This is a genomic window from Geodermatophilus sp. SYSU D00079 (genome assembly GCF_054050635.1).
Genome location: NZ_JBJGZS010000026.1, coordinates 1 through 55764 on the forward strand (window position 1 = coordinate 1; position 55764 = coordinate 55764).

A 55764-nucleotide genomic window follows, 5' to 3' on the forward strand; every position below is an offset into this window, starting at 1 on the left:
CCCCCCCCCCCCCCCCCCCCCCCCCCCCCCCCCCCCCCCCCCCCCCCCCCCCCCCCCCCCCCCCCCCCCCCCCCCCCCCCCCCCCCCCCCCCCCCCCCCCCCCCCCCCCCCCCCGCCCGCCCGCCCCCCCCCCCCCCCCCCCCCCCCCCCCCCCCCCCCCCCCCCCCGGCCGGTGGCCGACGGGGCGTCGCGGGCGCTCCCTGCGGGAGCCTGGTTCAGCTGGGGTCGGGGTCGTTCGGCCCCTGCCGCCGGCCCTCGGTGAGGCCGATGTTGCTGACCCCTCCGTAGGGCTCGTGCCGCTTGCCGGCGTGCGCCTCGCGCTGCAGGCGGTCGAGCAGGTGCGGGTAGTGCGCCTCGAACGCCGGCCGCTCGGAGCGGATCTTCGGGATCTCGACGAAGTTGTGCCGAGGCGGCGGGGACGACGTCGCCCACTCCAGCGAGTTGCCGTGGCCCCAGGGGTCGTCGCGGACGGCGAGCCGCCCGTACTTCCAGGACTTGTAGACGTTGAACAGGAACGGGATCGTCGAGGCGCCGAGCACGAACGAGAAGATCGTCGAGATCGTGTTCAGCGTGGTGAACCCGTCGGTGGGCAGGTAGTTGACGTACCGGCGCGGCATGCCCTCGTTGCCCAGCCAGTGCTGGACGAGGAAGGTGCCGTGGAAGCCGATGAAGGTCAGCCAGAAGTGCAGCTTCCCGAGGCGCTCGTCCATCATCCGGCCGCACATCTTCGGGAACCAGAAGTAGATGCCGGCGTAGGCGGCGAACACGACGGTCCCGAAGACCACGTAGTGGAAGTGGGCGACGACGAAGTACGAGTCGGAGACGTGCCAGTCCAGGGGCGGGCTGGCCAGCAGCACGCCGGTGAGACCGCCGAGGAGGAAGGTCACCATGAAGCCGACGGAGAACAGCATCGGCGTCTCGAAGGTCAGCTGACCCCGCCACATGGTGCCGATCCAGTTGAAGAACTTGATGCCGGTCGGCACGGCGATCAGGTAGGTCAGGAAGGCGAAGAAGGGCAGCAGCACCGCGCCGGTGGCGTACATGTGGTGCGCCCACACCGTCAGCGACAGACCACCGATGGCCAGGGTGGCGAAGACCATGCCCTTGTAGCCGAACAGCGGCTTGCGGCTGAACACCGGGATGATCTCGGTGATGATGCCGAAGAACGGCAGCGCGATGATGTAGACCTCGGGGTGCCCGAAGAACCAGAACAGGTGCTGCCACAGCAGCGCCCCGCCGTTCTCCTCCGAGTAGACCAGCGCACCGAGGTTCCGGTCGGCCAGCAGGGCCAGCAGCGCGGCGGTGAGGATCGGGAAGGCCAGCAGGATCAGCACGCTGGTGACGAGCGCGTTCCAGGTGAAGATCGGCATCCGGAACAGCGTCATGCCCGGCGCGCGCAGGCAGACGATCGTGGCGATGAAGTTGACGCCACCGAGGATGGTGCCCAGACCGCTGACCGCGAGGCCGGTGATCCAGAGGTTGCCGCCGGCGCCGGGGCTGTTCGTGACGTCGGACAGCGGGGTGTAGGCGGTCCAGCCGAAGTCGGCCGCACCACCCGGGGTCAGGAAGCCCGACAGCGCGACCAGCGACCCGAGCAGGAACAGCCAGTACGAGAAGGCGTTCAGCCGCGGGAAGGCGACGTCGGGAGCACCGATCTGCAGCGGCATGATCAGGTTGCCGAACGCGAAGAACAGCGGCGTCGCGAACATCAGCAGCATCACCGTGCCGTGCATGGTGAACAGCTGGTTGTACTGCTCCGGGGAGAGGAACTGCAGGCCCGGCTGGGCCAGCTCCCCACGGATGAGCATGGCCATCAGCCCGCCCAGCAGGAACCATGCGAACGAGGTGGCCAGGTACATGAGGCCGATGGTCTTGTGGTCGGTGGTCCGCAGCAGATTCGAGAGCCGCGAACCCTTCTCGACCTCGTGAGCCGGGCTCGGCCGGCTCACGATCGGCGCCGGTGCGATCGTCACGGCCGCGAGCTTAGACGGTGACTCCGTGGCGTCTCCTCCCGACGGTGGAGGCGCGCCGCACACCGCCGGTGGGTCCGCTGTGGCGCAGCGCACAGCCGTCGTCGGGCAGGGCCCCGGCGGGGCCGTCAGCCGGCCGGCACCCAGCTGGTCACGTCGACCGACACCGTCACCGACGACCGTTCCGGGAGCCCGGCGACCGCGGCGGCCAGCGCGTCCGGCGGGAGGTGGCGGGCGTGCGGGCCCATGCCGACGAGCGTGGTGACCGCGGCCCGGTCCAGCTCGAGCCGCTCCCGGTGACCGGCGTCGGCGACCGGCCGCAGGTGCGGCTCCAGGGTGGCGGCCAGCCGGCGCGCCTTCTCCGGGTCGACCCGCAGCAGCCCCAGCGGCTCCACCAGCTCGGTCAGGTGGTCGGCGGCGGGGGTGACGACCACCAGCCGGCCCGCGGGCCGCAGCACCCGCGCGATCTCGGGCCCGTTGCGGGGGGCGAAGACGACGAGCACGCGGTCGACGGCGGCGTCCCGGACCGGGAGCCGCGCCCAGGCGTCGGCGACGACGGCCACCGCCCGCGGGGAGACGGCGGCCGCCCGCCGCGCCGCGTACCGGGAGGAGTCGAGGACGACGCCGACCGCGTCGGGCAGGCGGTCGAGGACCCCGGCCAGGTGCTGCCCCGTCCCGCCGCCGAGGTCCAGCAGGGTCGCGGGCGGGCCGTCGTCCCCGGCCGCGACGGCGTCGGCCAGGGCGCCGGTGATGCCGGCGTAGTGCCCGGCGGCGAGGAACGCGACCCGGTCGGCGACCATCGCCGCGGAGTCCCCGGACGGCGGCACGTGCCCCGGGGGCAGCAGCGTGACGTGGCCCTGCCGGGCGCGGTCGAAGGCGTGCCCCGCGGGGCAGCGCAGCCCGGCGTCGTCGGGCAGGGCCGCCAGGGGTCCGCCGCAGACCGGGCAGGCCAGCAGGTCCACCGCGCGCGACGGCCAGGGGCGGCGGGGGCTCACCGGGCCCGCACCGCCGCACCGGGTCGCGCCGCCGCCGGCGGCTCCTCGGCCGTCCGGCCCGGCACGACGCCGACCGCCAGGGCGGCGGCGACGGCGCCGGCGGCGAACGCCGCCGGGTACCCCGCGCCGCTCTCGACGAGCAGGGCGGCCAGCGGCACGGTCGCCGCCGCGGACAGGTTCTGGGCGGTGTTGTGCGCCCCCAGCGCGCGACCGGCCCAGGCCGCCCCGGCGTGCTCGGCCACCGAGGTGAAGGCCACCCCGTTGGGGCTCACGGTGACCACCGCGGCGAGGACGACGGCACCCGCCGCCGCGACCGGGCCCACCGACGAGGGGGTCAGCGTCGCGACGACGGCCACCCCGGCGACGACGACGGCGACCGCCGCCGCGATCAGCCGCAGGGGCGCCAGCCGGCTGCCCGCCCGGTCCGACCAGACGCCGGCACCCAGCCGGGCGGCCGCACCGCCGGCCTGGGTGACCGCGAGCAGCGTGCCGGCGGCGGCCGCGGTCCACCCGGCGTCGCGGACCAGGAAGTCGAAGGCGAACGCGCCCACCACGAACTGCGGGACCACCAGCAGCGTGCTGGCCGCGTGCACCCGCCACAGCACCGGGGACCGGTAGGGCGAGGCCGCCCGCGGCGTCCCGGCGGGGGGCGCCGGCCGCGCCGGGTCCCGCACGAGGACCCCGATGAGGACGGCGGTGACCGCGCACCCGGCGGCGAGGGCGGCGAACGCCCGGCCGGTGCCGTCCTCGGCCAGGCGCGGCAGGACCAGCGCCGCCAGGCCCACCCCGATCGGCTGCCCCGCCTGCCGGATGCCCATGGCCAGCCCCCGCTGCCGCGCGGGGAACCACCCGAGCACCAGCCGCCCGCTGGCCGCGTGCACCGAGGCGCTGCCGGCGCCGGCGAGCAGCAGCCACAGGCCCACCGCGACCGGCGTCGCGGCCAGCGCCGCCCCGGTGAGGGCGATCGCGGCGACCGCCAGGCCCGCGGTCAGCACCACCCGCTCGCCGTACCGGTCGGCCGCCGCACCCCAGGCGAGGAGGCTGAGGACCAGGCCCGCCGCGGGCGCGCTCACCAGCAGTCCGATCGCGGCCAGGCCCAGGCCCTCGGCCCGCAGGGCGACGGTGAGGAACGGCAGCCCGTTCTGGGCGGCGCAGGCGGCGACCAGTCCGGCGAGGCCGACCCCGAGGTGGCGCCAGCGGGCTCTGGGGGCGTCGTCCTCCGTCACCTCGGGACCGGGTGGAACGTCACGTCGTGCAGCGCGCCGTCGGCGGCCACCGCGGTGACGAAGGTGCCGTGCGGCTGCCGGCGGCGGTCGGTCGGCGAGCCGGGGTTGAGCAGCCGCAGGCCGGTGTCGGCCGTGGTGTCCCAGGGGATGTGGCTGTGCCCGAAGACGAGCAGGTCGGTGTCGGGGAAGCGGGCGGCGCACCGGGCCTCGCGGCCCTTCCGGTCGCCGGTCTCGTGGACGACGGCCAGCCGGATCCCCTCGATCTCGGCGCGGGCCACCTCCGGCAGCCGCTCGCGCAGGGCGCCGTGGTCGTTGTTGCCGTACACCGCGACGAGCCGCCGCGACCGCTCCTCCAGCCGGTCGAGCAGCGCGACGTCCACCCAGTCCCCCGCGTGGACGACGACGTCGGCGTCGTCGATCGCGGCCCACAGGGGATGAGGTAGGTCACGCGCACGCTTGGGGACGTGCGTGTCCGAGGTGAACACCAGGGAAAACGGCACGTGGACATGGTCGCAGGCGGCTACCTTGCGGAGCGCCCGATGACCGGGTTCTCCCGCACGACCTCCTGAGGACCATCCATGACTGACCCCACGTCCACCCGCGCCCCCGGCGCCGGCCACACCGGCGAGGAGCCGTACCCGAGGCGGTGGCTGGCCCTGGGCGTCATCGCGCTGACCGTCCTGCTGGTCATCCTCGACGCCACCATCGTCAACATCGCCCTGCCGGCCGTCTCGGCCGACCTGCAGATCAGCGCGGCCAGCCAGCAGTGGATCGTCACCGCGTACACGCTGACCTTCGGTGGCTTCCTGCTGCTCGGCGGCCGGATCGCCGACTTCTGGGGCCGCAAGCGCACCTACCTCGTCGGCGCGGCCGGCTTCGCCGTCGCCTCCGCGCTCGGCGGGATCGCGCAGGACGAGACGATGCTCTTCGCCGCCCGGGCGCTGCAGGGCGCCTTCGGTGCGCTGCTCGCCCCCGCGTCGCTGGCCCTGCTCACCGTGCTGTTCACCGACGCCAGGGAGCGGGCGAAGGCCTTCGCCGTCTACGGCGCGATCGCCGGCGGCGGCTCGGCCGTGGGCCTGCTGCTCGGCGGCGTGCTCACCGAGTACGCCGACTGGCGGTGGTGCTTCTGGGTGAACCTGCCCGTCGCCGTCATCGCGATCCTCGCCGCCATCCCGATCGTGCCGGAGAGCCGGGCGCCGGGTGACACCAGCTACGACATCCCCGGCGCCGTCCTGGTCACCGCCGGCATCGCGTCGTTCGTCTACGGCTTCACCCAGGTCGCCGAGAAGTCGCAGGAGAACGCGGCTGCCGGCAGAACCGACAGCGGCTGGACCGACCCGGCGGCGCTGACGTTCATCGTCGTCGGCGTGGTGCTGGTCGCGGCGTTCGTCGTCCTGGAGCTGCGGATCCGCAACCCGCTGCTGCCGATGCGGATCGTCCTCGACCGCAACCGGGGCGGGGCCTACCTGACCTCGACGCTGGTCGGCGCCGGGCTGATCGGCGCCTTCTTCTTCCTGAGCCTGTACTTCCAGCAGGTGCTGCAGTACAAGCCGGTGCACGCGGGCATCGCCTCGCTGCCGGTGACCCTGGGCGTGCTGCTCTCCGCCGGCGCGGCCAGCGCGCTGGTGGTCAAGGTCGGCCCGAAGCCGCTGATGGTGCTCGGCGGGCTGCTGGCGGCCTCCGGCCTGTTCGTCCTGTCGTTCCTGGACGTCGACAGCGGCTTCTGGTCGCTGGCCTTCCCCGGGCAGCTGCTGCTCGGCCTGGGTCTCGGGTTCACCTTCGTGCCGCTGTCCAACCTGGCCCTGGTCGGGGCCGGCGCGCACGACGCCGGCGCGGCCAGCGCGGTGCTGAACGCCACCCAGCAGGTAGGCGCCTCGATCGGCACCGCGCTGCTCGCGACGCTGTCGGTCGGCGCGATCACCGACCACGTGACCGGCGTCGCGGCCTCCGGCGGCGACCCGCAGGACCCGGCCGTGGCGCTGCAGGCGCAGGTGGAGGGCTACACGACCGCCTTCACCTGGGCGGCGGCGCTGCTCGTCCTCGGCGCGCTGGTCTCCGCGGTGCTCATCAAGGCCACCAAGGAGGACCTGCCCACCGACAGCGACGCCGTCGTCCACGTCGGCTGACGCGCACCGCTCCTGCGGCCCCTCCCCGGATCCGTCCCGGGAGGGGCCGCAGTGCCGTCCGGCGCGACCCCGGGGCAGGTGTGCCGGTCGGGCGGCCCCGGGCGGCACCTCCCCGGGAGTTGCGTCAGGGAGTCACCGCGTCGTCCGGGAGGACGACGGTGTGGCCGCCGCCATCGCACGGAGGCGGGCGTTGTACGCCTCCAGCTCGGCGTCCTCGGTGCGGACGGCGGCCCGGTCGAGGCGCTTGGCGCGGCGTTCCTCCGAGCCCATCCACGAGAACAGCACGATCGCCATGACGAAGACGGTGGGGAGCTCGCCGAAGGACCACGCGATGCTGCCGGCGGCCTTCTGGTCGGCCAGCGTGTCGACGCCCCAGCCCGCCGGCGGGTCCGCGAAGGTGGTGACGACCAGCGCGCTGGACATCATCACCGCGACGCCGAAGAAGGCGTGCAGCGGCATGGGGATGAGCAGCTCGAGCATGCGCCCACCGTGCCCGGCGGTCCGTGGCCACGGGTCCTGGGCGAGGATCGGACCGAAGAACAGCAGCCCGGTCACGGTGAAGTGGGCGAGCATGAACTGGTGGCCGAACGGGTCGGCCATCAGCGCGTCGAAGACGGGCGTGAAGTAGACGCCGTAGAGGCTGGCCAGGAACAGCGGCAGCGTGAACGCCGGGTGCGACAGGAAGCGGGCCACGCGGCTGTGCAGGGCGTCGAGCAGCAGCGCCCTCGGGACGCCGGCCACCCCCTTGCCGCGGGGCAGGGTGCGCAGCGCGAGGGTGACCGGGGCGCCGAGCAGCAGAAGCAGCGGCGCCACCATCGACAGCACCATGTGCTGGGCCATGTGGATGCTGAACAGCACCATGCTGTAGCCGTTGAGCCAGGTGCCGGTCACCGCGAACAGCGACAGGCAGCCGGCGAGCCAGGCCGCCGTCCGCCACCACGGCCAGGCCACCCCGGAGCGCCGCAGGACGACCAGGGCGCCCAGGTAGCCGACGATCCCGAGCAGGCTGAGCACCGCCAGCACCGACCAGCCGTCCAGGTGCGGCAGGAACATCCGCCCCCAGGTGGGTGGCTCGCTGGGCACCCACATGCCCGAGTGCTGACCGTGCTCCACCGCTGCGCCTCCCGTGTCCCGACTGCTCCCCCACTGTCCCACTGCGGCACCCGACCAGGTGGCCCCCTGCAGGGGCCCGCCGCGAGCTCGCGAGTGGCGGGGGGCAGGGGTCCCACCTCGGCTCCTGGCCCCCTGCAGGGGCCCGCCGCGAGCTCGCGAGCGGCGGGGGCAGGGGGTCACACCTCGGCTCCTGGCCCCCTGCAGGGGCCCGCCGCGAGCTCGCGAGTGGCGGGGGGCAGGGGGTCCTTCCTCAGTCGTGGACGGGCGCCTCGTGGCCGGCGTGGGCGGCGGCCTCCAGCTGGAAGGTGCAGTGCTCGACGTCGAAGTGGTCGCCCAGGCAGACGCAGAGGGCGTCGAGCACCCGTCCCCCGTGCCCGGCCTCGAGGGCCTCGTCGGTGACCACGACGTGGGCGGAGAGCACCGGCAGGCCGGAGGTGATCGTCCAGGCGTGCAGGTCGTGGACGCCGAGCACGCCGTCCACCGCGAGGATGTGCGCCCGCACCGCCGCCATGTCGACCCCCCGGGGAGCGGCCTCCAGCAGGACGTCGCCGGCCTCGCGCAGCAGGGACCAGGCCCGGGGCAGGACGAGGAGGCCGATCGCGATCGAGGCGACGGTGTCGGCCGGCGTCCAGCCGGTGGTGGCGACGAGGACGGCGGCGACGATGACCGCCACCGAGCCCAGCGCGTCGGCGAGGACCTCGAGGTGGGCACCCCGGACGTTCAGCGAGTCGCCGCGCCCGCGGTGCAGCAGCGCCAGCCCGCCCAGGTTGACCGCCAGGCCCACGGCGGCGACGGCGAGCATCACGCCGGAGCCGATGTCCGGTGGGTCCCCGATCCGGCGGACCGCCTCGACGAGGACGTAGACGGCGACGCCGGCCAGCAGCAGCCCGTTGGCGACCGCGGCGAGGATCTCCACGCGCTGCCAGCCGAAGGTCCGGCGTCCGCGCGGTGGGCGCTGGGCCAGGGTGACCGCGCCCAGCGCGAGGCCGATGCCGAGGGCGTCGGTGGCCATGTGCCCGGCGTCGGCCAGCAGGGCCAGCGACCCCGAGACCACCGCGCCGACGACCTCGGCGGCCATGACGGCGACGGTGAGGACGAGGACGACGGCCAGCCGGCGCCGGTGCGCCGCCGAGGCGGTGGCCGGGCCGTGCGCGTGGCCGTGGTCGTGCCCCATCAGCTGCCCACCTCCGCCCCGCGCCGCACACCGCGAGTGTGCCGCAACGCACGACGTCCTCCGCCCGGACCGGCCGGGGGAGGACGTCGGACGGCGGGGTCCTCGCCTAGATCTGGACGCCGCGCTCGCGCAGCCACGGGAGCGGGTCGGTCTTCGGGCCGTCGGGGCCGCCGAGGCGGACCTCGAAGTGCAGGTGCGGACCGGTGGACTGGCCGCGGTTGCCGAGCAGCGCGATCGTGTCGCCGGCGCGGACCAGCTGGCCGGGCGACACGAGGATCTCCTCCATGTGCCCGTAGACGGTGACGTCGCCGTTGTCGTGCTGGATGTAGACGGCGTTGCCGTAGCCGCTGGCGGGGCCGGCCTCCAGGACGATCCCGTCCATGGCCGCGTACTCGGGGGTGCGCATGGGGGCGGCGAGGTCGATGCCGGCGTGCAGGGTGCCCCAGCGGGCGCCGAAGGTGCTGCTCAGCCGGGCGCCGGTCACGGGCAGCACGGCCTTGGGGCGGGCGGCCTCCGCCGCGGCCTCGGCGGCCAGGCGGTCGGCCTCGGCCTGCACCTGCGCCGCGGCGGCCTGCTCCGCCTCCCGGGCGGTGCGGCTGGCGGCCATCTCCTCCAGCCGCGCGGCGGCGTCCTCGGGCATGACGGCGGTGTCGGACTGCCCGGTCAGCCCGAGCTCCTCGGCGACGCTGACCGAGGCGCTCACCGGCTCGGCCTGCGCCACCGGGTCACCGGCGGAGAACAGGCCCAGGCCCGCGGCGCCGACGAGCGCGGCGGCCAGGTACAGCGCCGGCCGGCGGGGCGGCGTCGGGAGGCCCGACCGGCGGGGCCTGCTGCCGGCCGGCGGGACGGCGGGGGCGTGCGCCGGGGCGGGGTCCCGCGTCTCCCGGAGTGCGTCGATCCCGGCGCGGGCCGTGGCCTCGGCCAGCCCGCTGAGGCCGGCGAGGTCGGTGACCTCGGCGAGCCCGGGCCGGGTCGCGTGACCGGTCCCCGACTGCGGCGCGTCCCCCACGCGCGGCGTCGGGATGGTCGTCGCCTCCGGCTCCCCCGGCGTTCCCTGCAGCCGTCGCGAGGACGGGACCGCGGCCGGGTCGAGGGGGATCCGCTCACCCGGGACGGGTGTCGGGCCCTCGGCGAGGAGGCGGTCGTCGTGGAGCTGAGTCATGCACCTGGCTTCCGTGGGGGACAGGACGTCGTGCGGTGGTCCGGGGGAGCGGACGTGGTCCATGTAAACATGCCGTTATCAGTTCGTGATCGGAGAACACCCTCTCTGACCTGGGCGTTTGTGATCCGGAACACAGAAGTGCACCAGTGCCATTCAGCTGCGCGTACTACACCCACTCCGCACGGTGAGCGGCGCGCCGACGGCGCGGCCGAGGACGAGCGATCCAGCTCACGGGAGGGCAGGAGGGCTCCGTCGGAGCCCTCCGACGCGGATCCCGAGGAGCACAACGACATGCGCGCAGTGACCTGGCACGGCCGGGCGGACGTCCGGGTGGACACCGTCCCCGACCCCACGATCCAGGAGCCGACCGACGTCGTCATCGAGGTGACCTCGAGCGGCATCTGCGGCTCCGACCTGCACCTCATCGAGGTGATGGCGCCCTTCATGTCGGTGGGCGACGTGATGGGCCACGAGCCGATGGGCATCGTCCGCGAGGTCGGCTCGGAGGTGACCGCCGTCAAGCCCGGTGACCGGGTCGTCGTCCCCTTCAACATCTCCTGCGGCACCTGCTGGATGTGCTCGCAGGGCCTGCAGTCCCAGTGCGAGACGACGCAGAACCGCGACCAGGGCTTCGGCGCCTCGCTGTTCGGCTACACGAAGCTCTACGGGCAGGTCCCTGGCGGCCAGGCGGAGTACCTGCGGGTGCCCTTCGGCAACACGCTGCCGATCAAGGTGCCGACGGGGCTCCCCGACGACCGGTTCGTCTACCTCTCCGACGTGCTGCCCACCGCCTGGCAGGCGGTCCAGTACGCCGCGGTCCCGCCGGGCGGCACCCTCCTGGTCCTGGGGCTGGGCCCGATCGGTGACATGTGCACCCGCATCGCCCACCACCTGGGCATCGAGAAGGTGTACGCCTCCGACGTCGTCCCCGAGCGGATCCAGCGCGCCAGCGCCCGCGGCACGAACGTCATCCGGTCGACGCGAAAGGACGACGTCGTCCAGGCCATCCAGGACGCGACCGACGGCCGCGGCGCCGACGCGGTCATCGACGCCGTCGGCATGGAGGCGCACGGCTCGCCGCTGGCCTCGTTCGCCCAGAAGGCGACCGCGGTCGTCCCCGACGCGATCATGGAGCGGGTCATGCAGGTGGCCGGCGTCGACCGGCTCGCCGCCCTCAACACCGCCATCGACGCCGTCCGGCGGGGCGGCACGATCTCGCTGTCCGGCGTGTACGGCGGCGCGACCGACCCGCTGCCCCTGATGCGGATGTTCGACAAGCAGATCCAGCTGCGCATGGGCCAGGCCAACGTGTGGCGCTGGGTGCCCGACATCCTGCCGATCCTCACCGAGGGCGACCCGCTGGGTGTCGACGACTTCGCCACCCACCACGTGCCGCTGGAGCAGGCGCCGGAGGCCTACGCCAACTTCCGGGAGAAGAAGGACGGCGCGGTCAAGGTGCTCCTGCAGCCCTGACCCGGGCGCGCCCTGGACGTCGGGTGTGAGGAGACCCACCCGACGTTCGGGGCATGCCGGTGCAGGGAACCGCCTTGGCCTGGGAGAGGGTCGGAGACCCGACCCCCGGCAGGACGACGCAGTCCGAGCCACACCCGTACTCGCCGTCGTCCTCCTGGAGTCCCCCTCGTGCCCCGCGGTCTGCTCGCCCTCGCCATCGGCGCCTTCGGCATCGGCACCACCGAGTTCGTCGTCATGGGGATGCTGCCCCAGATCGCCGGCGGGCTCGGGGTGTCGGTGTCCGCGGTCGGGATGCTCATCTCGGCCTACGCGATCGGCGTGGTGGTCGGCGCGCCCACGCTGACCGCGCTGGGGGTGCGCTTCTCGCCCCGCCAGACCCTCGTCGGCCTCATGGTCGTGTTCGTCGTCGGCAACGCGCTGTCGGCGTTCGCCCCGACCTACGAGACGCTGGCCGCGGCCCGGGTGCTCACCGCGCTCTCGCACGGCGCCTTCTTCGGCGTCGGCGCGGTCGCCGCCCGCCGGCTGGTCTCCCCCGACCGCGCCACCCAGGCGATCTCGCTGATGATCACCGGGCTGACCCTGGCCAACGTGGTCGGCGTCCCCCTCGGCACCTTCGTGGCCCAGCAGACCAGCTGGCGGCTGGTCCTGGGCGCGATCGCGCTCATCGGCCTGGTCACCATCGGCTGCCTGCTGGCGTGGATGCCCGCGGACGTCGGCGAGCCCAGCGACCTCCGCTCGGAGCTGCGCGCCTTCCGCCGCGGGCAGGTCTGGCTGGTGCTGGGCCTGACCATGGTCGGGTTCGCCGCCCTGTTCGCCGTCTACAGCTACGTCAGCCCGATCCTCACCGAGCTCGGCGGCATCCCGGAGGCGTGGGTGACCCCCGTGCTCGCGCTGTTCGGCATCGGCACGACCGTGGGCACCCTGCTCGGCGGGCGCTTCGGTGACCGGTACGGCTTCTCCTTCGTCGCCGTCGGGCTGCTGGCCACCACCGTCGTCCTGGCCGCCTTCGCCTTCCTCGCCCGTACCCCGGTGGCCGCGGTGGTGCTGCTGGTCCTGTTCGGGACGGTCTCCTTCGCCCTCGGCCCGGTCGTGCAGAACGGCGTCATCGAGGCTGCCCGGGTGCGCGGGGGCAGCCTGGTCTCGGCGGCCAACCAGGGCGCGTTCAACGTGGCCAACGCGGTCGGCGCCGCCCTCGGCGCGCTCGTGCTCTCGGCGGGCTTCGGCTACACCGCGCCGATCTGGGTGGGGGCCGTCCTCGCCCTGGTCGGCGCCGGCATCGCCGTCGTCACCCAGGTGGTCACCCGACGCGCCGCCACCCCGGCTGCCGCGCCGGTGCGGCCGGCCCCCGAGGTGGTCGGCAGCACCGCCTGACCGGCGCCCCGGCGGGGTAGGGGCCGGGGATGACGACCTCCACCGCAGAGCGGTCCGGGCAGTACACCCTCGGCGACCGGTCGGTGCACCGCATCGGCTACGGCGCCATGCAGCTCGCCGGCCCGCACGTGATGGGCCCGCCGGTCGACCGGGACGCCGCGGTCGCCGTCCTGCGCCGCGCGGTGGAGCTCGGCGTGGACCACGTCGACACCAGCGACTACTACGGGCCGCACGTCACCAACGAGATCATCCGCGAGGCGCTGCACCCCTACCCCGAGGACCTGGTCATCGTGACCAAGGTCGGCGCCCGCCGGACCCCGGACGGCGGGTGGCCGCCGGCCCTCTCCCCCGCGGAGCTCCGCTCGGCGGTCGAGGACAACTGCCGCAACCTCGGCGTCGAGGCCCTCGACGTGGTGAACCTGCGGATGCCCGGTGTGCACGGGCCGGTCGAGCAGTCCCTGGCCGAGCCGTTCGAGGCACTCGCCGCGCTGCAGCAGGAGGGGCTGGTCCGCCACCTCGGCATCAGCCACGTGACGACGCAGCAGCTGGCCGAGGCGCAGGCGATCGCGCCGGTGGTCTGCGTGCAGAACCACTACAACCTGGTGCACCGGCAGGACGACGCGATGGTCGACGCCCTCGCCCGCGAGGGGATCCCCTACGTCCCCTACTTCCCGCTCGGCGGGTTCACCCCGCTGCAGTCGGCCGCCCTGGAGACGGTGGCCCGCCGGCTGGAGGCCACCCCGATGCAGGTCGCGCTCGCGTGGCTGCTGGCCCGCAGCCCCAACGTGCTGCTGATCCCCGGCACCTCGTCGATCGCGCACCTGGAGGAGAACCTCGCCGCGGCGGCCCTGGTGCTGGGGCCGCGGGAGCTGGAGGAGCTGGACGCGATCGGCGGCACCCCGACGGCCTGAGCGGTCAGCGGCCGGGGGCCGGGCCGAGCACGCGGTCGAGGTGGGCGTTGGCCAGCACCCCGCCGGGGTCCAGCCGGTCGCGGACGGCGAGGAACTCCTCGAACCGCGGATAGCGCTGCCGCAGCACCGCGGCGTCCAGCCCGTGCAGCTTGCCCCAGTGCGGGCGGCCGCCCACCTCGCCCGCGACCGCCTCGACCGCGGCGAACCACGGGCCCGGCTCGGTGCCGGCGGGCACGTGCGCGGCGATGTAGGCGGTGTCCCGGCCGGACGCCGTCGACAGGGGGACGTCGTCGGCGGCGGCCAGCCGCACCTCGACGGGGAAGGCGGTGCGCCAGTCGCCGGCCTCGTGCACGCGGCGCAGCTCGGCGAGCACCGCCGGTGCGTCCGCGCGCGGGACGGCGTACTCCATCTCGAGGAACCGGACCCGGCGGCGGCTCACGAACACCCGGTGCGAGTGGTCGGTCCAGCTGCGTGCCCCCAGCGCCCGGGCCGAGACGCGGGCCAGCGGTGGCACGAGGGCCGGAACCCGCCGGCCGGCCGCGACCACGCCGGCGAAGGCGGCGTTGGCCAGCACCTCGTCGTCCCAGACCGCCCGCCACCGCGGCAGCGGGTCGAGCCCCCCGGCCAGCGGCACCCGGGTGTTGCACTTCACCAGCGTCGCGTCGGTGTGCGGGAACCAGTAGAACTCGACGTGGTCGGTACAGGTCATCAGCTCCTCGAAGCGCTCCAGCGCGGCGCTGAGCCGGCCCGGCCCCTCGACGGCGTGCAGTGCGAACGCCGGCTCGGCCTGGAGGGTCACCGAGGTGACCACGCCGAGGGCGCCCAGACCGACGCGGGCGGCGCGGAAGACGTCGGGCCGGGTGGCCGCGTCGCAGCGCAGCACCTCCCCGGCCGGGGTGACCAGCTCGATGGCCCGGACCTGGGTGGCCAGCCCGCCGAAGCGGGCCCCGGTGCCGTGCGTGCCGGTCGCGAGGGCCCCGGCGACGGTCTGGCGGTCGATGTCGCCGAGGTTGGTCAGCGCCCAGCCGGTGCGGGCCAGCTCGGCGTTGAGGCGGTAGAGCGGCGTCCCGGCGCCGACGGTGACCAGGCCGTCGGGGGTGACCGCGACGCCGCACAGCTCGTCGAGGACCACCTGCACGGACTCGGGACGGGCGATGGCGGAGAACGAGTGGCTGCTGCCCACCGGCCGCACGCGGCGCCCGGCACCGGCGGCCGCGGTGAGGACGGCGGCGACCTCCTCGACCGAGGCAGGGTGCACGACGGCGACCTCCGCGCGCTGGTTGCCCGACCAGTTGCGCCAGCGCGTGGTGCTCCCGGGCACCGCCGTCCGTACCGCCACCCGCCCCTCCTCCGACTCGATCCGAGCGACTCTGCACGGCGCGGAGTCCGCAGGTCAACGGCCCGACCGGGGGTTGACCCTCCGCTGTCGGACGGCCACCCTCGCCGCGTGAGCGCCGCACCGCAGCTGTCCCCCGAGGCGGCGCGGGCGCGGCTGGACCGCGCGACCGCCGACCTCGACCCACCGCTGGCCGTCGTCGACCTCGACGCCCTCGACGCCAACGCCGCCGATCTCGTGGCCCGCGCCGGGGGCCGGCCGATCCGGGTGGCGAGCAAGTCGGTGCGCTGCCGGCCGGTGCTGCGCCGGGTGCTGGCCCGGCCCGGCGTCGCCGGGGTCCTCGCCTACTCGCTGGCCGAGGCGCTGTGGCTGACCGGCGGGGAGGACCCCGTCACGGACGACGCCGTCGTGGGGTACCCGTCGGTCGACCGCGGTGCGCTGCGCCGGCTGCTGGCCGACGAGACCGCGGCGGCCCGGGTGACGCTCGTGGTCGACTCCCCCGACCACCTCGACGTCGTCGACGCCGTCGCGCCGGCCGGCCGGCGTCCGCCGGTGCGGGTCTGCCTGGACGTCGACGCGTCGCTGCGGGCCGCCGGGGGCCGGGTGCACGTGGGGGTGCGCCGCTCCCCCGTGCACACCCCGGCCGACGCCGCCGCGCTGGCCCGCACCGTGGCCGCCCGTCCGGGGTTCACGCTGGTCGGCCTCATGGCCTACGAGGCGCAGATCGCCGGGGTGCCCGACGCCCCGCCGGGCCGGCGGGCGCGCGGCCTGGCGGTGCGCGGGATGCAGGCGGTGTCGGCCCGCGAGCTGACCGGCCGGCGGGCCGCGGTGGTCGCCGCGGTGCGCGCCGTGGCCCCGCTGGAGTTCGTCAACGGCGGCGGCACCGGCAGCCTCGAGCGCACCGCCGCCGATCCGTCGGTGACCGAGCTGGCGGCCGGCTCCGGGCTCTTCTGCCCGACGCTGTTCGACGGCTACCGGGCCGTCACGGCCCGCCCGGCCGCCCTGTTCGCCCTGCCCGTCACCCGCGTCCCCGCGCCCGGCACGGTCACCGTCGCCGGGGGTGGCTGGTCGGCCTCCGGCCCACCCGGGGACGACCGGCAGCCGCGTCCGACGTACCCCTCCGGGCTCCGGCTGCTGGGCACCGAGGGGGCCGGTGAGGTGCAGACCCCGCTGCGCGGGCCGGACGCCGCGCGGCTGCGGGTCGGCGACCGGGTCTGGTTCCGGCACGCCAAGGCCGGGGAGCTGTGCGAGCACGTCGGCGTCCTGCACACCCTGGAGGGCGACGTCCGCACCGGCGCCGTCCCCACCTACCGCGGCGAGGGCAGGGCCTTCGGCTGAGCGCGTCCGCCGCGCTCAGCCGTCGGCTCGGTCGGCCCCGGTGCCGGCGAGGACCCGGGCGGCCGCGGCGTCGGCCTCGGCGCGATCCGGCGGGGGCTCGCTGGGCGGGTCCCGCGTGCGCCGGGGGTCACCGCGCCCGCTGCACCCGGGCCTCGTCGAAGACCGGCTCGGGCGCCTCGTACACCCGGCCGTCGGCGCCGAAGACGAGGAACCGGTCGAAGGACCGGGCGAACCAGCGGTCGTGGGTCACCGCGAGGACGGTGCCCTCGAACGCGGCCAGCGCCTCCTCCAGCGCCTCGGCAGAGAGCACGTCGAGGTTGTCGGTGGGCTCGTCGAGCAGCAGCAGCGTGGCCCCCGACAGCTCCAGCAGCAGGATCTGGAAGCGGGCCTGCTGCCCGCCGGAGAGGGTCCGGAACAGCTGGTCGCCCTGGTCGGCCAGGCCGTAGCGGCGCAGCGCGGCCATCGCCCGCCCGCGGTCGACCCCCGGCCGCCCGGGCTCGCCGTGCCAGAGGAGGTCCACGAGGGTGCGCTCGAGCCACTCGGGGTGCGCGTGGGTCTGGGCGAAGAAGCCCGGCACGACGCGGGCGCCCAGCCGCCAGGCACCGGTGTGCGCGACGTCCTGGCCGGCCAGCAGCCGCAGGAAGTGCGACTTGCCCGCGCCGTTGGCGCCCAGGACGGCGACCCGGTCCCCGTACCAGACCTCCAGGTCGAACGGCCGCATCAACCCGGTCAGCTCCAGCTGCTCGGCCATCACCGCCCGCACGCCGGTGCGCCCGCCCCGCAGCCGCATGGCCACCTTCTGCTCCGGCGGTCGCTCCGGGGGCGGCCCCTCCGCCTCGAAGCGGGCCAGCCGGGTCTGCATCGCCCGGTACCGCGAGGCCATGTCCGGCGAGTTGGCCGCCTGCTGCTGCAGCGTGCGGACCAGCTCGACCAGCCGCTCGTGCTCCTCGTCCCAGCGCCGGCGCAGCTCGGCCATCCGCTCGTGCCGGGCGGTCCGCGCCGCGGGGTAGCCGGCGAACCCGCCGCCGTGCACCCACGCCGTCCCGCCCTCCACGGTGACCACGCGGTCAGCGACGCGGGCCAGCAGCTCCCGGTCGTGGCTGACGAACAGCACCGTCTTGCGGGTCTCCAGCAGGCGCTCCTCCAGCCAGCGCTTGCCCGGGACGTCGAGGTAGTTGTCCGGCTCGTCGAGCAGGAGCACCTGGTCCGGCCCGCGCAGCAGCGCCTCCAGGGCCAGCCGCTTCTGCTCGCCCCCGGAGAGGGTGGACAGGTCGCGGTACTTGCAGCGTTCGTAGGGGACGCCGAGCGCGGCCACCGTGACCGCGTCCCAGGTCACCTCGGCCTCGTAGCCGCCGGCGTCGCCCCACTGGCCGAGCGCCTCGGCGTAGGCCATCTGCGCGGCGTCGTCGTCGGTCTCCATGAGGGTCAGCTCGGCGGTCTCGACCGCCTCCCACGCGGCGCGGACGGCGGGCGGCGCGAGGTCGACGAGGAAGCGCTGCACCGTCGTGTCGTCCCGGACCGAGCCGATGAACTGGCGCATGACGCCGAGTCCGCCGCTGCGCGCGACCGTGCCGGCCTCGGGCACGAGGTCCCCGGCGACGATCCGCAGCAGGGTGGTCTTCCCGGCCCCGTTCTCGCCGACGAGCGCCGCCCGGGCGCCCTCCCCGACCCGGAAGGAGACGTCGTCGATCAGCACCCGCCCGTCGGGGAGGGTGTGCCGGATCCCGGTGACGTCCACGAAGCCCACCCGGACATCGTCCGGGCGGCAGCAAGCGACTTACGCGGCGGGGCCGGCGGCGCCCCGCTCAGCCCTGCGCCTCCAGCCGGGCCCGAGCCAGGCGCTCGACGAGCTCGGGCAGGGCGGTGGCCGGCACCCCGCTGAGGTCCCGGCGGCAGTTGCGGACGACGGTGCCGATCACCTGCGGCCGCAACCGGGCGCGGAACTCGTCGGCGAGACGGGCCACGGCCTGGTCGACGGCGGAGTCGTCGGTCAGCGTCATGCAGGGCCCCTTCGTGCCGGGTGGAGGTCAGGGGGCACTGCACGGCTCCCCCTGCGGTCCCTCCACCCAAGCTGGCGCCCGGACCCGACGCCAGGGACCTTGGTCACCCGGCCGCATCCGGGGACCAACGTCCCCTGTCGGCGACCGCCTCCGGACGCGCAGCATCGGGGACCGGAGGCCAGGAGGTGCCACGTGCCGTTCCTCGATCGCCGGGACGCCGGACGGCGGCTGGCCCGGCAGCTGGAGTCACTGCGCGGGCAGGACGTCGTCGTGCTGGGCCTGCCGCGCGGCGGCGTGCCGGTGGCCTTCGAGGTGGCCCGCGCCCTCGGCGCGCCGCTGGACGTCGTCGTGGTGCGCAAGCTGGGGGTGCCCTCCCAGCCCGAGCTGGCCATGGGCGCCGTCGGCGAGGGCGGGGTCACCGTGGTCGACCAGCGGGTCGTCGGCATGGCCGGCGTGGGCCCGGACGTCGTCGCCCGCGCCGAGGAGCGGGAGCGGGCCGAGCTCGTGGACCGCGCCCGGCGCTTCCGCGGGGACCGCCCGCGGGTGCCGCTGGCCGGGCGGACGGTGGTCGTGGTGGACGACGGGATCGCGACCGGCTCCACCGCGCGGGCGGCCGGCGCGGTCGTCCGGGCCCAGGGCGCCGGCCGGGTCGTCCTCGCCGCGCCGGTGTGCGCCCGCGAGAGCGCGCGGGCCCTCGCCGGCGAGTTCGACGAGGTGGTGTGCCTGGAGGTGCCGCACCGGTTCGCCGCCGTGGGCCGGTTCTACGAGGACTTCCGGCCCACGGCCGACGAGGAGGTCGTGGCGCTGCTGGAGGCGCCCACCGCGCCGGCCCCGGTGGGCGTGGGGGCCGACGGCGGTGCCGAGGTCACGGTGCCCGCCGGCGGCGTGGACCTGACCGGCACGCTCACGGTGCCGGCGGGCGCGACGGGCCTGGTCGTCTTCGCCCACGGCAGCGGGAGCGGCCGGTCCAGCCCCCGCAACCGGTTCGTGGCCGGCGTCCTCCAGCAGGCCGGCCTGGGCACCCTGCTGTTCGACCTGCTCACCCCCGCCGAGGAGGGGGACCGCGCCGCCGTCTTCGACATCGGGCTGCTGGCCGGCCGGCTGGGCGCGGTGACCGCCTGGCTGCGCACGGCCCCCGGCTGCGAGCGGCTGCCCGTGGGCCTCTTCGGTGCCAGCACGGGGGCCGCCGCCGCGCTGGAGGCCGCGGCGGACGACGGCGAGGTGCGGGCGGTGGTGTCCCGGGGCGGGCGCCCGGACCTGGCCGGGCCGCGGCTGGCCGACGTCCGCGCGCCCACGCTGCTGGTGGTGGGCGGCGCGGACGGGCAGGTGCTGGAGCTCAACCGGCGGGCCCAGGAGCGCCTGCGGTGCGTGAACCGGCTGGCCGTCGTCCCGGGCGCGGGCCACCTGTTCGAGGAGCCGGGCACGCTGGAGGCGGCCGCCGCGCTGGCCCGGGACTGGTTCCTCGAGCACCTCCCGGCACGGGCCGGGCAGGTGCCGGGGTAGCGGCTCAGCCGAGGGCGATCGACAGCACGGTCGCGCCGGCCACCACGAGCATCGCGACCACGACCAGCGCGGCGACCAGCCGTCGCCGTCGCTCCGCCCCGGGTCCGCCGGCACCGCCCATCCCCATCACGACCGGCACGCTACGTCCCGGCCGGCCGGCGGCCCCACAGCAGGGTGTCCAGCGCGGTCCCCGCCGGCGTGGACCGGTGCACCTGCGCGCACCGGTCGACGTCGAGCAGCGCGGCCACCGGGGCCAGCCGCGCCACGCTGTGCAGGATCGCCGGGTCCTGGGGGCCGCCGACACCGGCGGTCACGTTGTCGACGTCGTGGCCGAGCACCAGCAACCGTCCGCCCGGGCGCAGCCAGCCGACCGCGCGGCGCAGCAGCGCGACGGTGTCGTCCTCGGGCAGGTGCAGGTAGGCCACCAGCACCAGGTCGAGGGAGTCCGGCGGCGCGGTCCACGTGAGGACGTCGGCGGTCACCCACGTCACCCGCTCCCCGCCCGGCCGGCCGCGGCCGCGGGCCAGGCCGGTGGCGGAGAAGTCGACGGCGGTCACCTGCCAGCCGCGGTCGGCCAGCCACAGCGCGTGCCGGCCCTCCCCCGCCGCCAGGTCCACGGCCGTCCCCGGCGGCAGGCCGTCGAGCAGCTCGGCCACCAGGGCGTTGGGCTCGGCCGACCACTGCCGCTGCTCGGCGTAGCGCTGGTCCCACTCCTCTGCCCGCACGCGGGCAGTCTGTCAGTGCAGGCCCATGCCCCCACCGACGTTGAGCGCGTCCCCCGTCAGGTAGTCCGAGTCGCTGGAGGCGAGGAACACCGCGGCCCGGGCGACGTCCTGCGGCTCGCCCAGCCGGCCCAGCGGCGACAGCGCCGACCACGCGGCGACCTCGGCGCGGTTGCGGGCGGCAGCCTCCGCGGGCGGCAGCACGTAGCCGGGGCACAGGCAGTTCACCGTGATGCCGTGCGGACCGAGCTCGTGCGCCGCGGCCCGGGTGAGGGCGACGACCGACGCCCTCGCCGCGGCGTGGTGCGCCGGCCCGCCGGAGTCGGGACCGCCGGCGCCCGCGACCGTGACGATCTTGCCGACGCAGTCGGCCCCGGGCGTGCGGAAGCCCACCATCGCGCAGGCCGCGGCCTGCACCGCGGCGAGCATCGACTGGACCGGCAGGGGGAAGGTCCCACCCGGGTCCAGCGGGTCCATCTCCAGCAGCGGGGCGTACCGCTGTTCCGCGGCGCAGGCCACCAGGACGTCGAGACCGCCGAGCCCGGCGACCGCCTTCTCCATCGCCTCCCGCGTGTCCACGGGGTCGGCGAGGTCGACGGGGTGGGCCCGCCCGCCGACCTCCGCGGCCAGCCGGACGGCGGCCTCCGCGCGCGGGTCGAGCACCGCCACCGTCGCCGCCTCGTCGGCGAAGGCGCGCACGATGGCCGCGCCGAGGCCGTCGGCGCCGCCGGTCACGACGACCCGCCGTCCGGACAGGCGTCGTCCGCGGGGACGCAGCGGGGTGGGGTCGGCCACGGGGCGGGCCAGGGCTGGGTGCAGGTGGGGCATGGGGAGTCTCTCGTCGGGTGCGGTCCGCGGGCGCCCGTACCCACGCAGTCGGCGTCCAGACGTGGCGCGGGTTCCGGACCCCGGCGTGCCGCAACCGGACCCCGGGAGCCGCACCGGTGGCGCCGCCGGCGTGCGGGGCGCCGCGGGCGACGGCAGGGTGACGCCGTGAGCGAGCACCCGCCGGTCCGGCTCGTCCCCTTCCAGCCGGAGCACCTGCTCGCCGTCCTGCCCTGGTTCGACGACGCCGAGGTGCAGCGCCGGCTCGGCGGCCGGGAGTGGCCCGAGCGGGAGCTGGCCCTGCGCGCGGCGGCCCGCGACGAGGAGTTCCGCGGCCGGCACGTGCTGCGGGCGCACTCCTTCGTGGTGCTGGACGACGAGGGCCGCCCGGTCGCCCAGATCGGTGGCGACGTCTACGACCGCTGGACGGCGTGGGACCCCGAGCGGGAGGAGGTCCTGGCCGAGGACCCCCGCCGCACGATGGGCGCGGCCTACGTCGTCGACCCGGAGCGGACCGGCCAGGGGTACGGGCGGGCGGCGCTGGCCGCGCTGGTCGCGGCGCCGGAGACCACCGACGTCGAGCAGTTCGTCCTCGGCATCGAGCCGGACAACGCCGCCAGCCTGCGGGCCGCGGCCGCGGCCGGGTTCCGGCCGCTGACCACCGAGCCCGACGCCGAGGACATGGTCTACCTCCACCTGCTGCGCTGAGCCCCCGCTGTCGGCCCCTGCTGCCAGTCTGGCGCCGTGGAGGACCTCGCCCTGCTCCGGCTGGTGGCCCAGCGGCTGGCCGGCCCCCGCCTGCCCGACCCGGGTGCGGTGGTGCGCCGGCTGACCTGCGTGCAGGCCCAGGAGCTGCCCGGTGCGCTCACCTCGGTGGCCCTGCGGACGGCGGACGGCTCGCGCGCCGCCGTGGTGGCGGCCCTCGACGGCGGGGAGGTCGTCCGGTCGTGGCCGATGCGCGGCACCCTGCACCTGGTCGCCGCCGACGACCTGCACTGGCTGCTCGAGCTGCTGGGGCCGCGTGTGCTGGCCGGCGCCGCGCAGCGGCGGGCCGCCCTGGAGCTGGGCGAGGACGAGGTCGAGCGGGCGCGGGCGGTCGTCACCGCCGCACTGGCCGGCGGCCGGCGCTGCAGCCGCAGGGAACTGCTGGTCACGGTGGCCGACGGCGGCGTGTCCACCACGGGACAGCGGGGCTACCACCTGCTCTGGTACCTGTCCCAGACCGGCACGCTGTGCCTGGGGCCGACCGACGGCGGCGGCGAGCAGCTGTTCGTGCTGCTCGACGAGTGGGTCCGCGCGCCGCGCCGGCTCGACCGCGAGGAGGCCCTGGCCGAGCTGGCGCTGCGGTTCTTCACCGGCCACGGCCCGGCCACCGTGGCCGACCTCGCGCGCTGGGCGGGGCTGCCGCTGCGCGACGTCCGGGCCGGGCTCGCCGCGGTGCGGTCCGACCTGGCCGCGCTCGTCGTCGACGGGCGCGAGCACCTCATGGCGCCGGAGACCCCGGACCTGCTGGCGGAGCACCGCGCCGATGCCGAGCGGCTGCTCCTGCTGCCCGGCTTCGACGAGCTGGTGCTCGGCTACGCCGACCGCAGCTGCACCGTGCCGCCGGAGTTCGCCGGCCGCATCGTGCCGGGCGGCAACGGCGTCTTCCGGCCCACCGTCGTCGCCGGCGGCCGGGTGGTCGGCACCTGGCGCTGGACCGGGACCGGCGCACGGCGGCGGCTGGACGCCGAGCCCTTCACCGCCTTCCCCGACGACGTGGCGGCCGCACTGCCGGAGGTGGCCGCCGCCCTGCCGTGAGACGGGAGCCGGGTGGCCGCGGCCGGGCGACCGGGGAAGGCTCGGGGGTCATGGAGTACACGCGTCTGGGCAGCACCGGCCTGCAGGTCTCGCGGATCTGCCTCGGGATGATGAGCTTCGGCGACCCGGCCCGCGGCAACCACCCGTGGAGCCTCCCGGAGGAGGACAGCCGCCGGCTGATCGAGAAGGCCGTCGCCGCCGGCATCACCTTCTTCGACACCGCCAACGTCTACTCGGACGGGTCCAGCGAGGAGATCACCGGCCGGGCCATCCGCGACTTCACCGACCGCGACGACGTCGTCCTGGCCACCAAGGTCCACGGCCGGATGCGGCCGGGGCCCAACGGGGCGGGGCTGTCCCGCAAGGCGATCCTGCGGGAGCTCGAGGACAGCCTGCGGCGCCTGGGCACCGACTACGTCGACCTGTACCAGATCCACCGCTGGGACCCCCGCACGCCGGTCGAGGAGACGCTCGAGGCGCTGGACTCCGCCGTGCGGTCGGGCAAGGTGCGCTACCTCGGCGCGTCGTCCATGTGGGCCTGGCAGTTCAGCAAGGCCCTGTACCTCGCCGGCGAGCACGGCTGGCACCGCTTCGTGTCGATGCAGGACCACTACAACCTGCTCAACCGCGAGGAGGAGCGGGAGATGCACCCGCTCTGCGCCGACCAGGGCATCGGCGTCATCCCGTGGAGTCCGCTGGCCCGGGGCAAGCTCACCCGCGACTGGGACGAGTCGACCGACCGGTCGGGCACCGACGAGTTCGGCAAGCGGCTCTACGACGAGGCCAGCGACCGGGCGGTCGTGGAGCGGGTCGCGGAGGTGGCCGCGGAGCGCGGCGTCCCGCGGGCGCAGGTCGCCCTCGCCTGGGTGCTGTCCAAGCCGGTGGTGACCGCGCCGATCGTCGGCGTGACCAAGGACGCGCACCTCGACGACGCCGTCGCGGCGGTGGACCTGCAGCTGACCGAGGAGGAGGTCGCGCGGCTGGAGGAGCCCTACACCCCGCACGCCGTCGCCGGCTTCTGAGCGACCCCGTCACGGGGTCCGGGGGGACCGGGATCACCCGTCCGCCGGCGGGTGGGACGCTCGCCGACCGGCGAGGATGGGGGTCGTGTCCGCTGCCCCGTCCCGCGTGCGGCGGGTGCGCCCCCACCTCGTCGGCCCGCCCCTCCCGGCGCTGTCCGCCCTGTGGCAGGCCGGTGGACGCCGGGGGGTCACCGCCGCCGTCTGCATGACCGTGCCGCTCGCCCTCGGCGTGGCCGCGGGCCGGGCGGACCTCGGGTCGGCGGCGGCGCTGGCCGCGCTGACCGCCGTCTACGGGCACGCGCTGCCCTACCGGCGCCGGGCCGTCGTCGTGGCCGCCGTCGGGGTCACCCTCACCGTGGCCGGCACCCTCGGCGCCCTGGCCGGCGGGCACCCCGTGGCGCTGTCCGTGCTGCTGGGTGCGATGGCGGCCGCGGGGGCCGCGGCGACGGTGCTCTGGCGGGTGGGGCCACCGGGCCCGCTGGGTGCGGTGCTGGTGGCGGGCGGGTCCAGCGCCCTCGGCACCGGCCCGGGCGACCTCGCCCTGCACGCCCTGGCCGCGGCCGGCGGCGCGGCACTGGCCTGGGCCGGCTGCATGCTGCCGTGGCTCTGGGACCCGACCGGCCCGGAGCGGCGGGCCCTGGCCGCGGCCGACGCGGCGGTCGGCGCCGTCGAGCGGGGTGGGCTGGGCAGCCAGCGGCCCGGCACCGTCGCCCGCGCCATCCGGGTGGCCGAGGCCGCCGTCGGCAGCGGCAGCCGGCGGGGCGACGGCACGCTGCGCCGGCGCCTGGACGAGGTCGAGCAGCGGTTCATGCGGGCGCTGCCCGAGACGCCGCGCGGCCCCGCCCCGCCGGCGCAGGCCGAGCCGCCCGACCACCGCTGGTGGCACTCGCCGTGGGCGGCGACGGCGCTGCGCATCGGCGTGGGCGCCGCCGCGGCCGGGCTGGTCGCGACCGCGCTGGGCCTGCAGAGCCCGTACTGGGCGGTGGCCACCGCGGTCGGCGTCCAGCTCGGCACCGACGCGCGGGCCACCCGGGCCCGGGCGCTGCACCGGGCGACCGGCACGGTGCTCGGCGTCCTGGTCGCCGGCCTGCTGATCTGGCTGGACCTGCCGATCGGCGTGGAGATCGTGCTGGTCGGGCTGCTGCAGCTCGGCGTCGAGCTGCTCATCGCCCACCAGTACGTGCTCGCGGTCTCCACCATCACCCCGCTGGTGCTGCTGCTGGTGCACATCGGCCGGCCCGGGCTGTCGGGTGCCGACCTGGTCCGGGAACGGCTGGCCGAGACCGCGGTCGGCGTCGTGCTCGCCCTCGTCGTCGGGCTGGCGCTGCTCCCCCGGGCGGCCAGCCGGCGGCTGCCCGGGGCGGTCCGCGCCACGGCCGACGCCGCGCTCGCCGCTGCGGCCGCACCACCGGGGTCGCCGGCCGACGCCCGGCTGCACGACACCCTCGTCCAGCTCAACGAGGTGGCCACCGCGGCCCGGGCGGAGCTGCTGCCCACGCCGTCGGTGACCGCCTGGACCCAGCGGTCGCGCTGGGTCGCCGACCTCGGGTGGGGGCTGCTGGGCGCCCGGGCGCGCGGGGACGCGGCCCTCGGCGGCTCACTGGCCCGCCGGATCGGCGAGGACCTGCCGGGCTGACCGGGCTCAGCCCACCGAGCGGCCGGCGATCTCCTCGAGGTCGTCGAGCACGAGGGAGGCACCCAGCGGGCCGATGGCGAGGAACCACCGGTCGTCGTCGACCTCGAACGCCCGGCCGTTCTGCACCGCCGAGAGGCCGGCCCACAGGCCGCCCCCGGTGATCTGACCGGCCGCGGCCCGCCCGTCCTCGCCGTAGGAGGCATGGAAGAGCAGGTCGCCGTCGGCCTGGCCGATGGCCTCCGGCGCGACCTCGACGAAGGTCTCGTCGGTGCGCTGGACCTCCGGCCGGGCGAAGCCGACGTCGGCCAGCACCGCACCGATGAACGAGCCCTCCCCGTAGAGCCGCACGGCGCTGCCGTCGAGGAACCGGACCATGCTCACCTCGGTCGCCGCCGGGTCGCCGAACAGCGCACCGACCTCCGCGGCCCGCTCCTCGTGGGCGGCGAGCAGCTCCTCGGCGTCCTCCGACCGGTCCAGCGCCTCGCCGGCCAGCCGCAGGTTGTCCTTCCACGTCTCACCGATCGCCTCGGCGAACACCGTCGGGGCGATCGCCGACAGCTGGTCGTAGATCTCGGTGTGCCGGACGGCGTTGGACAGGATGAGGTCCGGGGTGAGCGCGGCGATCGCCTCGAGGTCGGGCTCGGCGATCGTGCCGACGTTCGCGATCTCGGCGGGGTCGGCCCCGGCGTCCTCGATGTAGGCGGGCAGCTCGTCGCTGACCGACGTGCGCACCGCGCCCACCGGGGTGACGCCGAGGGCGAGGACGGCGTCGAGCTCGCCGGTGTCGAGGACGACGACCCGGTCCGGGGTGCCCTCGATCTCCGTCGTCCCCGCCGCGTGCTCGACGGTGCGGGTCTGCGCGGTCGCGGTGGCGTCCGCCCCGCCCTCCGTCCCGCCGTCCCCCGCGCCGCAGCCGGTGAGCGCCAGCCCCACCGCCACGGCGAGTCCTGCCCCGCGGTACCGCCCGATCCCCTGCACAGTCGTCCTCCCCGGCCGCCGGACCGTCCGACGCCCAGGAGGAACTTAGGGCAGCCTCACCTCGCTCGGGTGGCGGGGGTCACCGCCGCTCCACGACGAACACGGGGATCTCCCGGTCGGTCCGCTGCTGGTAGACGGCGTACTCGGGATAGGCGGCCACGGCGCGCTCCCACCACTGCGCCCGCTCCTCGCCGGACACCTCGCGGGCGACGCCGTCCCACGGCTCCGGGCCGTCCTGGACGGTGACCTGGTCCGGGTGGGCCCGCACGTTGGCCACCCACGCCGGGTCCTTCGGCGCGCCGCCCACCGAGCCGACCATCGCGTAGGCGCCCTCGTGCTCCACCCGCATGAGCGGCTGCTTGCGCACCTTCCCGCTCTTCGCGCCGCGGGTGCTGAAGACGACGACGGGCAGGCCGGTGTCGCGGAGGGTGTTGGCCTCGCGGCCGCCGGTGGCCTCGTAGCGCTCCACCTGGTCGCGGACCCACTGCTGCGTGCTGGGCTCGTACTCACCGGAGAGGGGCATGGCCCGAACCTAGGTCGCCCTCCCCCGGCCGGCACCCGCGGGCGCCGCCGCCGTCGACGGGCCGGGAACGGCGCGGGCCAGTAGCGTCCGGACAGCCCCGTCCGCTGCCGCGTGGAGGCGTGATGTCCGACCGCCAGCCGCCCGAGATGGCCCAGGTCGCCAGCGAGACCGGCGCCAAGAAGGTGCGCCGGACCTGGGACCGCGTGCTGGTCAGCGCCTTCCTCGGGGGCGCCTACATCGCCTTCGGCGCGCTGGTGGCGATCACCGTCTCCTCCGGGCTGGACCCCGGCACCTGGGGCACCCTGCCCACCCTGTTCATGGGCGCGGCCTTCACCCTCGGGCTGGTCCTCGTGCTCATCGCCGGGTCCGACCTGGCCACCGGCAACATGCTGCTGGTGCCGCTCGGCGCGATGCAGGGCCGGCTGTCGTTGGGCGACGTCGCCAAGAACCTCACCCTGGTGCTGCTGGGCAACCTGCTCGGCGCGCTGTTCGTGGCCTACTTCCTCGCCGTCCAGACCGGGGTCATCGGCCCGCCGGGTGCCTCCGGCGGCGCCGGGCTCACCCACGAGCGGCTCGCCCAGATCGCCGAGGCCAAGGGGCTGCACGAGTCCCCGTGGCAGGTCTTCCTCCGCGGCGTCGGCTGCAACTGGCTGGTCTGCCTCGGGGTGTGGATGTCGCTGGCGGCCACCTCGGTCTCCGGCAAGGTGCTGGCGATCTTCTTCCCGATCATGGCGTTCGTCGCGATGGGCTTCGACCACGTCGTGGCCAACATGTTCTTCCTGCCCGCGGCCATCTTCGCCGGCGTCCCTGACCTCGGGTGGGGCGACGTGCTGCTGAACTGGCTGATGGCCGGGGTGGGCAACCTCGTCGGCGCGGTGGTCTTCGTCGCGACGTCCTACTGGTACCTGTTCCTGCGCGACGAACCGGCCGAGCACCCCAGCCGGACGCCGACCGGCGGGGAGGCCCCCGAGCGCGCATGACCGGGCGCCCGCCGGGGCACCGGCGGGACCGACGGCACCGACGGCACCGACCGAGCGTGCCGGGGACCAGGAGAGCGCCCAGCCCATGAGGTACAGCGAAGGTGCCGATCTCGACACGTCCGGTGTCCAGGACCGCCGGGGCGGTGGGGGGTTCGGTGGCGGCCGCGGGCTGGCGGTCGGCGGTGGCGGGCTGGGTCTGGTGGGCGTCGTCGTCCTCGTGCTGTTCCAGCTCCTCGGCGGCGGGGACGGCGGCACCAGTGCGGCGCTGGGCCAGCTGGGCAGCCTCGGACAGGGCCAGACCGCCGACAACGGCCAGCTCGCGCAGCAGTGCCGGACCGGCGCCGACGCCAACGAGTCGGTGGACTGTGCCGTGGTCGCCGACATCGAGTCGATCCAGGACTACTGGACCGGCGTGCTCGGCGACCGGTACCAGCCGACGCAGACCGTCTTCTTCAACGGCTCGGTGCAGACCAGCTGCGGCGGCGCGACCAGCGGCTCGGGGCCCTTCTACTGCCCGGGCGACCAGCTCGTGTACATCGACCTGTCGTTCTTCGACCAGCTGCAGTCGCAGTTCGGCGCCGAGGGCGGCCTGTTCGTCAACGCGTACGTGATCGCCCACGAGTACGGCCACCACGTGCAGAACCTCCTCGGGACCAACCAGCAGGTCACCCCCGGCCTGACCGGCCCCGGGAGCGGGACGGTGCGGCTGGAGCTGCAGGCCGACTGCTACGCCGGCGCCTGGGCCAACCACGCCGAGACCGTGCCCGACGAGTCCGGCGAGCCGCTGATCGCCGAGATCACCCAGGACGACGTCGACCGGGCGCTGGACGCGGCCGCGCGCATCGGCGACGACTTCATCCAGCGCGACCTCGGCGGGGGCACCGTCGACCAGGACGCCTTCACCCACGGCTCGTCGGAGCAGCGGCAGCGGTGGTTCACCACCGGCTACGAGACCGGCGACCCCGGGCAGTGCGACACCTTCGCCACCGACGACCTCGGCTGAGCGGGGCCGGTCAGACCGCGAGGGCCTGCTCGTCGGCCTCGACGGCGGCGTTCCACTCCGCCTTCTCCGCCCGCCAGCCCTCGTCGGTGCGGCCCAGCCGCCAGTACCCCGAGGCGGACAGCCGCTCGCGGGGCACCAGCTTCTCCACCCGCAGGAACCGGCGCAGGTCGCGGACGCAGCCGGCCTCACCGTGCACGAACGCGTGCACGGTGCCCGCCGGGAGCTCGGCGGCGAGCACGGCGGCCACGAGCGCGGCGCCGGGCGGACCGGCGCGGTGCACCCACTCGACGTGCACGCCCTCCGGCGTCGTGAGGTCCTGCTCCTCCGCGGCGTCGGCCACCTCGACGAACACCCGCGCCGGGATGCCGGCCGGCAGCCGCTCCAGGGAGGCGGCGATCGCCGGGAGCGCCGTCTCGTCGCCCACGAGCAGGTGCCAGTCGACGTCGTCGGCCGGGCGGTAGGCGCCGCCGGGGCCGAGCAGGTGCACCGGGTCGCCGGGGGCGGCGGCGGCCGCCCACGGCCCGGCGACCCCCTCGTCACCGTGGACGACGACGTCGAGGGTCAGCTCGCCGGCCGCGGCGTCCCACGCACGGACGGTGTAGGTGCGCAGGCAGGGCCACAGCTCGGCCGGCTGCTCGCTGCGCACCTGCTCCACGTCGAAGGGCGCGGCGTAGGGAGCACCGGCCGGTGGCAGCACGAGCTTGACGTAGGAGTCGGTGTGCTCGGGCGTGAAGCCGGCGAGGCCCTCCCCGCCGAGGACGACACGCACCAGGTGCGGGGTGGGACGGGAGGTCCGGAGCACCGTGGCCAGCCGGGGGGTGCGCGGGCGGCGCGGGGCCTGCTCGGCCATGGAGGGCTCCTCGGGTCTGAAGGAAGGTGTGCCTCACCTTAGTCGCCTGCTCGACCGAGGTGGCGGGCACTTCCCCACCGGTCTCGTTTCGCCTCCCCCACGGCGGGTACCTGCGCGTTCGCGACAAGGCGCCACCAAGACGCGGTGGGTCGACCGGCCGCGCCACCCGCTCGTGGGCCGCGGTCGCCCGTCGCACCCTCCGCCGAGCACGCGACGACGCGTCCGGCGGGCGACACCGCACGACCCGGCCCGCTCCGGCGGCCCGGGCCAGACCCGTACCCGCACGTCAGCGCCCGACGGCCGTCGTCCGGCGATGTGTGGGTGATCGCGATCTGGGTAGCGCCTGCTCCGACCACGACGCATGCCGAGGAGGAACGATGACGCACTCCATCGACACCCCGTTCCCGCCGCCGCCGGCCACCCACGGCAGCGGCGCCACTGCGGGTACGAGCACCACGAACACCGGCACCACGGGCTCCCCGTCCACCACCGACGTCGCCAAGGACGAGGCCCGCAACGTCGGCCAGACCGCGGCCCAGGCCGGCAGCCAGGTCGCCTCGACCGCCGCCGACCAGGCCAAGGGGGTCGCCCAGGAGACCAAGGCGCAGGCCCAGGACCTCGTCCACCAGGGCCGCACCCAGCTCCGCCAGCAGGCCGTCGCCTCGCAGCAGCGGGCCGCCGAGGGCCTGCAGGGCATCGCCTCGCAGCTGCGCGGGATGGTCGAGGGCAACGGCGCGCAGGCCGGTCCGGCCCGCGACATCGTCGAGCAGGCCACCAGCAAGGTGGAGGAGTTCGCCGGCTGGCTGCAGAACCGCGAGCCGGCCGACCTGCTCGAGGAGGTCCGCTCCTTCGCCCGCCGCAAGCCGGGCACCTTCCTGCTCGGTGCCGCCCTCGCCGGGATCGTCGCCGGCCGGCTCACCAGCGGCGTCAAGGCCGCGCACAGCGACACCGGCCCCAGCGGTCAGCACCGCGCCACGACGACGGGCTACACGCAGACCAACTACGTCGACCCGACGCCGGCCTACTCCGGCTACACCGAGACGACCACGGGCTACACCGGGACGACGGCCGGCTACGGCGAGACCGCCGGCTACACCGGCACCGCCGGCGCGGCCGGCACCGCGCCCGTGCCGCCGCCCCCGTACGGCACCGTGCCGCCGGCCGACGCCGACGTCCCGCCGACCACCACGGCCGGCTGGGACGACCCCGCACGCACGCCGGGTCGGGGGGTCTGACCGATGTCGTCTCCCTACTCCGGCGCCACGCCGGTGGGGACGCCGCAGGGTTACCAGGACCCGTCCGGCACCGCCGGCCAGTCCAACTACGCGGTCTCCCCCGAGCAGAGCTACGGCGCGCACAGCGGCGCCGTGGGCACCCCCATGACCGATGAGGGCCGCCCCGACGTCGAGGGCACCTCGGTCGGCCAGCTGATGGGTGAGGTCGCCAAGGACCTCTCCACCCTCATGCGCCAGGAGCTCGAGCTGGCCAAGGCCGAGGTCAAGGCCGAGGCGAGCAAGGCCGGCAAGGGCGCGGGTCTCATGGGCGCGGCGGGCTTCGCCGGCTACATGGTCCTGCTGTTCCTCTCCATCGCCCTGTGGTGGGCGCTGGAGAACGTGATGGACGCCGGCCTGGCCGCGCTGATCGTCGCGGTCCTCTGGGGCGTCGTCGCCGCGGTCGCCTTCGTCATGGGCCGCAAGCAGCTCAAGACGGTCAACCCCAAGCCCGAGCGGACCGTCGACACGCTGCAACAGGTCCCCGGCGCACTCAAGCCCAACTGACCCGCGGCCACCGGCCCCTCCCAGACATCGGAGTTGGAACATGACCACCAGCAACGACCCGGAAGTCATCCGTCGCCAGATCGAGGCCACCCAGCGCGAGCTGAGCTACGACGTCGACGCTCTCAACGAGAAGGTCAACCCCGCCCGCGTCGTGGACCGGCGGGTCACCGCGGCCAAGGGCCGCATCACCAGCGTGAAGGAGAAGGTGATGGGGAGCGCACAGAACGCCCGGTCCTCGGTGATGGGCAGCGCCCACGACACGCGGTCGACGGCCCAGTACCACGCCCAGAACGCCGCGGGCACGGTGCAGGACGCCGCGTCCAGCGCCGCCGAGACGGTGCAGGGCGCCGCGCAGTCGGCGGCCTCGGCCGTCCAGCAGGCGCCCGACACCGTCGTGCGCCAGACCCAGGGCAACCCGCTCGCGGCCGGGCTGATCGCCTTCGGTGTCGGCTGGCTGGTCTCCAGCCTCATGCCCGCGTCGGAGAAGGAGAAGCAGCTCGCCCAGCAGGCCGAGACGGCGGTCCGCGAGAACAAGGACGCGCTGCTCGCGCCGGCCAAGCAGGCCGCGCAGGAGATCGGTGACCAACTGAAGCCGGCCGCGCAGCAGGCGGTCGAGGAGGTCAAGGCCACCGCGCAGGACGCCGCCCAGACGGTCAAGCAGGAGGGGCAGTCCGCCGCGCAGGACGTGCAGGGCCAGGCCCAGCAGTCCCGCGAGACGGTGCAGAGCCACAACAGCTGACGAAGGACACTGCGCCCCGCCGGGACCACCCCGGCGGGGCGCAGTGCTGTCCGGGGACGGTCGGTCCGTTCCCCTGTTGGGGTGAGGCCGCGGCCGCCGGGCTGCAGCCGCCCGTGGCGGACGCCGAGGTCGGGGAGGACGACGCCATCGGCGCGGGCCCCCGGGCACCGGCCGACCGACCGAGGGAGCCCGCCCCGTGCCGACCGTGCTGGTCGCCGACGACGAGGACGACATCCGCGCCCTGGTCTGCCTCGCCGTCCGCCGGGCCGGGTGCACCGTGGTGGCCGAGGCCGCCGACGGCGCGCACGCGCTCAGCGCCGCCCGCACCGACCCGCCCGACCTCGCCGTCCTCGACGTCTCCATGCCCGGCGCCACCGGGCTGGAGGTGTGCGCCGCCCTCCGCGCCACCCCGGCCACGGCCGGCGTCCGGGTCCTGCTCCTGTCGGCCGGTGCCTCCCCCGACGACGTCGCGAGCGGGCTGGCCGCCGGCGCCGATGCCTACCTCGCCAAGCCCTTCTCGGTCGCGGGGCTGGTCGCCCGCGTCCGGGAGCTGACCTCCGGAGCGACCGCGTGACCGCCACCGACGCCACCCCGACCCTGACGCCCGATGCCGAGGTGGCGCGGTTGCGCGCGGAGAACGCCGCGCTGCTCGCCCAGATGCAGCACCGCGACGAGGAGCTGGGGGTCGCCACCCGCATGCTGCAGGCGCGGGCGCAGACGATGACCAGCGTCATCGACGCGGTCACCGAGCAGTCGATCATCGGCACCGACGTCGACGGGGTCGTCCGGGTCTGGAACCCGGGCGCGGAGAAGATGCTCGGGCTGCCGCGCGCCGACGTCGTCCGCCGCCGCTCGATCACCGAGTTCCACCTGCCCGAGGAGCTCGAGGAGGCCGGTGGCGGCCTGGCCGCCCTCGTGCGCACCGCGCAGGAACAGGGCAGCGACGTGCGCGACTGGACCTACGTCTCCGCCGCCGGTGAGGAGCTCACCGTCTCCGTGGCGGTCACCCCGCGCACCGACGACAGCGGCGCGCACGCCGGCTGGAACTTCGTCGGCACCGACATGACCGAGGTCCGCGCCACCGAGCGGATGAAGGACCAGTTCGTCAGCCTGATCAGCCACGAGCTGCGCACCCCGCTGAGCTCGATCCTGGGCTACCTGGAGCTGGTCCTCGACGACCCCGACCAGCCGCTGACCGACGAGCAGCGCCAGTACCTGACCACGGTGGAGCGCAACGCCCAGCGCCTGCTGCGGCTGGTCGGCGACCTGCTGTTCACCGCGCAGGTGGACGCCGGCCGGTTCAGCCTGCAGCCGGAGGACGTCGACCTGGTCGCGGTGGTCCGCGCCGCGGAGGAGACCGCCCGGGTCACCGCGGCCGCCGCGGGGGTCGAGGTGGTGGTGGACGTCCCCGACGGCGCCCTGGAGGTCCGCGGGGACGCCGTCCGCCTCGGTCAGGCCTGCGACAACCTGGTCTCCAACGCGGTGAAGTTCACCCCGCGCGGCGGCCGGGTCACCCTCGCCCTGCGCCCGGCCTGGCGCACGCCCGAGGGCACCGTCGCCCCCCGCGAGGAGCCGGAGGCCACCCCGGTCGCGCAACTGGCGGTCAGCGACACGGGCATCGGCATCCCCGCCGGGGAGCAGACCCAGCTCTTCGCCCGCTTCTTCCGCGCCTCGACCGCCCGGCGGCACGCGGTGCCGGGGGTGGGTCTGGGCCTGACCATCACCAAGGCCATCACCACCGCGCACGGCGGGACGCTCGAGGTGTCCAGCACCGAGGGCCGCGGCACCACCTTCACGCTGACGCTGCCGCTGTGACGGGCTGATCGGCCGGGTCGTCCGGTTCGCGTGGGCCTCCCCGGGATGTGATCCCGCGGGAGGCTTGCGGCTTTCTTGCGGGAGGCGGGCGGGTGCCCTGCGGTTGCCCCCCGATCGTCGTCTGTGTCGCCGGGACACCCCGTCCCGGCCCCCCACACAGGAGACGCAGATGAGCACCACGGCCCGCACCACCACCGCCCGCAAGATCGTCGGCTCCCTCGGCGTGATCGGCGCCGCCGCCGCCGTCGCCGGCCTGGGCACCTTCGGCGCCTTCACCGACTCCACCACCCCGGTCTCCACCGAGGTCACCGCCGGCAAGGTCGACATCAACCTGGCCACCGCCGGCGCCACGATCCCGGTCACCACCACCGGCTTCGTGCCCGGTGACTCGCTCAGCCGCGCGGTCACCCTCTCCAACGACGGCGACTCCGCGCTGGCCTCGGTCGACCTGGCCGTGACCACGTCGACCAGCCCCGCCAGCATCCTCACCACCGACGCCCTCAACGGCCTGCAGCTGGCGCTGAAGTCCTGCACGGTGCCCTGGACCCAGACGGCGACCACCACCGCCACCGGCACGGCCTACACCTACGCCTGCACCGGCGGCACCGAGCGCAACCTCGGCACCGGCGCGGCCGTCAGCAACCGCACGCTGGACAACCCCGCCAGCCTCGCCGCCGGCGGCAAGGACTACCTGGTCTTCACCGTCTCGCTGCCGTCCAGCGCCGACAACCGCTTCCAGAAGCAGACCGCCAAGCTGGACCTCACCTTCTCCGCCATCCAGCGCACCGGCACCGCCCGCTGACCGCCGTCCCCCCGAGCTGACCGGAGAACCCCGCCATGACCGCCGTCCTCCCCCTCGCCGCGCCGGGGGCAGCCCGCCCGCTGCCCCCGCGGGCCGCCACCGCCGGCACCCTGCTCCGGCCGCTGGCCGCGGCGACCGGCCGCTGGCTGGTCCGGGCCCTGGTCGGCATCGCGGTCCTGGCCTTCGCCGGCCTCGCCCTGGGCCCGCACGTGTTCGGCTACCGCACCATGACCATGCTCACCGGCTCCATGGCCCCGGCCATCGACACCGGCGACATCGTGGTCACCACACCGCTGGCCGTCGACGACGTCACCCCCGGCATGATCATCAGCTACCACATCCCGATCGGGGACCACCGCGTGGTCACCCACCGCGTCCTCTCCGTCGACCACGCCACCGACGGCACCGTCACCGTGCAGACCCAGGGCGACGCCAACGACCACCCCGACCCCTGGACCGCCGTCCTGCAGGGCGACACCGCCTACCAGGTCCAGGCCGTCATCCCCGAGGCCGGCCACCTCATCACCGCCCTGCGCACCCCCTGGGTCAGCACCCTGCTGGTCTACGGCGCCCCCACCCTGCTGGCCGGCTGGCTCCTGCTCACCATCTGGCGCCCCACCACCGACCACCACGACGACACCACCGAGGACCAGGAGTGACCACCGCCCTGGTCGTCGACGCGGAGGCGGCCGACCGCGCCCGCGTCGCCGGACTCCTGACCGTCACCGGGTGGGTGGTGCACGAGGCCCCCTCCACGCGCGAGGCACTGGCCCTGGCCCGCCGGCTGGACCCCGACCTCGTCGTGACCGACCTCGCGCCCGACGGGGAGGGGCCGGCCCTGCTCCGCCGGCTCCGGCTGGCCGGCTGCCGCGCCCACCTGCTCGTGGTCGCCGGCGACGCCACCGACGAGGACCGCGCCGCCGCCCTGCGGGCCGGCGCCCTGGCCTGCCTGGCCAAGCCGGTCGACGCCGGCCTCCTGCTGGCCGCACTGCGCCGCCGGACCATCGACCCGGCGCCACCGGCGGGGCTGCAGCCCATCAGCGAGGTGACCGACCTGCACGACGAGGACGTCGACGCCGACCTGATGGACCGGCTGCAGGAGCTCTACGCGACCGCCCTGCCCGACCGGCTCACCGCCATCAGCGACGGGGCCCGGACCGGCGACACGACCGCGGTGGCGTGGGCCTCGGCCACGCTCGCCGGGACCAGTGCCCAGCTGGGCCACCCGGAGGTCGCCGCCGTGTGCCGGGCGATCGCCCGGGACGCCCGGCGCGGGGTCCTCGCCCACCACCTGGTCGTGGAGCTGCAGGCCGTCGCCGGGGCCTGAGACCGGCTCCCGTCTCCTCTCCTGCTGTCTGCGTGGGCCTCCCCGGGATGTGATCCCGCGGGAGGCTTGCGGCTTTCTTGCGGGAGGCGGGCGGGTGCCCTGCGGTTGCCCCCCGATCGTCGTCTGTGTCGCCGGGACACCCCGTCCCGGCCCCCCACACAGGAGACGCAGATGAGCACCACGGCCCGCACCACCACCGCCCGCAAGATCGTCGGCTCCCTCGGCGTGATCGGCGCCGCCGCCGCCGTCGCCGGCCTGGGCACCTTCGGCGCCTTCACCGACTCCACCACCCCGGTCTCCACCGAGGTCACCGCCGGCAAGGTCGACATCAACCTGGCCACCGCCGGCGCCACGATCCCGGTCACCACCACCGGCTTCGTGCCCGGTGACTCGCTCAGCCGCGCGGTCACCCTCTCCAACGACGGCGACTCCGCGCTGGCCTCGGTCGACCTGGCCGTGACCACGTCGACCAGCCCCGCCAGCATCCTCACCACCGACGCCCTCAACGGCCTGCAGCTGGCGCTGAAGTCCTGCACGGTGCCCTGGACCCAGACGGCGACCACCACCGCCACCGGCACGGCCTACACCTACGCCTGCACCGGCGGCACCGAGCGCAACCTCGGCACCGGCGCGGCCGTCAGCAACCGCACGCTGGACAACCCCGCCAGCCTCGCCGCCGGCGGCAAGGACTACCTGGTCTTCACCGTCTCGCTGCCGTCCAGCGCCGACAACCGCTTCCAGAAGCAGACCGCCAAGCTGGACCTCACCTTCTCCGCCATCCAGCGCACCGGCACCGCCCGCTGACCGCCGTCCCCCCGAGCTGACCGGAGAACCCCGCCATGACCGCCGTCCTCCCCCTCGCCGCGCCGGGGGCAGCCCGCCCGCTGCCCCCGCGGGCCGCCACCGCCGGCACCCTGCTCCGGCCGCTGGCCGCGGCGACCGGCCGCTGGCTGGTCCGGGCCCTGGTCGGCATCGCGGTCCTGGCCTTCGCCGGCCTCGCCCTGGGCCCGCACGTGTTCGGCTACCGCACCATGACCATGCTCACCGGCTCCATGGCCCCGGCCATCGACACCGGCGACATCGTGGTCACCACACCGCTGGCCGTCGACGACGTCACCCCCGGCATGATCATCAGCTACCACATCCCGATCGGGGACCACCGCGTGGTCACCCACCGCGTCCTCTCCGTCGACCACGCCACCGACGGCACCGTCACCGTGCAGACCCAGGGCGACGCCAACGACCACCCCGACCCCTGGACCGCCGTCCTGCAGGGCGACACCGCCTACCAGGTCCAGGCCGTCATCCCCGAGGCCGGCCACCTCATCACCGCCCTGCGCACCCCCTGGGTCAGCACCCTGCTGGTCTACGGCGCCCCCACCCTGCTGGCCGGCTGGCTCCTGCTCACCATCTGGCGCCCCACCACCGACCACCACGACGACACCACCGAGGACCAGGAGTGACCACCGCGGCCGGCACACCTTGCGGATCCCTTGCGGATGCCTCGCGGGGACCGTGCGGCCGGCCCGGCAGAGTCGATCCCAGCACCCCCACCGACCCCGAGGAGACCGAGAAGTGACCGCCACCCGTCGCACCCTGGTCCTGATCGCCCTGACGCTCGCCGTCATCCTCGGCGCGAGCATCCCGGCCAACGCCGGCTTCTCCACGACCGAGGCGCTCCCGACGATGAGCGTCGGCACCGCCACGGTCGCGCCGGCCACCCAGGTGCGCGTGGACACGTCGTGCGTGACGACGACGACCGTCATCAAGCAGACCTACCGCAAGGACCCGTACACGGGCGCCACCACGCGGACGGGCTACAGCGAGAGCCGGACGACCGGCACCAGCAGGAGCAACGTGGAGGGCGACACCACCACCACGCAGTACTCGAGCCCCTACGACTGGACGACGACGCGGACGATCCAGAACACGGAGCTGTACGCGACGCTGCGCTGGGCCCTGAGCAGCTCCGGCCGCGTCGCCGGCTACCGGATGACGGCCCACACCCTGTACGGCCAGTTCCCCATGGGTGAGACCGGCCCGACGGCGACCTCGATGACCGGCAACTACGACGCCAGCGTCCTCAGCTACAACCCGCAGCTGTCGATCGACACGGTGACCGACTACGGGTGGGTGGGTACGTCGGCCTTGAGCAACGTCGTCAGGTGCTGACCGCCTACAGCACAGCGGGGCTAGGCCACCAGGCGGTAGCCGACACCCCGCACGGTGCGGATCTCCGGGGAGGAGAGGCCGGCGGCCTGCAGCTTGCGGCGCAGGTTGGACATGTGCGCCTCGACCAGGCGGACGCTGCCCTCCCAGTCGGTCTGCCAGACCTCGCGCAGCAGGGTCTCCCGCTGGAGCACGCGGCCGGGGCGCGAGGCGAGGGCGGCGAGCAGGTCGAACTCCGTGCGGGTGAGGTCCACGACGGAGCCGTCGACCCGGACCTCGCGGCTGTCCTCGTCGACCTCGAGCTCGGCCAGCTTGAGCACCGACTCCTCGACCGGGGCCGGGCGCGGCTCCGGGACGCGCGGGCGGCGCAGCAGAGCCTGCACGCGGGCGACCAGCTCCCGGGGCGAGAAGGGCTTGGCCATGTACCCGTCGGCGCCGACGGCCAGGCCGATCAGCAGGTCGACCTCCTCGGCGCGGGCGGTGAGCATGAGGACGTAGCACTGGCTCTCGGCGCGGATCTGCCGGCACACCTCGGTGCCGTCGGCGTCGGGCAGGCCCAGGTCCAGGACGACGACGTCGGGCGCCGCGCGCCGGATCTCGACCATGGCCTCGGCGCCGGACTCCACCGCGCGGACGTCCATCCCCGCCTTGCGCAGGACCGTGCAGACCAGTTCCCGGATCTCCTCGGTGTCCTCCACGACGAGCACGGACTGCTCGGCCACGACCTCTCCCTCCGCTCGATCAGCGTTCCGCGGTGACGGCACTCCCGTCACCTGAGCGGGTGATCGGCAGTGCCCGGAGAGGCCTTGAGCTGCAGGTCCAGGGCTCCTCCCAAGGGGGGAGGCGCCGGTCAGGGGCGGTCGCGCCGGAGCTCGACGGCGACGGACTCCGTCGGCGCCGTCCGGCCGCGGTGCACGGCGCGGACCGTCAGGCCATGGCGGGCGGCCAGCCGGGTGACCGCCGCGACCACCGGCTCCTCCGCCCCCGCGGACATCACCGAGAAGGCGACGACGACCCGGCCCTCCGGGGAGAGCACCCGGTCGACGACGTCCCAGGTGCGGGTCGCGCCGGCGTCCCAGAACGCGCGGACGTTGAAGGACACGACGACGTCGAACGACTCGGTGCCGAGGTCGGCGTCGTGGAGCGGCGCCGCCTGCAGCCGTACCCGGCCGGCCTCCACCGCGGCCCGGTTGCGGCGGGTGGCCGCGGCGACCATGCTCGGCGAGCGGTCGACCGCGAGGACGTCGGCTCCCCGCTCGGTCATCAGCGCGACGAGCACGCCGTGCCCGCAGCCGACCTCCAGCACCCGCTCCCCCGGCTCCGGTCCGACGACGGCGGCCGTCCAGGCCAGCCGTTGCGACGCGGCCGCCACGGGGTTCAGCTGAGCCGGCGGGTGCCGGGCGGCAGGACTCCCCCGCCGACGAGGTCGACGACGCAGTCCTGCAGGGCGGTGAGCGCCACGCGCTGCGGGTTGGGGCCGGTGGACACCCGGGCCACGCCCAGCTCCTGCAGCTCCCGCACCGACGGGGACGCGCCCGGGACGGCGAGCAGCGACAGCCGGCCCGGCCCCAGGCCGTCGGCCAGCGCGGCGATCTCCTCCCGGTCGACCACGCCCGGCACGAAGACCACCGGCGCCCCGGTGTCGAGGTAGGCGCGGCCGCGGCGCACCGCCTCCTCCACAAGCCGGCCGCGGTCCGCGTCCGGGGCCGCGTGCAGGAGGACGTCGGTGCGGGCGTTGAGCACGAAGTCGATGCCGGCGGCACGCCCCGCGGCGAGGACGGCCTCGACGGCGGCCACCGACTCGTCCAGCGGCCGGGAGGCGTCCTCGAGGTTGCCGCCCACGACGCCGAGTGCGATGGCCCGGCGAGCGGTCTCGCCCGGGTCCCCGTAGCCGGCCTCCATGTCCATGCTCACGGGCAGCTCGACCGCCGCGGCGATGCGCCCCACCATGTCCAGGTGCAGGTCGAGCGGGATGCGCTCGCCGTCCTCGTAGCCGAAGGTCGCGGCGATCGCGTGACTGGCCGTGGCGAGGGCCCTCACCCCCGGCGTCCCGGCGACCACCGTCGCGGAGGCGACGTCCCAGACGTTGACGAGCACCAGGATGTCCGGCGCGGTGTGCAGGTCGAGCAGGGTGCGGGCGCGGGCGGCGAGGTCGGGCACGACGCCGAACCTAGGTGATCACGGCGGAGGTGGGGGCGCCGTGGCCGCGGGGACCCCTCACCCGGTGGGGGTCGTGTCCACGCGGCGCGCTCAAGGGCGCCCCGCCGCCGGACGACGTGGAGGACGCCCGAGTCCAGAGGGCGCCGCCGGGGCCCGATGCCCCGCCCAGCAGGAGGACCGCCATGATCGGTCTCACCCGCCGCACCGGCGAGCACTGCCGCCTCGACCCCGACGCCATCGAGCGGGTCGAGGCCCACCCGGACACCGTCGTCCACCTGACCGACGGCGCCCGGTACTGCGTGCTGGAGACGATCGACCAGGTCATCGCGCGGATCCGCGAGGACCGCGCGGGGGTGATCGCCGCCTGTTACGTGCTCGACCGCGGGGAGGACCCGGACCCGATGGGCCTCGGGCGCACCCCCGTCGCGCCCGAGGCCCACGGGCCGGCCCCCGTCGTCCCCGTCCGGCTGGGCTGACCCCGCGGGGTCAGGCCGCCGCCCCGGGCCGGCAGGCCACCGAGAGGATGTAGTCGAACCAGCGCCGTCCGCCGCTCTCGGGCAGCGGGACCGGGCCCACCAGCACCGCCGTGGTCCAGTCCGGCACGCCGCCCGCCGTGCGCTCTGCGTCGTCCCGGATCTCGGCGCGCAGGCCCGCGAGGGCGCTGCGGACGTCGGGGTACGGGAGCGCGATCGCCGCGGAGTACCAGGTCAGCGGCTCGGTGGCCGCGCGGTCAGCGGTCGGCGCCGTCACGCTGCACCCCCGAGAAGACGAACTCGAACGCGCTGGACGCGTCCTGGAAGTCGTTGCCGGCCGAGTCGGGCAGCGTCACGGTCGCCCGCAGGTGGTCGACGCCGCCGGGGGCGAGGCTCGCGGCCCCGTCCAGCTCCTCGTCCACGACCACCGGACCGGCGTAGAACGTGGCGACCTCACCGGCGCAGGTGTAGGAGTCCCCGACCGCGTCCCAGGAGGACGAGCAGGACTCGAGCAGCAGCTGCAGGCCGTGGTGCGCGTCGTCGTCCAGCAGGCTGGACTCGGTGGCGCCGATCGCCAGCGACACCGAGGACAGCGCCACCGTGCCGTCGTTCACGAGGTCCATGACCGTCTGGTGACGGTCCCCGGGCACCCAGCCGCCGGCGACGAACGGCACGGTCGCCTCCTCCACCGCCGCGGACAGCGCGATGGACAGCACCCCCGTGTCGACCTGGGTCTGCACGGGCGTGGTGCTGTCGGTGAAGGTGCCGAAGGTGCCCAACCCGGCGACGGCCGCCGCCGCGGCCACCACGGCGATCGAGCCGGTGATGCGCGCGCCGGTCCGGCGGGCCGGCGCGGGGCTGGAAGTGGTCCTCACGGGGGTCTCCTCGCTCGGTCTCAGGCGACGGGCTCCCCGTCGACAGCACCGACTCTCGGGCCCGTACCGCAGGTCCCCCGCCGCGGATCCGCAAGGCTCCCGCAAGGAGCGCGGCCCGGCGGACGGTGACGACGAGGCGGGCGCACGCCATGATGAGCCGGTCACGAGACCGCGTGACGGTGGTGCGAGGCCTCGACCTGCGGAGCTCCGGATGACGAGCCCGAGCCCTCCGGCCGAACGCCCGCGCCGTCCCGGCGCGGGGCGGCTCCTGACCACCGTGGTCACCGTGGCGGTGGCCTATGCCGCGGGCTCGGCGGTGTCCTTCGCGCTGTTCTCGGCCTCGGACGTCGGCGCGGTCCTGTTCCCCCCGGCCGGCGTCACCCTCTCCGCCCTCGTCCTGACCCGGCCGCGGACCTGGCCGTGGGTGCTGGCGACGGTGGCCGTCGTCGAGGTCGCCGTCGACACCGCCTACGACCTGCCGCCCGTCTCGGTCCTCGGCTTCGTGCTGGCCAACACCGTGGAACCACTCGTGGGCGCCACCCTGCTGCGCCGGTTCGCGCCGGACCCCGACCTGCGCCGTCGCCGCGACCTGGGGGCCTTCATCGCGTGCGCGGTGCTCGCCGGCCCGTTCGTGGGCGCGTTCGTCGGGGCCACGACCAACGACCTCGCCCTGGCCCGTGACTGGTTCGCCACGTTCTTCCCGTTCTGGGCGGGCGACGGTCTCGGCGTCCTGACGGTGGCCGGGACGGTGCTGACCTGGCGGGCCGGGCGCGGGCCGGCGTCCCTCCCCACCGTGGCGCACCGGCTGCTCCTCGTCGCGGTCACCGCCGCGGTCACCGCCGCGGCGTTCTGGCCGATGACGGTGCGCCTGTCCTACCTCCCCCTGCCCCTGCTCGTGCTCTTCGCCTCCCGGTACGGCGTCGAGGTGGTCGCCGCCGCCGGGCTGGCGACGACCCTCACGGCCAACGTGGTGACCGCCGCCGGCCGGGGTCCGTGGGCGGAGACGGCCGGCGGCCCGAACGCGGGGCACGCCAGCCTCCAGCTGTTCCTCGCCATCGCCGTGCTGACCGCGTGGCTGCTCGCCGTCGAGATCGAGGAGCGGCAGCGGGCGAGCACGGTGTCCCTGCGGGAGGCGGCGATGCGCCGGAGGGTGGAGGCGCTGCAGGAGGTGACCGCCGGCCTGTCGACCGCCGCGACCACCGAGGCGATCGCACGGGTGCTGGTCCGGCGCAGCACCGCCCTGGGAGCCGACCGGGCCGCGGTGGCGGTGCTCTCCCCCGACGGCACGCGGCTGCGCACGTGGACCGCCGGCGCGGACGGTCCCGTGCCGGGCGAGCTGCCGCTGGACGCCCCGGCCCTGGTCGTCGCGGCCACCCGTGGCGGGCGCGCGGTGACCGTCCCTGGCGCCGACGACCTGCGGGCGGACTTCCCGGGCGGGCTGGCCGGTGAGACCGGAGCCGCCGGGGACCGAGCCGCCGGGGACCCAGCCGCCGGGGAGCAGCCCGGACAGCTGGGCAGCGCGCTGGCGGTGCCCGCGCAGATCGGCGAGGTCACCGTCGGGGCGCTGGCCCTCGGCTTCGCCCCCGACGCAGCGGTGGACGCCGACGTCGCCGCGATCGCCGGCACCCTCGCCGAGCTGATGGCCCAGGCGCTGCTGCGCGCCCGGTTGTACGAGAAGGAGCACGCCGCCGCCCACGAGCTGCAGCGGGCCTTCCTGCCCGTGGTCCCCGACCACCGTCCCGGGGTGGACGTCGCCGGGTGCTACCGCCCGGCCGACCAGGAGCACGACGTCGGCGGCGACTGGTACGACGTGTTCGCGCTGGACGAGCGCCGGACCGCGTTCGTCGTCGGGGACATCGTCGGGCACGACCTGCCGGCCGCCGCCGCGATGGGCCGGCTGCACGCCGCGCTGCGGGTGGTCGCCGGGGGGCGACACGTCGGCCCCCGGCAGGTCCTCGAGGCCCTCGACGAGGCCTGCCCGGCGATCCCCGGAGCGGAGTTCGCCACCCTGGGCTACGGCGAGTACGACCCGGTCACCTGCGTCCTGCGGTATGCCTGCGCCGGGCACCCGCCGCCCCTGCTGGTGGCCGACCACCAGGCCCGCTACCTGCTGGAGGGCCGTTCCACCCCGCTGGCGGTGACGGACGGCCCGCGCACGGAGGCCGCGCTCGTCGTGCCGCCGGGCTCGATGCTGCTCTGGTACTCCGACGGGCTGGTCGAGCGGCGCGGCAGCGACCTGGACGCCGGCCTGGACCGGCTGGCCGCCGTCGCGGCCACCCTCGACGGCGACGACCCGGCGACCTGGCGGGACGTCGTCATGACCGAGCTCACCGGCGGCCGGCCGCTGCAGGACGACGCCGTCCTGCTGTGCCTGCACCTGCGCGGCGTCGTGGAGCCGGACGGCGCCGCGTCGCCCGGCCCGGCGCCACCGCACCGGCGCGGGCTGCGCCTGGTCGCCGACGACGCCCCGACCTGAGCCCGGCTCCCGACGCCGAGCCGGAGACCGCTAGGACGAGGTGCCGGGCCCCCTGCCGGCGTCCTCCACGTCGCCACCGGTCGACTCGCGGGCCTCCTTGAGCGCGTTGAGCGAGAAGACCATCGCCGTGGCTGCCATGGCGATGACGACCAGGAACGCGCCGATGAGCACCCAGCGCTCCACGTCGAGCCGGAAGCCGGACGCCGACATGATGACGGCCGCGATGACCAGGATGAGTGCCACGAGGGCACCGACGGCCAGGGACCACAGGATGGTCGCTCTCATGACGTACCTCTTCCAGGAGGGACGGGTGAGGGAATCGTGGTCGAGCGTCCCGTCCGGGACAACGGGGGCGCTCGAAGCCCCTGGTCACGGCGACGTCGAGACGTACGGAGACCGCACGCCGCTCGCGTGCTGGGCCGGGTTCGGCAGCAGCCGGGAGGTCGGCTCCCTCGCCGGTATCCACGGTCCGCCCGTCACCGCTGTCCAGTTCCCCCACGGGGCGCGTACCGTCCCGTCCAGCGGCGACGTGCACGTGCGTCGACAGTGCGTCCAACAGCGGCGTACCCCGCGATGCGGGCCCTCGCCGGGATCCCGCTGCCGAGGTCACCCGCCCCGGTGTCACGACCGGAGGCCGTGCCGTGGACGGCCAGCAGGACCCTCATCGACCCGCACGTGCCACCGATGCGCTCGAGCAGCTCGGCCGGCTGTCCCTGCGCGGGCTGTCGATGGACACCTTGCTGCAGACGGTGGCCGACACCACCAGTGCGCGGCCACGGCCCGTACCAGCACGCCGCCCGGACCGGACGACCGACCCAGATCCCGCCACCCGCTGGGCCGAGGACAGCCGACGGCCGGCCGCTCCGCCCCGGGGAAGCCACAGCACTCCTGATCAGCCGCCGGCGTCGGTGGCATCCACCACAACCACCAGGTCCCACCACCCCAAGGCCTGGGGTGCCCTTCTCCAGCCCACGCGTCGCCGGAATCCCGGGTGCCGCACCTGCCGTCCGTCACGAGAGGAACCCCATGACCAGCACCGCCTCTGCATGCCCCCTGACCGTCGTCGCCCGGTGGCTCGGAGGCCTGGAGTCGGACTCGCTGTGGTGTGCCTACATCGAGTGCGGCGGGAACCGCTCCCGCACCGATCTGGTCGACTACCTCGGCGGTACCGCTCGATGGCCGGACTGTGAGCACAACGCCTTGTCCCAGGCCTTGAACGAAGCCCTCTGGGACATCGGCAGTCCGAGCCTCGTCCCGATCCGGGAAGCTCTCGACGCTCCGCGGTAGGGACGTCGCACCGGCGGCACCGTGGTGCTCTGGCCTCGGTTCCCGAGGACGCCGGTCTCCGTGAGCTGTCCGGCGACCTCCGCGAACTCGTGAATGGTCTCCGGGCTGGTCTCCGCCAGCAGACCGGATGTCATGTCCGCTGTGGCCCTGTGGCGCTCCACCAGGATGCCCGTGGCCTGACCGATGACGTCGCGGCTGGCCAGGGCGGTGGTGATGTGGTCGGTGTCCTGGGCATCGGCGACCGCGATCGCGGCATGGCTGGCGAACAGCGGCCGATCAGGGGGCATGGACGGCGGTGGTTCGTGTGCGACCCGGCGGACCGCGGCTGCTCAGTGGTGCGGTTCCCGCGGGTCATCTGCACGCTGATGACCGCCCCGGGCCCGGCGCGCAGCAGGTGTCGGTGCAGCCCTCTTCGCAGCCGCAGCGGTGGTGGACGGCGTCCGCGTCGAGGTGGGCGGGAACGCAACAGCCGTCACCGCGCCAGGCCTCGACGCCCTCCTTCACCGCGATCCCGGCGATGAGCAGGCCGGCGACCGGGTCGGCCCAGCCCCAGCCGAGGGTGGCGTTGAGCACGAGTCCGACGAGCACCACCGCCGACAGGTAGGTGCACAACAGCGTCTGGGCGGAGTCGGCGACGACCGTCGCTGAGCCCAGCGTCCGGCCGGTGCGGCGCTGCGCCCAGGACAGGAACGGCATGATCACCAGTGAGACGACCGCCAGTCCGATGCCGACCGGCGAGGACTCCGGCTCGCCGGGGGAGAGCAGCGCGCGCACCGACTCGGCAGTCACGTAGGCGGCCAAGGCGAAGAAGGCCAGGGCCATCAGCCGTAGCGCCTGCCGCTCGCGGGACTCGGGCATCCGGTGCCGGAACTGCCACAGGATGATCAGCCCGCTGGAGACCTCGACGACGGAGTCCAGCCCGAACCCGACCAGCGCGACCGACCCGGCGACCAGACCCGCTGCGACGGCGACCACGGCCTCGAGCACGTTGTAGGCGACGCTGGCGCCGGCCAGCCACTGGGCACGGCGGCCCAGCCGGGCCCGGGCGGCCGCGGTGAGCTGCGGGCGTGCGTGCACGGTGGTCACCGGTTCGCCGCCTCACCGTAGGTGGGGCACAGGGCAACCGCGTCACCGGTGGCCGTCAGCAGCTGCTCGGCGGCCGCCAAGACGTCGAGCAGCTCTGCAGGATGGGTCAGCGACCAGATGGACGCCCTCCCCTGCGGCCGCGAGGACGCCAGGCCGCAGTCGCGGAGGCAGGCCAGGTGGGCCGACACGGTGGACTGCGCCAGACCCAGGTGAGCGGTCAGGTCGACGACCTTGTGCTCGCCCAGCGACAGGTGCCGCAGGATCGCCAGCCGCGCGGGGTCTCCCAGGCTGCGGAACATGCACGCCGCAGCCGCGAGCGCCGCCGTCTCGTCGACCGCCGGCGAGGACCCACGCGCCGAGGCATTCATCGTCACTTGCCGATGATATCGGGTGCTAGACCCGTGCCTGGCGGAACCGCTAGCAGTTCGCCGGTGCGGGACACGTCTCCGTGCCCCGCGCGGACCGGCGAGCCAGGCAGTCGCATAGGCTGTCCTCGTGCGCCCGGCGTCGGGCGTCGATGTTGCGTCAGCCAGCGGCGTAGCGCAGATGCGGAGCCCACCGTGGGGTTCGCCGCCGAGGTCGTGCCCCGGTACCAACCAGACCGGAGGCCCGCGGTGGCCGGCAGCGAGAAGCAACGGTCCATCGAAGCGGCCGAGGCACTGGAGCACCTGGGCCAGCTGTCCTTGCGGGAACTCTCCATGGAGAGCCTGCTGCAATCGATGGCCGACCTCACCAAGCGGGTCATGCCCGGCGACCCCGAGGCGTCGGTCACGCTGCTGGTCAAGGACCAGCCGAGCACCGTCGTCGACACCGGGCCACTGGCTCTCGGCCTCGACGAGGTCCAGTACGAACGCGGGGACGGGCCGTGCCTGCACACCGCCCGCAACGGCATCCTGGTCGAAATCGGCGACACGCGCGTGGACAGCCGCTGGCCGGACTACGGGCGGTACGTCGCCGACCACGGCGTCCTCAGTCTGCTGGCGGTGCCCTTGGTCGTCACCGGAGAGGAGCAGGTCGCGGGATCGCTGAACGTCTACGCCCGGAGCGCGGACGCCTTCGACGAGGCCAGCCGGGCCGTGGCCACCGGGTTCGCTCCCTACGCGGCGGTCGCCGCCGGAACCGTGCAGGCGTACCGCAGGGCCCGGGAGACGGCCGACAACCTCCAGATCGCGCTCGGCTCCCGGGCGGTCATCGAGCAGGCCAAGGGCATCCTGATCGAGCGGCACAAGCTGACCCCTGGCCAGGCCTTCGAAGCCCTGGCCACCGTCTCGATGAGCAGGAACGCCAAGGTCCGCGACATCGCCGAGCACCTCGTCCGCACCGGCGAACTCCCGCTCGTCCGGACCCGGTCTCCGCGATCCGCTGACCGGGCGAACCAGCAGCGAGACCGATAGCCTCTCCTCGCGCCCCCATGCAGCCGCGGCCGCCGCCCGGGGGGCGTGCCGCGGTCAGGCCCCGCCACTCCTGACCGCGGGGTGGCGGGGCCGCCTCCCGGACGTCCGAGGCGGTCGGCGCCTGCGAGCCGCCCTGGTCGGGGACGGATCCAGGACGTGGTCGACGCTGACTACGCCTCGCCACCCGGGGCGGGACTCACACCGTCGACGATGGCCTGGGCGATGTCGCGCAGCTTGCGGTTGGACCGCTGCGAGGCGGCCGCGAGGTGATGGAAGGCCTCTGACGCGTCGCAGCGTCGCTGGCTCATCAGGATCCCCTTGGCCTGTTCGATGACGGCCCGCGTCTGCATGGCCCGGTCGAGGTTCTCGGCGAGCTCACGGCTGCTCTCGTAGAGGTGCATGTTGTGCACCGCCACGGCGACGTAGGAGGCGAACGCCCGGGCGACGTCCCTGGCCTCGTCGTTGAAGGCGTTGGCCTCGACCGCGTAGAGGTTCAGGGCACCGTGGACGACCTGCCGCACCGGAACGGGGACCGACATCGAGCTCAGAGAGCCGCGCTCGACGCACACCTGGGCGTAGTCGGGCCAGCGCGTCTCCTCGCGGGCGTCGGTGATTTCTCGGACCTCCTCCCCCACCGCCGCTTCCAGGCAGGGGCCGTAGCCACGACCGTACTGCGGCTCGTCGAGGTCGACCGCCAGCTTGCCGGTGAAGGCGGCGGTCGTGGCCTTGTCGTTGACCACCAGACTGACCGAGGCCTCCGCGACGCCGGGGATGACCTGCTTGGCGAGGTCGGCGATCTTCTGCAGCATCGCGTCCAGGGAGGTGTCGCCGAAGGAGAGCCGGCCCAGTTCGGCGAAGGCGTCATGGACGTCGCGACGCCCGGGCGGCCGCTGGTCGTCGGGGCTCATCGCAGTCCGCTCTGTCAGGTCCGGCTGGTCGACGAAGGCTCTCGACCTCCGGAGCGAGTCGCCCGTGGCGGGTGGCCCGTGATCCGCCAGGCCAACTGCATGACCTGTCCAAGGCCGCTGGTGCGGCGCAGCTGGCAACGTACTCGCCCATCGAGGGCCCGTCCCCGAGCGGACGAGGCCCCGCCGCCCAGCGACAGCCCTGGCGCCCGCGACCGCCCGTACCCGAGCCATCACCCGCTCAGCGCTCCCGCTACGGGACGACAAGACCACGGGGCATCACGGCTCGTGCACCTGCCGTTCCCGGAACTCGTGGTGACGCGTCACTGGAGGCCCGTCTGCAGTGTCGGTCGCAAGGGGGACAGCGGCAGTCCCGGACACCGAGCGCGACAGCGTGGACGTGAGCGGCGACGGCGGGACAGGAGTCCCGGCGCCGTCCGCCTGCACGACGGGCGGCACACCCCCGCCACCCTGCTGCTGAGCGAGCACGTCCACCCGCGGGTGGGCATGGAGCTGCCGGGCCGCCGACCGGATGAGCGCGGTACGGCTGCCCCGTGCAGGCGGTCCGACTGCGACCAGAGACGACTCAGGCCGCTCTCCCGGAGGAGAGCGGCCTGGTCATGAGGGTGGAGCTGAGGGGACTCGAACCCCTGACCCCCACACTGCCAGTGTGGTGCGCTACCAGCTGCGCCACAGCCCCGTACCCGACCCGGTCTGGTGTGTCCGAGCCGGGAGCAACTGTACAGGGCCCCGACGGGGCGCCGGCGCAGGGGGGTCGGTGCGGCGGGGCACCGCTGGTGCCGACGGTCAGCCCTGCTTCATCTGGGCGATCCGGATGTGGTTGCCGAACGGGTCGCGGAGGCCGAAGTCGATGCCGTAGGGCTGGTCGACCGGCTCCTCGGTGATCTCCACGCCCCTGGCCTTGAGCTCGGCGTGGGTCTTGTAGGCGTCGTCGCAGGCGAAGAAGAGGTGCCCGCCGGCCGCCCCCTTGGCGATCAGCGCCCGCACCTGGGCCGCGGTCTCCTCGCTGAGCGACGGTGCGCCGGGCTTCTCGAGGAGGACGGCGCGGTCCGGCTGGCCGGGGAGGTTGACGGTCAGCCAGCGCATCGGGCCGAAGTCCATGTCGGACTGCACCTCGAAACCGAGCTTGCCGACGTAGAAGTCGAGTGCCTGGTCCTGGTCGGGGACGTAGATCTGGGTGATGGTGATCGAGGTCAGCATGGGGGCAACGCTAGGGAGGGTCACTCTCCCGGCGCTTCTCCGAAACTGCTCGGTCTGGCCCAGGCCATCGCGAAGCAGGTGGGCACCGGCGGCAAGGGCCCGCGGCGGCGGTAGGCGCTCGGCGGCTCCCCGACGACGTCGCGGAACACCCGGCTGAAGGTGCCGAGGCTGGAGAACCCGACGTCCATGCAGATGTCGGTCACGCTGCGGTCGGTGGAGCGCAGCAGGGACATCGCCCGCTCCACCCGGCGCCGCTGCAGGTACCGGTTGGGCGTCTCCCCGAAGGTGGCCCGGAAGGTGCGGATGAAGTGCGCCTCGGAGACGTGCGCGATGCGGGCCAGCGTCGGGACGTCGAGGGGCTCGGCGTAGGCCCGGTCCATCGCGTCCCGGGCACGGAGCAGCCGCCGGCTGGCGTCCTCGGCGGCGGAACCCACGACCGGCATCCCACCACGCCCACCGGGAGCGGTCAGACGTCGACGCCCCGCTCGGCCAGCCACGGGAGCGGGTCGATGCGCTTGCCGTTGATGCCGCCCTTGTGGACCTCGAAGTGCAGGTGCGGGCCGGTCGACTGGCCCCGGTTGCCGAGCAGCGCGATGGTCTCCCCCGCCTCCACGTACTGGCCGGGCTCGACGAGGATCTTGTCCATGTGGCCGTAGACGGTCACGTCACCGTTGTCGTGCAGGACGTACACGGCCAGACCGAAGCCGCTGGCCGCACCCGCGCGCAGGACCACGCCGTCGACGGCTGCGTACTCCGGCGTCCGCATCGGTGCGGCGAGGTCGATCCCGTAGTGGAAGGTGCCCCAGCGCGCCGCGAAGGTGCTGGTCAGCCGGGCACCGGCGACGGGGAGCACGGCGCGGGGACGGGCCGCCTCCCGCGCCGCCTCGGCCGCGGCGGCCTCGGCCTCGGCGCGCGCCGCCCGCGAGGCGGCCACCTCGTCCAGCCGGGCCTCGGCCTCGGCCACGGAGATCGACGCCTGCGGGAGCATCTCGACGTCCTCCTCGGCGGTCAGCAGCTCGGCCTGGGCCGTCCGCACCGAGGTGGCCTCCGCCGCGGCGTCGGGCGCACCGGTGATCCCGGTGACCCCGGCGACCAGCCCGCCGGCGACCAGCGCGGCGAGCAGCAGCGGGGCGCGACGGGAACCCGGCACCCGCCCGCCGGCGGGCCCGGCCGTGGCGCGGGGAGCCCGGCGGGAGGCCGGAGCCGGGGACTCCGGGGAACTCGTCGAGCGACGCCGTGCGGCCATGTACCTACCCGCCTCGAGGGGAGAAGCCCGTCGCCGGGCCCGATGGGGTGCACCCATCCAAACACTCCGTGACCCATTCGTGACCCTGTGCTCGGCGCGTCGTCGCGGACACGCCGCTGTGTCGTGTCCCACACACCCCGCGTGTCGCACGAGTGGGTGAGCGCAGAGGTTTGGGCGCGACGGTTTCCGGTCACGTCATGTCCCCGGCGTGAAACCGTCCGCGCTCGAACGTCCAGCGACACCCGTCGCACACGACCCCCGAGTAGCCAGCACGAGATCCGCCGTGTAGTCATGATCGACGCTGCACCACCCGTTGCCCCCCGCTGACCGGCGGGCGGGGACGACAGGACGGGACCGCTGCGAGGGGGCGACCGCACCACACGCACGAGAGAGGGCCGATGCTGCATGGCGAGTCCGGAGCGCTTCCCGGCACCACGAGTACTCCCAGCACCGGACACGCCGACCGTCGCCCTGACGCTCCCCGCCACCCGGCCCGTGATCCGCCCGCTGAGCCAGGAGACCCTGCGCAGCCACGGCGCCCGGCTCACCGTGCCCACGTACGACCGCGCGGCCCTGACCCCGGCCGTGGTGCACCTCAGCGTCGGCGGCTTCTCACGCGCCCACCAGCTGCTGTACTTCGACGAGCTGGCCGAGCGCCGCATCTCCGACGCGTGGGGCGTCGTCGGCGTCGGCCTGCGGCACCGCACCATGAAGGAGGCGCTGGCCCCGCAGGACCACCTCTACACCGTCGTCGAGCGCAGCCCCGACGGTGAGCGGGCCCGCGTCGTGGGCGTGATGGTCGACTACCTCTTCGCCCCCGACGCACCCGCGGCGGTGCTGGACCGGCTGAGCGACCCGCGCACCCGCATGGTCACCCTCACCATCACCGGCGCCGGCTACCGGCTGGACCCGCACACCGGCGATTTCGACCCCGACGACGCCGACGTCCTGCGCGACCTCGCCAGCCCGCACGCGCCGACCACGGTGTTCGGCTACCTGGTCGAGGCGCTGGACCGGCGGCGGCGGGCGGGCCTGGCCCCCTTCACCGTCGTCTCCTGCGACAACATCCACCGCAACGGCGACGCCACCCGGCGCGCCGTGGTCGGGCTGGCACGCCTGCGCGACGAGGTGCTGGCCCGGTGGATCACCGACCGGGTCGCCTTCCCCAGCAGCATGGTCGACCGGATCACCCCGCAGACCTCCCCGGAGGAGCGGGCCGCCGTCGCCGAGCGGTACGGGGTGGACGACCGCTGGCCGGTCATCACCGAGCCGTTCTCCCAGTGGGTCATCGAGGACACGTTCAGCAACGGCCGCCCGCCGCTGGACGAGGTGGGCGTCCGGTACGTCGCCGACGTCGGCGACCACGAGCTGATCAAGACGCGGCTGCTCAACGCCAGCCACTCCGCGCTCGGCTACCTGGGCTCGCTGGCCGGGTTCGGCCGCATGGACGAGCTGATGACCGACCCGCTCTTCACCGACTACGTCACCCGGCTGATGGACGACGAGGTCACCCCGCTGCTCCCCCGGCCCGACGGCGTGGACCTGACCCAGTACAAGCAGACCCTGCTGCAGCGCTTCGCCAACCCCGCGATCGCCGACGGGCTGCCGCGGCTGTGCCGGCGCGGGTCCACCAAGCTGCCGCACCACCTGCTGCCCTCGCTGCGCCAGGCCCTGGCCGAGGGGCGGCCCAGCCGGCTGCTCACCCTCGCCGTCGCCGGCTGGTGCCGGTACCTGCGCGGCACCGACCCCGCGGGCCGGCCGCTGCCGATGGAGGACCCCCGCGCCGAGGAGCTCCAGGCGCTCGCCGTCGCCGGCGGCGCGGACCCGCGCCCGCTGCTCGGCGTCCGGCCGGTGTTCGGCGACCTCGGCGACGTGCCGGGCTTCGCCGCCGACCTGCAGGCCGTCCTCGAACGGCTCGACCGCGACGGCGTCCACCGGACGATCGCCGAGGCCCTCGCCGTCGGCTCCGCACTCCCCCTGCCCCTCCCCCGATGACCTCCGGAGGAACTCCGCTGATGCCCGCCCTCCCCGAGACGCTCGTCGGGCGCCTCGAGGCCCTGCTCTGTGACGCCGACGGCAACCTGTTCCCCTCCGAGGAACCGGCCTTCGTCGCCTCCGCCGAGGTCACCAACCGCTTCCTCGCCGAGCTCGGCGTGGACCGCCGCTTCACCGCCGAGGAGCTGCGGCTGGCGACCACCGGCATGAACTTCCGGACGACGGCGCGCCGGCTGGCCGCCGAGGCCGGGCACCCCGACGCCGACGTCGAGCCGTGGGTCGCCGAGGAGAAGCGCGCCGTCACCGCCCACCTGGGGGCCACCCTCACCCCGCACGGGCCGACCACCGACGCCCTGACGGCGCTGTCGGCGCACCTGCGGCTGGCCGCGGTGAGCTCGAGCGCCCTCACCCGGCTCGACGCCTGCTTCACCGCGACCGGGCTGGCCGGTCTCATCCCCGCGGCGGTGCGCTTCAGCGCGGAGGACTCGCTGCCGGTGCCCACCAGCAAGCCCGACCCGGCCGTGTACCTGCACGCCTGCGAGCAGCTGGGCATCGCCCCCGAGACCGGGCTGGCGGTCGAGGACTCCGTGCCCGGCGCCCTCTCGGCCGTGCGGGCCGGCTGCCCCACCGTCGGCAACCTGCTCTTCGTGGCCGAGGCCGAGCGGGCCGAGCGGGCGGCGGCGCTCACCGACGCCGGCGTCCTCGTCCTGGTCGACTCCTGGTCGCAGCTGGCCGACCTGCTGCTCCCCGTCCTCACCCGCCGGGCCGCCGGTGCCCTGACCCCGACCGGAGGTGCGGGGTGAACATCGTCTACGTGGCCTTCCGCGGCCACTTCTCCGACAGCCCCCGCGCCGTCTACGAGGCGCTGCAGGCCCGCGGCGTCGACGCCACCCACACGTGGCTGTCCGCGCCGCACACCCAGGCCACCTTCCCCGACGACGTCACCACGGTGACCTTCGGCACCCCGGAGTCGATCGCCGCGCTGGAGGGCGCCGACCTGGTCGTCTCCAACGACCACATCCCGCTGGACTGGGAGAAGCGGCCCGGGGCGACCTACCTGCAGACCTGGCACGGCACGCCGCTCAAGCGCATCCACAACGACGTCCGGTGGGCGCCGGAGGGCCGGCTGGCCTACCTGGAGCACGACATCGCCAAGTGGGACCTGCTGCTGTCGCCCAACGCCGCGAGCACCCCGCGGCTGCGCGGTGCGTTCGGCTACACCGGCGCCGTCCACGAGACCGGGTACCCGCGCAACGACCTGCTCAGCAGCCCGCGGGCCGACGAGGTGCGGGCCGCCGTCCGGGCCGACCTCGGGGTCTCCGACGACCAGCAGGTCGTCCTCTACACCCCGACGTGGCGCGACGACCTGGTGTTCCAGAAGACCGGGCCGCAGGACTTCGAGTTCCCCGTGGACCTCGACGACTTCACCACCCGCCTCGGGGGCGACCACGTCCTGCTGCTGCGGCTGCACAACATGGTCATGGACCGCCTGGAGGTCGTCGACGGCTCCCCGGTGCGCGACGTCTGCAGCCACCCCGACATCCGGGACCTCTACCTGGCCGCCGACGCCATGGTCACCGACTACTCGTCGACCATGTTCGACTTCGCCATCACCGGCAAGCCGATGTTGTTCTTCACCTACGACCTCGCGTACTTCCGCGACGAGCTGCGCGGGTTCTACTTCGACCTGGAGGACGTCGCCCCCGGGCCGCTGCTGTCGACCAGCGAGGAGCTGGTCGACGCCATCGCCGACCTCGACGCGGTCGCCGCCGCCCACGCCGAGCGCTACGCCCGCTTCCGCGAGACCTTCTGCCACCTGGAGGACGGGCACGCCACCGAGCGCGTCCTCGACCTGCTCTTCCCGTCGGACCCGTCCGCCGGAACCACCACCACCACGACCCGAGGAGGGGACGACAGTGCTCGCTGACCGCGCCACGACCGCACACCTGGGCCTGACCGGCACACTGCCCACGCTGCCG

59 protein-coding genes and 1 tRNA gene (1 of these 60 only partly in view) are annotated in these 55764 nt (G+C 75.1%); 30 read left to right on the forward strand and 30 right to left on the reverse strand.

The annotated features are described in order from the left end of the window. Positions 1-215: 215 nt before the first annotated feature. From ctaD to ACI79E_RS18155, 4 genes are all read right to left on the reverse strand, one after another. Positions 216-1973 (reverse strand): aa3-type cytochrome oxidase subunit I, encoded by a 1758-nt coding sequence (gene ctaD / locus ACI79E_RS18140; protein WP_456933959.1) that lies wholly within the window; start codon positions 1971-1973, stop codon positions 216-218. Between the two features lie 125 nt (positions 1974-2098). Next, positions 2099-2965 (reverse strand): putative RNA methyltransferase, encoded by an 867-nt coding sequence (locus tag ACI79E_RS18145; protein ID WP_456933960.1) that lies wholly within the window; start codon positions 2963-2965, stop codon positions 2099-2101. After that, on the reverse strand, positions 2962-4191 hold the full coding sequence (locus tag ACI79E_RS18150) for an MFS transporter (RefSeq protein WP_456933961.1): 1230 nt from the start codon (positions 4189-4191) through the stop codon (positions 2962-2964). Before ACI79E_RS18150 ends, ACI79E_RS18145 begins: the two co-directional genes overlap by 4 nt. Continuing rightward, positions 4188-4691, reverse strand: coding sequence for a metallophosphoesterase family protein (locus tag ACI79E_RS18155; protein WP_456933962.1), 504 nt, complete (start codon positions 4689-4691; stop codon positions 4188-4190). The genes ACI79E_RS18150 and ACI79E_RS18155 overlap by 4 nt, the downstream gene beginning before the upstream one ends. A 78-nt stretch (positions 4692-4769) precedes the next feature. On the opposite strand from ACI79E_RS18155, the gene ACI79E_RS18160 reads away from it, so the two are divergent. Further along, entirely contained in the window at positions 4770-6317 is a 1548-nt protein-coding gene (locus ACI79E_RS18160; RefSeq protein ID WP_456933963.1) for an MFS transporter, read from the forward strand. Positions 6318-6449: 132 nt separating this feature from the next. Here ACI79E_RS18160 and ACI79E_RS18165 read toward each other — a convergent pair whose 3' ends face one another. The 3 genes from ACI79E_RS18165 to ACI79E_RS18175 form a co-directional block, all read right to left on the reverse strand. Beyond that, positions 6450-7430 (reverse strand): cytochrome c oxidase assembly protein, encoded by a 981-nt coding sequence (locus tag ACI79E_RS18165; RefSeq protein ID WP_456933964.1) that lies wholly within the window; start codon positions 7428-7430, stop codon positions 6450-6452. Between the two features lie 250 nt (positions 7431-7680). After that, positions 7681-8604 (reverse strand): cation diffusion facilitator family transporter, encoded by a 924-nt coding sequence (locus tag ACI79E_RS18170; protein ID WP_456933965.1) that lies wholly within the window; start codon positions 8602-8604, stop codon positions 7681-7683. Between the two features lie 106 nt (positions 8605-8710). Continuing rightward, a complete protein-coding gene (locus ACI79E_RS18175) occupies positions 8711-9766 on the reverse strand; it encodes a peptidoglycan DD-metalloendopeptidase family protein (RefSeq protein ID WP_456933966.1) in 1056 nt (351 codons plus the stop codon). 291 nt (positions 9767-10057) lie between these two features. Here ACI79E_RS18175 and ACI79E_RS18180 point away from each other — a divergent pair, with 291 nt between their 5' ends. From ACI79E_RS18180 to ACI79E_RS18190, 3 genes are all read left to right on the forward strand, one after another. Continuing rightward, entirely contained in the window at positions 10058-11239 is a 1182-nt protein-coding gene (locus ACI79E_RS18180) for an alcohol dehydrogenase catalytic domain-containing protein (protein WP_456933967.1), read from the forward strand. Between the two features lie 168 nt (positions 11240-11407). Then, positions 11408-12610 carry an MFS transporter gene (locus tag ACI79E_RS18185; protein ID WP_456933968.1) on the forward strand — a complete coding sequence of 401 codons (1203 nt, stop codon included), beginning with the start codon at positions 11408-11410 and terminating at the stop codon, positions 12608-12610. A 29-nt stretch (positions 12611-12639) separates the two neighbouring features. After that, entirely contained in the window at positions 12640-13521 is an 882-nt protein-coding gene (locus tag ACI79E_RS18190) for an aldo/keto reductase family oxidoreductase (protein ID WP_456933969.1), read from the forward strand. A 4-nt stretch (positions 13522-13525) separates the two neighbouring features. On the opposite strand, the gene ACI79E_RS18195 is transcribed toward ACI79E_RS18190, so the two are convergent. Continuing rightward, entirely contained in the window at positions 13526-14860 is a 1335-nt protein-coding gene (locus tag ACI79E_RS18195) for a D-arabinono-1,4-lactone oxidase (RefSeq protein WP_456933970.1), read from the reverse strand. Between the two features lie 108 nt (positions 14861-14968). Between ACI79E_RS18195 and ACI79E_RS18200 the strand changes: the two genes are divergently transcribed. Continuing rightward, positions 14969-16195 carry an amino acid deaminase/aldolase gene (locus ACI79E_RS18200; protein WP_456933971.1) on the forward strand — a complete coding sequence of 409 codons (1227 nt, stop codon included), beginning with the start codon at positions 14969-14971 and terminating at the stop codon, positions 16193-16195. Between the two features lie 127 nt (positions 16196-16322). Here the strand turns inward: ACI79E_RS18200 and ACI79E_RS18205 are convergent, their stop codons facing one another. Both ACI79E_RS18205 and ACI79E_RS18210 read right to left on the reverse strand, forming a co-directional pair. After that, positions 16323-17942 carry an ABC-F family ATP-binding cassette domain-containing protein gene (locus ACI79E_RS18205; protein ID WP_456933972.1) on the reverse strand — a complete coding sequence of 540 codons (1620 nt, stop codon included), beginning with the start codon at positions 17940-17942 and terminating at the stop codon, positions 16323-16325. A gap of 58 nt (positions 17943-18000) precedes the next feature. Next, on the reverse strand, positions 18001-18195 hold the full coding sequence (locus ACI79E_RS18210) for a three-helix bundle dimerization domain-containing protein (RefSeq protein ID WP_456933973.1): 195 nt from the start codon (positions 18193-18195) through the stop codon (positions 18001-18003). Positions 18196-18387: 192 nt separating this feature from the next. On the opposite strand from ACI79E_RS18210, the gene ACI79E_RS18215 reads away from it, so the two are divergent. Continuing rightward, entirely contained in the window at positions 18388-19698 is a 1311-nt protein-coding gene (locus tag ACI79E_RS18215) for a phosphoribosyltransferase family protein (protein ID WP_456933974.1), read from the forward strand. 4 nt (positions 19699-19702) lie between these two features. On the opposite strand, the gene ACI79E_RS18220 is transcribed toward ACI79E_RS18215, so the two are convergent. The 3 genes from ACI79E_RS18220 to ACI79E_RS18230 are packed head-to-tail and all read right to left on the reverse strand — an operon-like array spanning position 19703 to position 21248. Further along, positions 19703-19837 carry a hypothetical protein gene (locus tag ACI79E_RS18220; RefSeq protein ID WP_456933975.1) on the reverse strand — a complete coding sequence of 45 codons (135 nt, stop codon included), beginning with the start codon at positions 19835-19837 and terminating at the stop codon, positions 19703-19705. Between the two features lies 1 nt (position 19838). Continuing rightward, complete coding sequence (locus tag ACI79E_RS18225) at positions 19839-20423, reverse strand: class I SAM-dependent methyltransferase (RefSeq protein ID WP_456933976.1); 585 nt, start codon at positions 20421-20423, stop codon at positions 19839-19841. A 12-nt stretch (positions 20424-20435) separates the two neighbouring features. Next, a complete protein-coding gene (locus ACI79E_RS18230) occupies positions 20436-21248 on the reverse strand; it encodes an SDR family NAD(P)-dependent oxidoreductase (protein WP_456933977.1) in 813 nt (270 codons plus the stop codon). 165 nt (positions 21249-21413) lie between these two features. On the opposite strand from ACI79E_RS18230, the gene ACI79E_RS18235 reads away from it, so the two are divergent. From ACI79E_RS18235 to ACI79E_RS18250, 4 genes are all read left to right on the forward strand, one after another. Beyond that, entirely contained in the window at positions 21414-21953 is a 540-nt protein-coding gene (locus ACI79E_RS18235) for a GNAT family N-acetyltransferase (protein WP_456933978.1), read from the forward strand. Between the two features lie 36 nt (positions 21954-21989). Beyond that, positions 21990-23045 (forward strand): winged helix DNA-binding domain-containing protein, encoded by a 1056-nt coding sequence (locus ACI79E_RS18240; RefSeq protein ID WP_456933979.1) that lies wholly within the window; start codon positions 21990-21992, stop codon positions 23043-23045. Positions 23046-23095: 50 nt separating this feature from the next. Continuing rightward, entirely contained in the window at positions 23096-24067 is a 972-nt protein-coding gene (locus ACI79E_RS18245; protein ID WP_456933980.1) for an aldo/keto reductase, read from the forward strand. Between the two features lie 85 nt (positions 24068-24152). After that, positions 24153-25703 (forward strand): FUSC family protein, encoded by a 1551-nt coding sequence (locus ACI79E_RS18250; protein ID WP_456933981.1) that lies wholly within the window; start codon positions 24153-24155, stop codon positions 25701-25703. 6 nt (positions 25704-25709) lie between these two features. Here the strand turns inward: ACI79E_RS18250 and ACI79E_RS18255 are convergent, their stop codons facing one another. Continuing rightward, a complete protein-coding gene (locus ACI79E_RS18255; protein ID WP_456933982.1) occupies positions 25710-26642 on the reverse strand; it encodes an ABC transporter substrate-binding protein in 933 nt (310 codons plus the stop codon). A 118-nt stretch (positions 26643-26760) separates the two neighbouring features. Further along, complete coding sequence (locus tag ACI79E_RS18260) at positions 26761-27204, reverse strand: nitroreductase family deazaflavin-dependent oxidoreductase (RefSeq protein ID WP_456933983.1); 444 nt, start codon at positions 27202-27204, stop codon at positions 26761-26763. 122 nt (positions 27205-27326) lie between these two features. Here ACI79E_RS18260 and ACI79E_RS18265 point away from each other — a divergent pair, with 122 nt between their 5' ends. Together ACI79E_RS18265 and ypfJ are read left to right on the forward strand one after the other, a co-directional pair. Then, complete coding sequence (locus ACI79E_RS18265; protein ID WP_456933984.1) at positions 27327-28184, forward strand: formate/nitrite transporter family protein; 858 nt, start codon at positions 27327-27329, stop codon at positions 28182-28184. 85 nt (positions 28185-28269) lie between these two features. Beyond that, complete coding sequence (gene ypfJ / locus ACI79E_RS18270) at positions 28270-29187, forward strand: KPN_02809 family neutral zinc metallopeptidase (protein WP_456933985.1); 918 nt, start codon at positions 28270-28272, stop codon at positions 29185-29187. 10 nt (positions 29188-29197) lie between these two features. Here the strand turns inward: ypfJ and ACI79E_RS18275 are convergent, their stop codons facing one another. Continuing rightward, positions 29198-30037 carry a siderophore-interacting protein gene (locus ACI79E_RS18275; RefSeq protein WP_456933986.1) on the reverse strand — a complete coding sequence of 280 codons (840 nt, stop codon included), beginning with the start codon at positions 30035-30037 and terminating at the stop codon, positions 29198-29200. 377 nt (positions 30038-30414) lie between these two features. On the opposite strand from ACI79E_RS18275, the gene ACI79E_RS18280 reads away from it, so the two are divergent. The 11 genes from ACI79E_RS18280 (at position 30415) to ACI79E_RS18330 (ending at position 38670) form a co-directional block, all read left to right on the forward strand. Beyond that, positions 30415-31272, forward strand: coding sequence for a hypothetical protein (locus ACI79E_RS18280; protein WP_456933987.1), 858 nt, complete (start codon positions 30415-30417; stop codon positions 31270-31272). A gap of 3 nt (positions 31273-31275) precedes the next feature. Next, positions 31276-31815 (forward strand): phage holin family protein, encoded by a 540-nt coding sequence (locus ACI79E_RS18285; protein ID WP_456933988.1) that lies wholly within the window; start codon positions 31276-31278, stop codon positions 31813-31815. Between the two features lie 40 nt (positions 31816-31855). Beyond that, positions 31856-32554: a DUF3618 domain-containing protein gene (locus tag ACI79E_RS18290; RefSeq protein ID WP_456933989.1), complete on the forward strand. Its 699-nt coding sequence runs from the start codon at positions 31856-31858 to the stop codon at positions 32552-32554. Positions 32555-32750: 196 nt separating this feature from the next. After that, the gene (locus ACI79E_RS18295) at positions 32751-33128 is read left to right on the forward strand and encodes a response regulator transcription factor (protein WP_456933990.1); all 378 of its coding nucleotides are present in this window, start codon (positions 32751-32753) and stop codon (positions 33126-33128) included. Next, positions 33125-34369: a sensor histidine kinase gene (locus ACI79E_RS18300; protein WP_456933991.1), complete on the forward strand. Its 1245-nt coding sequence runs from the start codon at positions 33125-33127 to the stop codon at positions 34367-34369. Before ACI79E_RS18295 ends, ACI79E_RS18300 begins: the two co-directional genes overlap by 4 nt. 169 nt (positions 34370-34538) lie before the next feature. Further along, positions 34539-35171, forward strand: coding sequence for a TasA family protein (locus tag ACI79E_RS18305; protein ID WP_456933992.1), 633 nt, complete (start codon positions 34539-34541; stop codon positions 35169-35171). A gap of 35 nt (positions 35172-35206) precedes the next feature. Beyond that, the gene (locus ACI79E_RS18310) at positions 35207-35830 is read left to right on the forward strand and encodes a signal peptidase I (protein ID WP_456933993.1); all 624 of its coding nucleotides are present in this window, start codon (positions 35207-35209) and stop codon (positions 35828-35830) included. Further along, positions 35827-36498 (forward strand): response regulator, encoded by a 672-nt coding sequence (locus ACI79E_RS18315; RefSeq protein ID WP_456933994.1) that lies wholly within the window; start codon positions 35827-35829, stop codon positions 36496-36498. The genes ACI79E_RS18310 and ACI79E_RS18315 overlap by 4 nt, the downstream gene beginning before the upstream one ends. 171 nt (positions 36499-36669) lie before the next feature. Beyond that, on the forward strand, positions 36670-37302 hold the full coding sequence (locus tag ACI79E_RS18320) for a TasA family protein (RefSeq protein WP_456933992.1): 633 nt from the start codon (positions 36670-36672) through the stop codon (positions 37300-37302). Positions 37303-37337: 35 nt separating this feature from the next. Then, the gene (locus ACI79E_RS18325; RefSeq protein ID WP_456933993.1) at positions 37338-37961 is read left to right on the forward strand and encodes a signal peptidase I; all 624 of its coding nucleotides are present in this window, start codon (positions 37338-37340) and stop codon (positions 37959-37961) included. Positions 37962-38073: 112 nt separating this feature from the next. Next, complete coding sequence (locus tag ACI79E_RS18330; protein ID WP_456933995.1) at positions 38074-38670, forward strand: hypothetical protein; 597 nt, start codon at positions 38074-38076, stop codon at positions 38668-38670. A gap of 20 nt (positions 38671-38690) precedes the next feature. Here ACI79E_RS18330 and ACI79E_RS18335 read toward each other — a convergent pair whose 3' ends face one another. The 3 genes from ACI79E_RS18335 to ACI79E_RS18345 all read right to left on the reverse strand — a co-directional run bounded on the left by ACI79E_RS18335 (position 38691) and on the right by ACI79E_RS18345 (position 40827). Beyond that, positions 38691-39389: a response regulator gene (locus tag ACI79E_RS18335; RefSeq protein WP_456933996.1), complete on the reverse strand. Its 699-nt coding sequence runs from the start codon at positions 39387-39389 to the stop codon at positions 38691-38693. 128 nt (positions 39390-39517) lie between these two features. Beyond that, positions 39518-40039 carry a class I SAM-dependent methyltransferase gene (locus ACI79E_RS18340; RefSeq protein WP_456933997.1) on the reverse strand — a complete coding sequence of 174 codons (522 nt, stop codon included), beginning with the start codon at positions 40037-40039 and terminating at the stop codon, positions 39518-39520. 5 nt (positions 40040-40044) lie between these two features. Further along, the gene (locus ACI79E_RS18345) at positions 40045-40827 is read right to left on the reverse strand and encodes an isocitrate lyase/PEP mutase family protein (protein WP_456933998.1); all 783 of its coding nucleotides are present in this window, start codon (positions 40825-40827) and stop codon (positions 40045-40047) included. A gap of 182 nt (positions 40828-41009) precedes the next feature. Between ACI79E_RS18345 and ACI79E_RS18350 the strand changes: the two genes are divergently transcribed. Further along, positions 41010-41303, forward strand: a complete 294-nt coding sequence (locus ACI79E_RS18350) for a flagellar FlbD family protein (protein ID WP_456933999.1) — start codon at positions 41010-41012, stop codon at positions 41301-41303. Between the two features lie 10 nt (positions 41304-41313). On the opposite strand, the gene ACI79E_RS18355 is transcribed toward ACI79E_RS18350, so the two are convergent. After that, entirely contained in the window at positions 41314-41577 is a 264-nt protein-coding gene (locus tag ACI79E_RS18355) for a hypothetical protein (protein WP_456934000.1), read from the reverse strand. Beyond that, on the reverse strand, positions 41558-42175 hold the full coding sequence (locus tag ACI79E_RS18360; RefSeq protein WP_456934001.1) for a hypothetical protein: 618 nt from the start codon (positions 42173-42175) through the stop codon (positions 41558-41560). The genes ACI79E_RS18355 and ACI79E_RS18360 overlap by 20 nt, the downstream gene beginning before the upstream one ends. A 211-nt stretch (positions 42176-42386) precedes the next feature. Here ACI79E_RS18360 and ACI79E_RS18365 point away from each other — a divergent pair, with 211 nt between their 5' ends. Then, the gene (locus ACI79E_RS18365) at positions 42387-44651 is read left to right on the forward strand and encodes a SpoIIE family protein phosphatase (RefSeq protein ID WP_456934002.1); all 2265 of its coding nucleotides are present in this window, start codon (positions 42387-42389) and stop codon (positions 44649-44651) included. A 30-nt stretch (positions 44652-44681) separates the two neighbouring features. Here the strand turns inward: ACI79E_RS18365 and ACI79E_RS18370 are convergent, their stop codons facing one another. From ACI79E_RS18370 to ACI79E_RS18385, 4 genes are all read right to left on the reverse strand, one after another. After that, positions 44682-44936: a hypothetical protein gene (locus ACI79E_RS18370; RefSeq protein ID WP_456934003.1), complete on the reverse strand. Its 255-nt coding sequence runs from the start codon at positions 44934-44936 to the stop codon at positions 44682-44684. A gap of 869 nt (positions 44937-45805) precedes the next feature. Next, on the reverse strand, positions 45806-46225 hold the full coding sequence (locus ACI79E_RS18375) for an ANTAR domain-containing protein (RefSeq protein WP_456934004.1): 420 nt from the start codon (positions 46223-46225) through the stop codon (positions 45806-45808). Between the two features lie 64 nt (positions 46226-46289). Beyond that, complete coding sequence (locus ACI79E_RS18380; protein ID WP_456934005.1) at positions 46290-47024, reverse strand: cation diffusion facilitator family transporter; 735 nt, start codon at positions 47022-47024, stop codon at positions 46290-46292. Beyond that, complete coding sequence (locus tag ACI79E_RS18385; RefSeq protein WP_456934027.1) at positions 47021-47392, reverse strand: ArsR/SmtB family transcription factor; 372 nt, start codon at positions 47390-47392, stop codon at positions 47021-47023. The genes ACI79E_RS18380 and ACI79E_RS18385 overlap by 4 nt, the downstream gene beginning before the upstream one ends. 246 nt (positions 47393-47638) lie before the next feature. On the opposite strand from ACI79E_RS18385, the gene ACI79E_RS18390 reads away from it, so the two are divergent. Further along, positions 47639-48418, forward strand: coding sequence for an ANTAR domain-containing protein (locus ACI79E_RS18390; RefSeq protein WP_456934006.1), 780 nt, complete (start codon positions 47639-47641; stop codon positions 48416-48418). Between the two features lie 170 nt (positions 48419-48588). On the opposite strand, the gene ACI79E_RS18395 is transcribed toward ACI79E_RS18390, so the two are convergent. From ACI79E_RS18395 to ACI79E_RS18415, 5 genes are all read right to left on the reverse strand, one after another. Continuing rightward, positions 48589-49326: an ANTAR domain-containing protein gene (locus tag ACI79E_RS18395; RefSeq protein WP_456934007.1), complete on the reverse strand. Its 738-nt coding sequence runs from the start codon at positions 49324-49326 to the stop codon at positions 48589-48591. 624 nt (positions 49327-49950) lie between these two features. Then, positions 49951-50023, reverse strand: a tRNA-Ala gene (locus ACI79E_RS18400). Between the two features lie 107 nt (positions 50024-50130). Further along, the gene (locus tag ACI79E_RS18405; RefSeq protein WP_456934008.1) at positions 50131-50544 is read right to left on the reverse strand and encodes a VOC family protein; all 414 of its coding nucleotides are present in this window, start codon (positions 50542-50544) and stop codon (positions 50131-50133) included. A 20-nt stretch (positions 50545-50564) separates the two neighbouring features. After that, positions 50565-50978, reverse strand: a complete 414-nt coding sequence (locus ACI79E_RS18410; RefSeq protein WP_456934009.1) for a helix-turn-helix domain-containing protein — start codon at positions 50976-50978, stop codon at positions 50565-50567. A gap of 32 nt (positions 50979-51010) precedes the next feature. Further along, the gene (locus ACI79E_RS18415; protein ID WP_456934010.1) at positions 51011-51694 is read right to left on the reverse strand and encodes a M23 family metallopeptidase; all 684 of its coding nucleotides are present in this window, start codon (positions 51692-51694) and stop codon (positions 51011-51013) included. Positions 51695-52285: 591 nt separating this feature from the next. Here ACI79E_RS18415 and ACI79E_RS18420 point away from each other — a divergent pair. The 4 genes in view from ACI79E_RS18420 to ACI79E_RS18435 are tightly spaced (at most 20 nt apart) and all read left to right on the forward strand, a layout consistent with a single transcriptional unit that may run on beyond the window. After that, positions 52286-53785 carry a mannitol dehydrogenase family protein gene (locus ACI79E_RS18420; protein ID WP_456934011.1) on the forward strand — a complete coding sequence of 500 codons (1500 nt, stop codon included), beginning with the start codon at positions 52286-52288 and terminating at the stop codon, positions 53783-53785. Between the two features lie 20 nt (positions 53786-53805). Beyond that, positions 53806-54588: an HAD family hydrolase gene (locus tag ACI79E_RS18425; protein WP_456934012.1), complete on the forward strand. Its 783-nt coding sequence runs from the start codon at positions 53806-53808 to the stop codon at positions 54586-54588. Beyond that, positions 54585-55712: a CDP-glycerol glycerophosphotransferase family protein gene (locus ACI79E_RS18430; protein ID WP_456934013.1), complete on the forward strand. Its 1128-nt coding sequence runs from the start codon at positions 54585-54587 to the stop codon at positions 55710-55712. The genes ACI79E_RS18425 and ACI79E_RS18430 overlap by 4 nt, the downstream gene beginning before the upstream one ends. Then, positions 55702-55764 carry the start of a phosphocholine cytidylyltransferase family protein gene (locus ACI79E_RS18435; RefSeq protein ID WP_456934014.1) on the forward strand. The gene runs 774 nt beyond the window's last position, so the window shows 63 of its 837 coding nt (coding positions 1-63); it begins with the start codon at positions 55702-55704; its stop codon lies beyond the right edge, outside the window. The genes ACI79E_RS18430 and ACI79E_RS18435 overlap by 11 nt, the downstream gene beginning before the upstream one ends.

Bases quoted from the DNA above. Each gene is read 5' to 3' on its own strand.
- ACI79E_RS18170 (WP_456933965.1), bottom strand. From the start codon at position 8,604: ATGGGGCACGACCACGGCCACGCGCACGGCCCGGCCACCGCCTCGGCG.
- ACI79E_RS18320 (WP_456933992.1), top strand. From the start codon at position 36,670: ATGAGCACCACGGCCCGCACCACCACCGCCCGCAAGATCGTCGGCTCC.
- ACI79E_RS18175 (WP_456933966.1), bottom strand. From the start codon at position 9,766: ATGACTCAGCTCCACGACGACCGCCTCCTCGCCGAGGGCCCGACACCC.
- ACI79E_RS18365 (WP_456934002.1), top strand. From the start codon at position 42,387: ATGACGAGCCCGAGCCCTCCGGCCGAACGCCCGCGCCGTCCCGGCGCG.
- ACI79E_RS18290 (WP_456933989.1), top strand. From the start codon at position 31,856: ATGACCACCAGCAACGACCCGGAAGTCATCCGTCGCCAGATCGAGGCC.
- ACI79E_RS18180 (WP_456933967.1), top strand. From the start codon at position 10,058: ATGCGCGCAGTGACCTGGCACGGCCGGGCGGACGTCCGGGTGGACACC.
- ACI79E_RS18245 (WP_456933980.1), top strand. From the start codon at position 23,096: ATGGAGTACACGCGTCTGGGCAGCACCGGCCTGCAGGTCTCGCGGATC.
- ACI79E_RS18395 (WP_456934007.1), bottom strand. From the start codon at position 49,326: ATGAGCCCCGACGACCAGCGGCCGCCCGGGCGTCGCGACGTCCATGAC.
- ACI79E_RS18210 (WP_456933973.1), bottom strand. From the start codon at position 18,195: ATGACGCTGACCGACGACTCCGCCGTCGACCAGGCCGTGGCCCGTCTC.
- ACI79E_RS18325 (WP_456933993.1), top strand. From the start codon at position 37,338: ATGACCGCCGTCCTCCCCCTCGCCGCGCCGGGGGCAGCCCGCCCGCTG.
- ACI79E_RS18190 (WP_456933969.1), top strand. From the start codon at position 12,640: ATGACGACCTCCACCGCAGAGCGGTCCGGGCAGTACACCCTCGGCGAC.
- ACI79E_RS18375 (WP_456934004.1), bottom strand. From the start codon at position 46,225: ATGCCCCCTGATCGGCCGCTGTTCGCCAGCCATGCCGCGATCGCGGTC.
- ACI79E_RS18280 (WP_456933987.1), top strand. From the start codon at position 30,415: ATGACGCACTCCATCGACACCCCGTTCCCGCCGCCGCCGGCCACCCAC.
- ACI79E_RS18350 (WP_456933999.1), top strand. From the start codon at position 41,010: ATGATCGGTCTCACCCGCCGCACCGGCGAGCACTGCCGCCTCGACCCC.
- ACI79E_RS18305 (WP_456933992.1), top strand. From the start codon at position 34,539: ATGAGCACCACGGCCCGCACCACCACCGCCCGCAAGATCGTCGGCTCC.
- ACI79E_RS18405 (WP_456934008.1), bottom strand. From the start codon at position 50,544: ATGCTGACCTCGATCACCATCACCCAGATCTACGTCCCCGACCAGGAC.
- ACI79E_RS18425 (WP_456934012.1), top strand. From the start codon at position 53,806: ATGCCCGCCCTCCCCGAGACGCTCGTCGGGCGCCTCGAGGCCCTGCTC.
- ACI79E_RS18285 (WP_456933988.1), top strand. From the start codon at position 31,276: ATGTCGTCTCCCTACTCCGGCGCCACGCCGGTGGGGACGCCGCAGGGT.
- ypfJ (WP_456933985.1), top strand. From the start codon at position 28,270: ATGAGGTACAGCGAAGGTGCCGATCTCGACACGTCCGGTGTCCAGGAC.
- ACI79E_RS18385 (WP_456934027.1), bottom strand. From the start codon at position 47,392: ATGAATGCCTCGGCGCGTGGGTCCTCGCCGGCGGTCGACGAGACGGCG.
- ACI79E_RS18275 (WP_456933986.1), bottom strand. From the start codon at position 30,037: ATGGCCGAGCAGGCCCCGCGCCGCCCGCGCACCCCCCGGCTGGCCACG.
- ACI79E_RS18260 (WP_456933983.1), bottom strand. From the start codon at position 27,204: ATGCCCCTCTCCGGTGAGTACGAGCCCAGCACGCAGCAGTGGGTCCGC.
- ACI79E_RS18370 (WP_456934003.1), bottom strand. From the start codon at position 44,936: ATGAGAGCGACCATCCTGTGGTCCCTGGCCGTCGGTGCCCTCGTGGCA.
- ACI79E_RS18230 (WP_456933977.1), bottom strand. From the start codon at position 21,248: ATGCCCCACCTGCACCCAGCCCTGGCCCGCCCCGTGGCCGACCCCACC.
- ACI79E_RS18310 (WP_456933993.1), top strand. From the start codon at position 35,207: ATGACCGCCGTCCTCCCCCTCGCCGCGCCGGGGGCAGCCCGCCCGCTG.
- ACI79E_RS18160 (WP_456933963.1), top strand. From the start codon at position 4,770: ATGACTGACCCCACGTCCACCCGCGCCCCCGGCGCCGGCCACACCGGC.
- ACI79E_RS18265 (WP_456933984.1), top strand. From the start codon at position 27,327: ATGTCCGACCGCCAGCCGCCCGAGATGGCCCAGGTCGCCAGCGAGACC.